The 53,824-nt window shown below is 62.3% G+C and carries 54 protein-coding genes, 8 tRNA genes and 1 riboswitch (2 of these 63 only partly in view); of the genes, 39 read left to right on the top strand and 23 right to left on the bottom strand.

Features of this window, described 5'->3' with window-relative positions; genetic code table 11:
- A protein-coding gene (locus JW897_RS09125; protein WP_048413509.1) for a DUF167 domain-containing protein crosses the window boundary here: on the top strand, nt 1–296 show its 3' portion. Its footprint begins 1 nt before the window's first position; only the last 296 of its 297 coding nucleotides appear in the window; its start codon straddles the left edge of the window (only 2 of its three bases are visible, at nt 1–2); its stop codon occupies nt 294–296.
- On the opposite strand, the gene JW897_RS09120 is transcribed toward JW897_RS09125, so the two are convergent.
- Nucleotides 290–727 carry an FxsA family protein gene (locus tag JW897_RS09120; protein WP_205465867.1) on the bottom strand — a complete coding sequence of 146 codons (438 nt, stop codon included), beginning with the start codon at nt 725–727 and terminating at the stop codon, nt 290–292. The two genes, JW897_RS09125 and JW897_RS09120, sit on opposite strands and share 7 nt — an antisense overlap.
- A gap of 257 nt (nt 728–984) precedes the next feature.
- On the opposite strand from JW897_RS09120, the gene JW897_RS09115 reads away from it, so the two are divergent.
- From JW897_RS09115 to JW897_RS09090, 6 genes are all read left to right on the top strand, one after another.
- Nucleotides 985–1,060 (top strand) — tRNA-Lys (locus tag JW897_RS09115).
- A gap of 37 nt (nt 1,061–1,097) precedes the next feature.
- Nucleotides 1,098–1,173, top strand: a tRNA-Lys gene (locus JW897_RS09110).
- Between the two features lie 25 nt (nt 1,174–1,198).
- Nucleotides 1,199–1,274: transfer RNA gene (locus JW897_RS09105), tRNA-Lys, on the top strand.
- 235 nt (nt 1,275–1,509) lie between these two features.
- Nucleotides 1,510–2,091: a biliverdin-producing heme oxygenase gene (locus tag JW897_RS09100; protein WP_048413507.1), complete on the top strand. Its 582-nt coding sequence runs from the start codon at nt 1,510–1,512 to the stop codon at nt 2,089–2,091.
- Complete coding sequence (locus tag JW897_RS09095) at nt 2,088–2,534, top strand: YbaN family protein (RefSeq protein WP_197082998.1); 447 nt, start codon at nt 2,088–2,090, stop codon at nt 2,532–2,534. Before JW897_RS09100 ends, JW897_RS09095 begins: the two co-directional genes overlap by 4 nt.
- 35 nt (nt 2,535–2,569) lie before the next feature.
- Nucleotides 2,570–2,899 (top strand): hypothetical protein, encoded by a 330-nt coding sequence (locus JW897_RS09090; protein WP_048413674.1) that lies wholly within the window; start codon nt 2,570–2,572, stop codon nt 2,897–2,899.
- 15 nt (nt 2,900–2,914) lie between these two features.
- Here JW897_RS09090 and JW897_RS09085 read toward each other — a convergent pair whose 3' ends face one another.
- Nucleotides 2,915–3,505 carry a DUF4124 domain-containing protein gene (locus tag JW897_RS09085; RefSeq protein ID WP_205465866.1) on the bottom strand — a complete coding sequence of 197 codons (591 nt, stop codon included), beginning with the start codon at nt 3,503–3,505 and terminating at the stop codon, nt 2,915–2,917.
- Nucleotides 3,505–4,149 (bottom strand): orotate phosphoribosyltransferase, encoded by a 645-nt coding sequence (gene pyrE / locus JW897_RS09080; protein ID WP_048413506.1) that lies wholly within the window; start codon nt 4,147–4,149, stop codon nt 3,505–3,507. Before pyrE ends, JW897_RS09085 begins: the two co-directional genes overlap by 1 nt.
- Nucleotides 4,150–4,223: 74 nt before the next feature.
- On the opposite strand from pyrE, the gene JW897_RS09075 reads away from it, so the two are divergent.
- Both JW897_RS09075 and JW897_RS09070 read left to right on the top strand, forming a co-directional pair.
- A complete protein-coding gene (locus JW897_RS09075; RefSeq protein WP_205465865.1) occupies nt 4,224–5,000 on the top strand; it encodes an exodeoxyribonuclease III in 777 nt (258 codons plus the stop codon).
- Entirely contained in the window at nt 5,000–5,593 is a 594-nt protein-coding gene (locus JW897_RS09070) for an RBBP9/YdeN family alpha/beta hydrolase (RefSeq protein ID WP_205465864.1), read from the top strand. The genes JW897_RS09075 and JW897_RS09070 overlap by 1 nt, the downstream gene beginning before the upstream one ends.
- Nucleotides 5,594–5,740: 147 nt before the next feature.
- Here the strand turns inward: JW897_RS09070 and JW897_RS09065 are convergent, their stop codons facing one another.
- Complete coding sequence (locus tag JW897_RS09065) at nt 5,741–6,589, bottom strand: sulfurtransferase (RefSeq protein ID WP_205465863.1); 849 nt, start codon at nt 6,587–6,589, stop codon at nt 5,741–5,743.
- A 109-nt stretch (nt 6,590–6,698) separates the two neighbouring features.
- The gene (locus JW897_RS24605) at nt 6,699–7,364 is read right to left on the bottom strand and encodes an HIT domain-containing protein (RefSeq protein WP_205465862.1); all 666 of its coding nucleotides are present in this window, start codon (nt 7,362–7,364) and stop codon (nt 6,699–6,701) included.
- A 179-nt stretch (nt 7,365–7,543) separates the two neighbouring features.
- Between JW897_RS24605 and paeA the strand changes: the two genes are divergently transcribed.
- The 3 genes from paeA to JW897_RS09045 all read left to right on the top strand — a co-directional run bounded on the left by paeA (nt 7,544) and on the right by JW897_RS09045 (nt 11,507).
- Nucleotides 7,544–8,842 carry a polyamine export protein PaeA gene (paeA, locus tag JW897_RS09055; RefSeq protein WP_205465861.1) on the top strand — a complete coding sequence of 433 codons (1,299 nt, stop codon included), beginning with the start codon at nt 7,544–7,546 and terminating at the stop codon, nt 8,840–8,842.
- 194 nt (nt 8,843–9,036) lie between these two features.
- On the top strand, nt 9,037–9,369 hold the full coding sequence (locus JW897_RS09050) for a hypothetical protein (RefSeq protein ID WP_205465860.1): 333 nt from the start codon (nt 9,037–9,039) through the stop codon (nt 9,367–9,369).
- Between the two features lie 527 nt (nt 9,370–9,896).
- Nucleotides 9,897–11,507, top strand: a complete 1,611-nt coding sequence (locus tag JW897_RS09045) for a glycosyl hydrolase family 18 protein (protein WP_048413500.1) — start codon at nt 9,897–9,899, stop codon at nt 11,505–11,507.
- 48 nt (nt 11,508–11,555) lie between these two features.
- Here the strand turns inward: JW897_RS09045 and JW897_RS09040 are convergent, their stop codons facing one another.
- Together JW897_RS09040 and JW897_RS09035 are read right to left on the bottom strand one after the other, a co-directional pair.
- Complete coding sequence (locus JW897_RS09040; RefSeq protein ID WP_205465859.1) at nt 11,556–12,104, bottom strand: cysteine hydrolase family protein; 549 nt, start codon at nt 12,102–12,104, stop codon at nt 11,556–11,558.
- 18 nt (nt 12,105–12,122) lie between these two features.
- Entirely contained in the window at nt 12,123–15,974 is a 3,852-nt protein-coding gene (locus tag JW897_RS09035; RefSeq protein WP_205465858.1) for a DUF3683 domain-containing protein, read from the bottom strand.
- Between the two features lie 317 nt (nt 15,975–16,291).
- Between JW897_RS09035 and JW897_RS09030 the strand changes: the two genes are divergently transcribed.
- Genes JW897_RS09030 through JW897_RS09020 form a run of 3 tightly spaced genes read left to right on the top strand, consistent with a single transcriptional unit; the run spans nt 16,292 to nt 18,229 of the window.
- Complete coding sequence (locus JW897_RS09030; protein ID WP_156187797.1) at nt 16,292–16,894, top strand: LemA family protein; 603 nt, start codon at nt 16,292–16,294, stop codon at nt 16,892–16,894.
- Nucleotides 16,895–16,916: 22 nt separating this feature from the next.
- Nucleotides 16,917–17,723, top strand: a complete 807-nt coding sequence (locus tag JW897_RS24510) for a TPM domain-containing protein (RefSeq protein ID WP_275899856.1) — start codon at nt 16,917–16,919, stop codon at nt 17,721–17,723.
- Nucleotides 17,723–18,229, top strand: coding sequence for a TPM domain-containing protein (locus JW897_RS09020; RefSeq protein ID WP_240352136.1), 507 nt, complete (start codon nt 17,723–17,725; stop codon nt 18,227–18,229). The genes JW897_RS24510 and JW897_RS09020 overlap by 1 nt, the downstream gene beginning before the upstream one ends.
- Nucleotide 18,230: 1 nt before the next feature.
- Here JW897_RS09020 and pdxA read toward each other — a convergent pair whose 3' ends face one another.
- From pdxA to JW897_RS09005, 3 genes are read right to left on the bottom strand one after another with little or no spacing between them, the layout of a single operon-like run.
- Entirely contained in the window at nt 18,231–19,211 is a 981-nt protein-coding gene (gene pdxA, locus JW897_RS09015; protein WP_205465856.1) for a 4-hydroxythreonine-4-phosphate dehydrogenase PdxA, read from the bottom strand.
- Between the two features lie 17 nt (nt 19,212–19,228).
- A complete protein-coding gene (locus JW897_RS09010) occupies nt 19,229–20,518 on the bottom strand; it encodes a peptidylprolyl isomerase (protein ID WP_205465855.1) in 1,290 nt (429 codons plus the stop codon).
- Nucleotides 20,519–20,527: 9 nt separating this feature from the next.
- Nucleotides 20,528–22,801: an LPS-assembly protein LptD gene (locus JW897_RS09005; RefSeq protein WP_048413671.1), complete on the bottom strand. Its 2,274-nt coding sequence runs from the start codon at nt 22,799–22,801 to the stop codon at nt 20,528–20,530.
- A 74-nt stretch (nt 22,802–22,875) separates the two neighbouring features.
- Here JW897_RS09005 and amgK point away from each other — a divergent pair, with 74 nt between their 5' ends.
- The 5 genes from amgK to JW897_RS08980 all read left to right on the top strand — a co-directional run bounded on the left by amgK (nt 22,876) and on the right by JW897_RS08980 (nt 26,863).
- The gene (amgK, locus tag JW897_RS09000) at nt 22,876–23,907 is read left to right on the top strand and encodes an N-acetylmuramate/N-acetylglucosamine kinase AmgK (RefSeq protein WP_205465854.1); all 1,032 of its coding nucleotides are present in this window, start codon (nt 22,876–22,878) and stop codon (nt 23,905–23,907) included.
- Nucleotides 23,908–23,909: 2 nt separating this feature from the next.
- On the top strand, nt 23,910–24,617 hold the full coding sequence (gene murU, locus JW897_RS08995; RefSeq protein WP_205465853.1) for an N-acetylmuramate alpha-1-phosphate uridylyltransferase MurU: 708 nt from the start codon (nt 23,910–23,912) through the stop codon (nt 24,615–24,617).
- Nucleotides 24,618–24,621: 4 nt separating this feature from the next.
- Nucleotides 24,622–25,173, top strand: coding sequence for a crossover junction endodeoxyribonuclease RuvC (ruvC, locus tag JW897_RS08990; RefSeq protein WP_205465852.1), 552 nt, complete (start codon nt 24,622–24,624; stop codon nt 25,171–25,173).
- A 39-nt stretch (nt 25,174–25,212) separates the two neighbouring features.
- On the top strand, nt 25,213–25,806 hold the full coding sequence (ruvA, locus tag JW897_RS08985; protein ID WP_048413490.1) for a Holliday junction branch migration protein RuvA: 594 nt from the start codon (nt 25,213–25,215) through the stop codon (nt 25,804–25,806).
- A gap of 247 nt (nt 25,807–26,053) precedes the next feature.
- A complete protein-coding gene (locus tag JW897_RS08980) occupies nt 26,054–26,863 on the top strand; it encodes a transporter substrate-binding domain-containing protein (RefSeq protein ID WP_205465851.1) in 810 nt (269 codons plus the stop codon).
- Nucleotides 26,864–27,021: 158 nt separating this feature from the next.
- Here the strand turns inward: JW897_RS08980 and JW897_RS08975 are convergent, their stop codons facing one another.
- The 5 genes from JW897_RS08975 to ribB all read right to left on the bottom strand — a co-directional run bounded on the left by JW897_RS08975 (nt 27,022) and on the right by ribB (nt 31,981).
- Nucleotides 27,022–27,708 carry a BON domain-containing protein gene (locus JW897_RS08975; protein ID WP_205465850.1) on the bottom strand — a complete coding sequence of 229 codons (687 nt, stop codon included), beginning with the start codon at nt 27,706–27,708 and terminating at the stop codon, nt 27,022–27,024.
- A 277-nt stretch (nt 27,709–27,985) separates the two neighbouring features.
- Entirely contained in the window at nt 27,986–29,335 is a 1,350-nt protein-coding gene (locus tag JW897_RS08970; protein ID WP_205465849.1) for a sigma 54-interacting transcriptional regulator, read from the bottom strand.
- Nucleotides 29,332–29,862 carry a hypothetical protein gene (locus JW897_RS08965; protein WP_205465848.1) on the bottom strand — a complete coding sequence of 177 codons (531 nt, stop codon included), beginning with the start codon at nt 29,860–29,862 and terminating at the stop codon, nt 29,332–29,334. The genes JW897_RS08970 and JW897_RS08965 overlap by 4 nt, the downstream gene beginning before the upstream one ends.
- Entirely contained in the window at nt 29,859–31,268 is a 1,410-nt protein-coding gene (locus JW897_RS08960; RefSeq protein ID WP_205465847.1) for an ATP-binding protein, read from the bottom strand. Before JW897_RS08960 ends, JW897_RS08965 begins: the two co-directional genes overlap by 4 nt.
- Nucleotides 31,269–31,321: 53 nt before the next feature.
- Complete coding sequence (gene ribB / locus JW897_RS08955; RefSeq protein WP_240352134.1) at nt 31,322–31,981, bottom strand: 3,4-dihydroxy-2-butanone-4-phosphate synthase; 660 nt, start codon at nt 31,979–31,981, stop codon at nt 31,322–31,324.
- A 124-nt stretch (nt 31,982–32,105) separates the two neighbouring features.
- A riboswitch (FMN riboswitch) is annotated at nt 32,106–32,252 on the bottom strand.
- Nucleotides 32,253–32,340: 88 nt separating this feature from the next.
- On the opposite strand from ribB, the gene ruvB reads away from it, so the two are divergent.
- Both ruvB and JW897_RS08945 read left to right on the top strand, forming a co-directional pair.
- The gene (gene ruvB / locus JW897_RS08950; RefSeq protein ID WP_205465846.1) at nt 32,341–33,375 is read left to right on the top strand and encodes a Holliday junction branch migration DNA helicase RuvB; all 1,035 of its coding nucleotides are present in this window, start codon (nt 32,341–32,343) and stop codon (nt 33,373–33,375) included.
- Between the two features lie 119 nt (nt 33,376–33,494).
- Nucleotides 33,495–33,902, top strand: coding sequence for a hypothetical protein (locus JW897_RS08945; protein ID WP_019100519.1), 408 nt, complete (start codon nt 33,495–33,497; stop codon nt 33,900–33,902).
- Between the two features lie 48 nt (nt 33,903–33,950).
- Here JW897_RS08945 and JW897_RS08940 read toward each other — a convergent pair whose 3' ends face one another.
- The 4 genes from JW897_RS08940 to JW897_RS08925 form a co-directional block, all read right to left on the bottom strand.
- On the bottom strand, nt 33,951–35,024 hold the full coding sequence (locus JW897_RS08940; RefSeq protein WP_048413484.1) for an ABC transporter substrate-binding protein: 1,074 nt from the start codon (nt 35,022–35,024) through the stop codon (nt 33,951–33,953).
- A gap of 73 nt (nt 35,025–35,097) precedes the next feature.
- Nucleotides 35,098–36,216: a glutamate 5-kinase gene (proB, locus tag JW897_RS08935; protein WP_205465845.1), complete on the bottom strand. Its 1,119-nt coding sequence runs from the start codon at nt 36,214–36,216 to the stop codon at nt 35,098–35,100.
- 200 nt (nt 36,217–36,416) lie between these two features.
- A complete protein-coding gene (locus tag JW897_RS08930; protein ID WP_205465844.1) occupies nt 36,417–37,919 on the bottom strand; it encodes a hypothetical protein in 1,503 nt (500 codons plus the stop codon).
- Between the two features lie 101 nt (nt 37,920–38,020).
- Complete coding sequence (locus JW897_RS08925) at nt 38,021–39,373, bottom strand: adenosylmethionine--8-amino-7-oxononanoate transaminase (protein WP_205465843.1); 1,353 nt, start codon at nt 39,371–39,373, stop codon at nt 38,021–38,023.
- Nucleotides 39,374–39,568: 195 nt separating this feature from the next.
- On the opposite strand from JW897_RS08925, the gene JW897_RS08920 reads away from it, so the two are divergent.
- From JW897_RS08920 to JW897_RS08905, 4 genes are all read left to right on the top strand, one after another.
- Complete coding sequence (locus tag JW897_RS08920; protein ID WP_082158821.1) at nt 39,569–39,988, top strand: pilin; 420 nt, start codon at nt 39,569–39,571, stop codon at nt 39,986–39,988.
- A gap of 12 nt (nt 39,989–40,000) precedes the next feature.
- On the top strand, nt 40,001–40,438 hold the full coding sequence (locus JW897_RS08915; RefSeq protein ID WP_082158819.1) for a pilin: 438 nt from the start codon (nt 40,001–40,003) through the stop codon (nt 40,436–40,438).
- 23 nt (nt 40,439–40,461) lie between these two features.
- On the top strand, nt 40,462–42,300 hold the full coding sequence (locus JW897_RS08910) for a Wzy polymerase domain-containing protein (protein ID WP_205465842.1): 1,839 nt from the start codon (nt 40,462–40,464) through the stop codon (nt 42,298–42,300).
- Nucleotides 42,301–42,375: 75 nt separating this feature from the next.
- Complete coding sequence (locus tag JW897_RS08905) at nt 42,376–44,160, top strand: PglL family O-oligosaccharyltransferase (protein ID WP_205465841.1); 1,785 nt, start codon at nt 42,376–42,378, stop codon at nt 44,158–44,160.
- A 78-nt stretch (nt 44,161–44,238) separates the two neighbouring features.
- On the opposite strand, the gene rpoH is transcribed toward JW897_RS08905, so the two are convergent.
- The 4 genes from rpoH to ftsY form a co-directional block, all read right to left on the bottom strand.
- Nucleotides 44,239–45,102: an RNA polymerase sigma factor RpoH gene (gene rpoH, locus JW897_RS08900; RefSeq protein ID WP_048413480.1), complete on the bottom strand. Its 864-nt coding sequence runs from the start codon at nt 45,100–45,102 to the stop codon at nt 44,239–44,241.
- A gap of 185 nt (nt 45,103–45,287) precedes the next feature.
- Nucleotides 45,288–46,196 (bottom strand): permease-like cell division protein FtsX, encoded by a 909-nt coding sequence (gene ftsX / locus JW897_RS08895; protein ID WP_205465840.1) that lies wholly within the window; start codon nt 46,194–46,196, stop codon nt 45,288–45,290.
- Complete coding sequence (ftsE, locus tag JW897_RS08890; protein WP_043592279.1) at nt 46,193–46,846, bottom strand: cell division ATP-binding protein FtsE; 654 nt, start codon at nt 46,844–46,846, stop codon at nt 46,193–46,195. The genes ftsX and ftsE overlap by 4 nt, the downstream gene beginning before the upstream one ends.
- A 60-nt stretch (nt 46,847–46,906) precedes the next feature.
- Nucleotides 46,907–48,046 (bottom strand): signal recognition particle-docking protein FtsY, encoded by a 1,140-nt coding sequence (ftsY, locus tag JW897_RS08885; RefSeq protein ID WP_205465839.1) that lies wholly within the window; start codon nt 48,044–48,046, stop codon nt 46,907–46,909.
- 236 nt (nt 48,047–48,282) lie between these two features.
- Between ftsY and rsmD the strand changes: the two genes are divergently transcribed.
- From rsmD to rplJ, 13 genes are all read left to right on the top strand, one after another.
- The gene (gene rsmD, locus JW897_RS08880; protein WP_205465838.1) at nt 48,283–48,840 is read left to right on the top strand and encodes a 16S rRNA (guanine(966)-N(2))-methyltransferase RsmD; all 558 of its coding nucleotides are present in this window, start codon (nt 48,283–48,285) and stop codon (nt 48,838–48,840) included.
- A gap of 104 nt (nt 48,841–48,944) precedes the next feature.
- A complete protein-coding gene (locus tag JW897_RS08875; RefSeq protein WP_019100314.1) occupies nt 48,945–49,196 on the top strand; it encodes a YfhL family 4Fe-4S dicluster ferredoxin in 252 nt (83 codons plus the stop codon).
- A 138-nt stretch (nt 49,197–49,334) separates the two neighbouring features.
- Nucleotides 49,335–49,419: transfer RNA gene (locus JW897_RS08870), tRNA-Tyr, on the top strand.
- Between the two features lie 53 nt (nt 49,420–49,472).
- Nucleotides 49,473–49,546, top strand: a tRNA-Gly gene (locus JW897_RS08865).
- 22 nt (nt 49,547–49,568) lie between these two features.
- A tRNA-Thr gene (locus JW897_RS08860) sits at nt 49,569–49,643 on the top strand.
- Between the two features lie 40 nt (nt 49,644–49,683).
- Nucleotides 49,684–50,874, top strand: coding sequence for an elongation factor Tu (tuf, locus tag JW897_RS08855; RefSeq protein ID WP_205465837.1), 1,191 nt, complete (start codon nt 49,684–49,686; stop codon nt 50,872–50,874).
- A gap of 10 nt (nt 50,875–50,884) precedes the next feature.
- Nucleotides 50,885–50,960 (top strand) — tRNA-Trp (locus tag JW897_RS08850).
- Nucleotides 50,961–51,028: 68 nt separating this feature from the next.
- On the top strand, nt 51,029–51,385 hold the full coding sequence (secE, locus tag JW897_RS08845; protein ID WP_205465836.1) for a preprotein translocase subunit SecE: 357 nt from the start codon (nt 51,029–51,031) through the stop codon (nt 51,383–51,385).
- Complete coding sequence (nusG, locus tag JW897_RS08840; RefSeq protein WP_048411720.1) at nt 51,385–51,918, top strand: transcription termination/antitermination protein NusG; 534 nt, start codon at nt 51,385–51,387, stop codon at nt 51,916–51,918. Before secE ends, nusG begins: the two co-directional genes overlap by 1 nt.
- Nucleotides 51,919–52,017: 99 nt before the next feature.
- The gene (rplK, locus tag JW897_RS08835) at nt 52,018–52,449 is read left to right on the top strand and encodes a 50S ribosomal protein L11 (RefSeq protein WP_048416070.1); all 432 of its coding nucleotides are present in this window, start codon (nt 52,018–52,020) and stop codon (nt 52,447–52,449) included.
- Nucleotides 52,450–53,145, top strand: coding sequence for a 50S ribosomal protein L1 (gene rplA, locus JW897_RS08830; RefSeq protein WP_048416069.1), 696 nt, complete (start codon nt 52,450–52,452; stop codon nt 53,143–53,145).
- 179 nt (nt 53,146–53,324) lie between these two features.
- Nucleotides 53,325–53,399, top strand: a tRNA-Thr gene (locus JW897_RS08825).
- An 86-nt stretch (nt 53,400–53,485) separates the two neighbouring features.
- Nucleotides 53,486–53,824, top strand: partial view of a 50S ribosomal protein L10 gene (gene rplJ / locus JW897_RS08820; protein ID WP_048416068.1) — the 5' portion only. Its footprint extends 159 nt past the window's final position; only the first 339 of its 498 coding nucleotides appear in the window; its start codon is at nt 53,486–53,488; its stop codon lies off the right edge, out of view.

Below are 53,824 nucleotides of genomic sequence, written 5' to 3'. Positions count from 1 at the left end.
TGAAACCTTGGCTGGACTGCCGCAACGGCACTGTCCGTCTCACTCTGCACGTGCAGCCCGGCGCCAAGAAAACCGAGGCGGCGGGCGAACATGGCGACTGCCTGAAAGTGCGCTTGGCGGCGCCGCCGGTGGACGGCAAGGCCAATGCGGCCTTGCTGGCCTGGCTGGCGCAGCGTTTCGCCGTGGCCAAGCGCGACGTCCAACTGCTGTCCGGCGACAAGAGCCGGCACAAGGTGGTCTTGTTGCAATGCGAGATCACCGAGGAGGACGCGCTGCGGCGGCTGGACTTTCAGTGAAGGCGCCGGTCGGGCGGGGTGGTCTTGTCCACCCGGGTGTATTCTCCATCGATGGCGTCGGGATCGGCAGCGGGTCCGGGTCCGGTCGCCGCGCGAGCGTTGACGGCAATGCTGGGGCCTTTGAAAGGCAGCAGCAATAGTACGGCGGCCAGGTCGCTGATGACGCCTGGTATCAGGAACAACACGCCGGCCAGCAAATAGCGCAGCGGCCAGAGCAGGGAATACAGCGATACGCGGTCGCCCTGGCGCATCACGCTGCCCAGGGTGAACAAGGCGCCGATCTGCTGATTGCGCAGCATCCATAAGCCCAGCAGGGAAGACAGCACGACGAACAGGAAGACGGCCAGGCCGCCGAAGCGATCCGCCAAAGCCACCAGCGCGGCGATTTCAGCGAAGGGGTACAGCAACAGCAGGATGAGGAAGGTGCGCATGGGCAACTGAATCCGATAAGTGGGTTTCGCAATCAGGCGGCGGACGCGTAAACCTGATCCCTTATTCTACACATGGGTATGGCTTGTCGGCTTTCAAGGCCGGCTTGGAATTATCGTTCGGGCTTAGATGATCTCGCGGGGCTTCGGTTCCCGTTTGCATCCGGCTTTTCCAGTCGTGACGCTGTCATTCTCATGAAAAAAAATGCAAAAACCCGTTGACGACCCTGAACTGTTTCATTATAGTTGCGCTCTCTCTTGGGTCGTTAGCTCAGCTGGTAGAGCAGCGGACTTTTAATCCGTTGGTCGCAGGTTCGAATCCCGCACGACCCACCAGTTTCCGATGCCGGAAATTGCCAAGAGTTTTGTTAGAGGGTCGTTAGCTCAGCTGGTAGAGCAGCGGACTTTTAATCCGTTGGTCGCAGGTTCGAATCCCGCACGACCCACCACTACAAACTCTTAGCGCCCTGGATCGGGTCGTTAGCTCAGCTGGTAGAGCAGCGGACTTTTAATCCGTTGGTCGCAGGTTCGAATCCCGCACGACCCACCAAATTTATAGCAATCAGGCCAGTTCGCGAGAACTGGCCTTTTTGTTTTTCTCCCGTGTTCCCTGCTCCCTCTCTTCTTGTTTGCCGGCTGTCTCGGCAGTCATGTCGTCGCCATGGTAAATTTGATAATGATTGTAAGAATCATTCGCATTATAATGGCGAGTTAACCGCATCTTGCCGCCGTCCGCGCCGCCGCGCGCGGGCTGTCGGTTTCGCATCAAACAGGAAACACAGAGCATGACGACCGTTGCCGAGAAAACCCGCACCCAGGACCTGAAAGCCCGCACCCACGAAACGCACGACGCGCTGGACCAGCGCATCATGGCGAATCAGCCGTTCGCCACTCGAGAAAACTACGCGCGCTTCCTGCTGGCGCAGTACCGCTTCCTGCGCGACGCCGACGCGCTTTACGACAATCCCGAGCTGGCGCGCCTGTTCCCGGACCTGGCCGAGCGCCGCCGCTACGACAGCATCGCCGCCGATTTGCGCGATCTGGACCGGCCGTTGCCGGAATTGCGCGAGGCGCCGATCAGCAGCACGCTGGACGTGGCCAGCGCGATGGGTTGGCTCTACGTGGTGGAAGGCTCCAAGCTGGGCGCGGCGATCTTGTACAAGCTGGCCGGCAAGCTGGGGCTGGATGAAAACTGCGGCGCCCGCCACCTGGCCGGCCATCCGGACGGCCGCGCCCGCCACTGGCGCGCGTTCACCGCCGCGCTGGACGGCCTGCAGCTGGACGAGGCGGCCGAGCAGCGCGTCACCGCCGGCGCGGTGGCGGCTTTCGCCTGCATGAACAGCCATCTGGACCAGGTGTACGCTTGAGTCAGCGCGCGCGGCACCCCGCGGTGCGCTGGTTGTATCTGTGCGCCGGCGCCTTGATGCTGGCGCTGGGCATCATAGGCGCGCTGCTGCCGGTGATGCCCACCACCATCTTCCTGATTTTGGCGCTGGCTTGCTTCAGCAAGTCCTCTCCGCGGCTGGAGCAGCGGCTGCTGGCGCATCCGCGCTACGGGCCCGGCCTGCGCCGCTGGCGCGAGCAGCGGGTGGTGCCGGTCAAGGCCAAGTGCTTCGCCGCCTTGGGCATGGGCGCGGGCTTCGTCGCCTTGCTGCTGGCGCGGCCGCCGCACTGGGTGCCGTGGCTGGTCGGGGCGATAGAATTGAGCGTCTTGCTGTATCTGTTGTCGCGGCCGTCGCAGGCGGTCGACCTGGCGGGGGCGGCCCCCGCGGCGCAGCCGGATTTAGCCAAAACCCCGCCGCCGCGTTAAGCTTGCGCATCGACACCGAAAACGGGAGCTGTGTGATGAAGGTAAACGGAATCGTCGCGGCCTTGGCCGCGCTGGCCTTGCCGGCCTTGGCATTGGCGCAGACGGCGGACGAACAGTTGCTGGCGGCGCAGATGTACTACCAGCAGGTGCGCGGCGCGCAGCAAAAGGCGGACGCGCGCTTGGCGCAGGCCGAGTCCGACAAGCTCAAGGCGGAGCAGCGCCTGACGGAGGCTCAGGCGGGCTTGGGCGGCGCCAACGCGGAACTGGAAGCGGCCAAGTCGGCCCAGGCCGCCGCGGCGCAGACCAGCGAGGCGGCCACCAAGGCCTTGAACGAGGCTTGGCAACGCAAGGACGGCGGGCAGTAAGGCCGCGCCGGCGGGTTAGCCGCCGCGCAATTGCCGGTAACGGTTGAGGTCGCTCTGGGTTTTTTGGCGGAAAGCCGCCAATTCCTGTTGCTTGACGACTATTTGCTTGGCCAGGTCGCGTTGTTCCGCCTGCAGCACGTTCAGATTGCGCTGGCTGTTTTGCGGAGGCGGCTGCTTGTTGCGTTGGCTCTGCGCGATGTCTTGCTGAATGCCTTGAATTTGCAGCGCCAGGCCGCGGCCGCGTTGCTGCAGCGCGTCCAGCGCGCTTTGCAGCACCGCCTGCTGTTTGGCGCGTTCGGCCTGCAGTTGCTGCAGATTGGCGTAGCTTTCCACCAGCGCGTTGTCGCGGCGGGTGTTTTCCAATTGCTGGGCGTCGCGCTGTTTTTGCGCGGCTTCGGCGGCTTCGCGCGCCTGGCGCGCGGCCGGGCTTTCCGCCGGCTTGGTGACGGCGCCCTGCTTGGACAGCTCGGCGACGCCCTGCTGCTGGCTCTGCAGCGGCGGGGAGTCGCTGTAGTGCACCTTGCCGGACTCGTCCACCCACTTGTAGAGGCCGCCGGCGCAGGCGGCGGTTCCCAATATCAGCAGCGCGAGTCCGGCAGGTTTCATCAGTCGTTGACTCCGTATTGCGCCCGGTAGGCGCGCACCGCGTCCAGGTGCGCCGCCAGTTCCGGGCTGTGTTCCAGGAAGCCGAGCAGGTCTTTCAACGTGGCGATGGCGATCACCGGCAGGCCGTGTTGCTGGGCAACTTCTTGTACCGCGGACAATTCGCCGCTGCCGCGCTCCATGCGGTCCAGCGCGATGGCCACCCCGGCCGGTTCTGCGCCGGCGGCGCGGATCAGCTGCACCGATTCGCGCACCGAAGTGCCGGCCGAGATCACGTCGTCGATGATCAGCACTTTGCCTTGCAGCGGAGCGCCCACCAGGGTGCCGCCTTCGCCGTGATCCTTGGCTTCCTTGCGGTTGTAGGCGAAGGGCGTATTGCGGCCCTGTTCCGCCATGGCCATGCACGCGCCGGCGGCCAGGATGATGCCTTTATAGGCCGGACCGAACAGCATGTCGAATTGCACGCCGCTTTCCAGTATCGACTTGGCGTAGAAGCGGGACAAGTGCAAAGTGGACAGGCCGTCGTTGAACAGGCCGGCGTTGAAGAAGTAGGGTGACTTGCGGCCGGCCTTGGTGATGAACTCGCCAAACTTCAAAACCTGCTTGTCGAGCGCAAAACGAATAAAATCCTGACGGAAATCGCTCATCGTTACTCCTTATTAACTGTTAACTGTTTGAACGGCTGAAAAAATTGCCGGCAAGCATATCACGGGAGAGTCTCTTGCTTCGAATCGTTTCCGCCAATCTGAACGGCATCCGCTCCGCCGATAAAAAAGGTTTCTTCGACTGGCTGGCCGGCATCAACGCCGATTTTGTTTGCGTACAGGAACTGAAGGCCCAGGCCGGCGATCTGTCCGAGCGCATGCGTCAGCCGGATGGAATGACCGGTTATTTCCACTACGCGGAAAAGAAAGGCTATAGCGGCGTCGGCCTGTACACCCGCCACCGGCCGGACGCGGTGGTGGAGGGGCTGGGCGTCGACTGGATAGACGCCGAAGGCCGCTTCCTGCAACTGGATTTCGGCAATCTCAGCGTGATTTCGCTGTATCTGCCGTCCGGCTCCAGCAGCGACGAGCGCCAGCAGGTGAAGTTCGATTTCCTCGACGTGTTCATGCCGCATCTGGAAACGCTGCGCGCGGCCGGCCGCGACATCGTGATCTGCGGCGACTGGAACATCGCCCACAATGAGATCGATCTGAAAAACTGGAAGGGCAATCTGAAGAATTCCGGCTTCCTGCCGGAAGAGCGCGCCTGGATGACGGACTTGTTGGACCGGGTGGGCTGGCGCGATGTGTGGCGCAGCCTGTATCCGGACACGCCGGGCTACACCTGGTGGAGCAACCGCGGCCAGGCTTACGCCAAGGACGTGGGCTGGCGCATCGACTACCACATCGTGACGCCGTCGCTGATGGAGCTGGCGCGCAGCGCCTCGGTGTACAAGGACGAGAAGTTTTCCGACCATGCGCCGCTGATCGTCGATTACGAGCGGAGCTTGTGATGTTGGACGAGGACGACGTCACCTTGATCACGGTGCCCGGCTGGGGCAACTCCGGCGCCGAACACTGGCAGACCAGCTGGGAACGCTGTTATCCGCTGGCGCGCCGGGTGGAGCAGGACGATTGGCTGTACCCGGAATGCGAGGCCTGGGTGGGCGGCATCCGGCGCACGCTGGAGCAGGTGCCGGGCCGCTGGCTGCTGGCGGCGCACAGCCTGGGCTGCCATGCGGCTGCGGCCTGGCTGCGGACCTTGTCCTTGCGCGAACAGAAGCGGCTGCAAGGGCTGTTGCTGGTGGCGCCGCCCGCCTTGCCCATCAGCGAGGCGCGGGCGCGCGCCAGCGGCGAACTGCCGGAGGACGCGCCCTTGCCCGCGTTCGCCGGCTTCAGCGCGCCGACGCTGCGCTTGCCCGCGCCGGCGATGCTGGTGGCCAGCCGCGACGATTTGTTCTGCGAGATGGCCGAGGCGGAGGCGATGGCGCGGGCCTGGGGCTGTCCCTTGGTCGACGCCGGCGCGAACGGACATTTGGGCAGCGCCGCGCGCCTTGGGCCTTGGCGTTTCGGTCAGGAGCTGCTGCAGGAGTTGATGCTGGCCTGAGCCTCGGAACCTGTTCAATGCCTGCTGCGCTTGGAGAAGCCTTGCATGGCGAGCTCCTGCGCAAAATGCTGGTGTATCACGTGTACATTCCGCTTTTCGCCAGTTTTCGCCTTGCCTCGCCCTTGCTCGCGAGACTTTGAACAGGCGCTAACGCGCCACCGGCCGCGCCGGGTCGCTGCACCACTCGCTCCAGGAGCCGGGGTAGAGCCGGGCGCCTTCGAAACCGGCGTGGCGCATCGCCAGCAGGTTGTGGCAGGCGGTGACGCCGGAGCCGCATTGATGAACGACGTCCGCCGCATCGACGCCGTCAAGCGCCGCCAGCCATTCGGCGCGCAGTTGCTCAGCCGGCTTGAAGCGGTTGTCGGCGTCGACGTTGTGCATGAAGAAGCGGTTGGCCGCGCCGGGGATATGGCCGCCCACTGGGTCCAGCGTCTCGCCTTCGCCGCGGAAGCGCTCGGCGGAGCGGGCGTCCACCACGGTGAAGGCAGGATGCTCGAGATTGGCCAGCACGGCGGCGGCGTCGACTGTGTCTTCCAGCGCCGGTTTGATCGAGAAACGGCAGGGACGGCGTTCCGCCGCCTGATTGTCGAGGGCGTAGCCGGCCCGGGTCCAGGCTGGGACGCCGCCGTCCAGCACCGCGACCGCGGAGTGGCCCAGCCAGCGCAGCAGCCACCAGGCGCGGGCCGCGTATTGTCCGGCGGCGTCGTCGTAGGCCACCACCTGGGTGTCCGGCGTGATGCCGATCGCGCCGAAGTCCACCGCCAAGCGGCTGCCGTCGGGCAGCGGATGGCGGCCGTTGCCGCCGGTCTTGCTGCCGGACAGATGGTAATCCAGGTTCAGGTAATGCGCGTTCGGCAGGTGGCCGGCTTCATAGACGGTCAAGCCATAGTCAGCTTGGTCCAGCCGGAAGCGGCAATCCAGAATCACGAGGCGTTCCGTCGGCAGCGCCGCCAGCTGTTCCGCCAGCTGTTCCGCGGAGATCAAGGTTTGGTGCATGGCATTCCTCTTTCAGATTGGGGAGGTGGGGCGCCGGACCGGCTTTGGCCGGATCCGCGACGCCAGGTCGACGCCGGACAGTTTCACTGCCGGCGGACGGCATCGGGTCTCAGCGCAGGAATTCGGCCTGGTATGGACGCGGGCAGGGCAGCAGCCGGTAGCTGCCGGACTCCAGGCGCAGGGTGTCCACTTGCTCGGAACCGTCCCGGCCGCAACGGCGCAGCGCCAGCCAGTGGCGACCGTCGGCGTCCACGCCGTCCACCGGCCAGCTTAGGCCTGATTCCACGAAGAAGCGGTAGCAGGCCAAATCGGCGCCTTCCAGCCCGTCCGGCACCTGGTCGACCTGGATCTGATAGTCCAGCCAGCAATGGGTTTGGGCGGAGGCGAGCTGCCGGCGCAATTGCTCCGCCAGCTGCGGCCAGGCGCGCGGAGCGCCTTGGCGGCGGGCGGCGGCCCAGATCGGAGCGGGGAAGTGGGCGTCGTCGGCGAAGCGGGGGATTACGTGCCAATGCAGGTGCGGCACCATATTGCCGAGGCTGGCCAGGTTGATCTTGGCCGCTTGCGTGCAGCGCAGCAGCGCGGTTTCGACATGATGGACCCAGTCCATCAGGTGCAGCCGGTCGAGGACGGACAGGTCGGTCATTTCCTTGACGTGGGCCTTCCAGATCACCCGGCAGAATCCGGGATAGCCTTCCTCGTCCACCAGCAGGACCTTGAGGCGGTCGTCTTCGTGCAATACTTGCCCGGACGGGCCCCGGCACAATTCACAATCCATGATGGCGGCCTTTTGAAATGCGGAAGCCTTATTGTAACGGTTGCCGCGGGCTTCGGCTAAACCTCGGTTCGCTGCTATCATTACAGAAATTATGATTTGAACTATTTATCATGCCTTCTGCCTTATGCCGTCGCCTGTGCGGTGTTCAGGCGCTGCGGCGGGCAAAAACGGAGAGCTTGATGACGGATATGATGATTATTCTGGCGCTGATCCTGGCCAGCGCCTTTTTCTCGGTATCGGAGATTTCGCTGGCGGCCTCGCGCAAGATCCGTTTGCGCCAGATGCTGGACGAGGGCAACGCCAACGCCGGGAAGGTGTTGGCCTTGCAGGAGCATCCGGGCCATTTCTTCACCGTGGTGCAGATCGGCGTCAATGCGGTGGCCATCCTCGGCGGCATTGTCGGCGAGGCGGCGTTCACGCCCTTCTTCGCCCGGGTGCTGGGTTTTTTCCTGTCTCCGGAGCTGGCGCAGAGCCTGGGCTTCCTGGCCTCCTTCCTGTTGGTGACCAGCTTGTTCATCCTGTTCGCCGACTTGACCCCCAAGCGTCTGGGCATGGTGGCGGCGGAGTCGGTGGCGGTGCGCATCGTGCGTCCCATGCTGTTCATGGTCTTGCTGTTCAAGCCGCTGGTGTGGCTGTTCAACGAACTGTCCGGTCTGCTGTTGCGGCTGGTGGGCATGCCGACCAGCCCGCGCGACGAGATCACCAGCGACGACATCTCGGCGATGATGGACGCCGGCGCCGAAGCCGGCGTGCTGCATCGGCAGGAACACCAGGTGATCGAGAACGTGTTCGAGCTGGAAAGCCGGCTGGTGCCGTCGTCGATGACGCCGCGGGAGAGCATCATCTATTTCACGCTGGACGAGGCGGAGGACAGCATCAAGTCCAAAGTGGCGGAGCAGCCGCACTCCAAGTTCCTGGTCTGCGACAACGGCATCGACAATGTGGTCGGCTACGTCGATTCCAAGGACTTGTTGCGTCGGGTGCTGGCCGGTCGGGCGATCTCCTTGAAAGAGCCGGGCTTGTTGAAAACGGTGCTGATGATTCCGGATTCGCTGACCTTGTCGGAGTCCCTGGACCAGTTCAAGGGCACGCGCGAGGACTTCGCCGTCATCCTGAACGAATATGGTTTTGTGGTGGGCCTGATCACCCTCAACGACGTGATGTCCACGGTGATGGGCGATCTGGTCGGACAAGGGCAGGAGGAGCAGATCGTCAAGCGCGACGAGAATTCCTGGCTGGTGGACGGCATCACGCCGGTGGAGGATGTGTTGCGGGTGCTGGAGATCGACGAGTTGCCGGACGACCAGAACTACGAGACGGTGGCGGGTTTCATGATGTATATGCTGCGCAAGATTCCGCGCCGCACCGATTGCGTGCAGTACGCCGGCTACAAGTTCGAGGTGGTGGACATCGATAACCACAAGATCGACCAGATCCTGGTGACGCGGGTGACGGCCAAGGAGCCTGCGCAGGCCTGAGAACCTGTTTACGATCTGCTGCGCTTCGTGAAGCGTTGAACGGTGAGCACAAGCTCAAAATGTTCATATGCCATTCGGGCATTCCGCTGTTTCGCTAGTTTTCGCCTCGTCTCGCTCTTGCTCGCGGACTCTGACGGCTTTGTACGATCGGTTACACGATTTAACACAGGCCTCACAGACTGAGGCGAATCGGCTTGCATATGATGAATTCAAGGACGCACCAGGACGGTGCCCTGACAACCGATAAGTCGCAGACTTGGAGAAACATCATGCAAAAGATCGCCGCACTGATCCTGGCTTCCGTACTTGGCCTGACTTCCGCCGCCGGCTTCGCCGCCGACGCCTCCGGCCCGGCCGCCAAGGCCGCCGCTCCGGCGCACGCCAAGAAGCACCACGCCAAGAAACACCATCACAAGAAGCACGCCAAGAAAGCGGCTTCCGCTCCGGCCGCCCAAAAAGCGCAAGCCGCCAAAAAACACGCGAAGAAGCACCACCACAAAAAAGCGCATGTGAAAAAAGCGGCTTGATTCTGCGGCTACAGGCAGGGTATCGGAAGGAGGCTACGGCCTCCTTTTCGCGTTTTGGGCCGGGCGCGGCTTGTGTTTGAGCGGTGATTGAAAACGCAATGGTTTTGTAGTGGCATGGTTTTGTGAAGCCCATGCTTTTGTTGTGAAGCATTGTCTCCAATTGCCAACAGGCATTGCTACAGCATTTGGCTGCTTGTCTCCCTCAGGAAACCGCCAGCGCCAAATGCGCTGTTTACGTCGTTTTCTCCGCTTTTCTTGCGATAAATTCCGCCAAATCCATGCATATCTGATTTTTTCAGCACTTTTGAGCATTCGTCGCGTCGATGTCGACGTAAGGCAATCCTTTTGACCTGTTTTAACTGTTATTAAGGACAGGTTGGTGAAATTTGGGTTGGCAGCGATGGAGTGATTGCTCGAATCTGATACCACTGTAATACCACATGTCCGAACTAAAACGCCGGCTTGCGGTGCTGCAGCGGGGACAGCATGACGCTGCCGTGATCACTGACAGAATTGAGGAGGTCCGAATGTCGAAACTTTCGTTGACGTTGTCGGCGCTGTTTGGGGGGGCTGGCTTGTTGTTGAGCAGCGCGGCGGCGTTTGCCGCGCCGGCCTGCAACGCGTGGAGCAACGCGCAGACCTATAACGGCGGCGACTACGCTTTGTACGCCAACAAGACCTGGCGCGCGAAGTGGTGGACGCAGAACAATCAGCCGGGCGCGGATCAATGGGGGCCGTGGGAAGAGCGGCCGGCCAGCGAATGCACGCCGGGCGGCGGCGATCCGGGCCCAGGCCCGGGCACCGGCGTGCCGCCGGAACCGACGCCGACCGTGGGCCGCCATGTCGGCTCCTATTTCGCGCAATGGAGCATTTACGGCCGCAATTACAAGCTGCGCAATCTGGTGGACGCCGGCGGCGACAAGAAGCTGACCTTCCTGAATTACGCCTTCGGCAACGTCTACGCCGACGGCAAATGCGGCATGGTGACCCGCGCCGAGAACGGCAACGGCGACGGCGGCGACGCCTGGGCCGATTACCAGAAATCCTTCGGCGCCAATGAGTCGGTGGACGGCAAGGCCGACAGCTGGAGCGACCCGCTGCGCGGCAACTTCAATCAGCTGCGCAAGCTGAAGCTGGCCAATCCCTCGCTGAAAGTGCTGATTTCGCTGGGCGGCTGGACCTGGTCGAAGAATTTCGGCAAGTTCGCCGCTACCGACGCCGGCCGCAAGACCATGGTGGCGTCCTGCATCGATCTGTATCTGAAAGGCAATCTGCCGGTGGGCGAGAACGCCGGCGGCGCCGGCGCGGCCAAGGGAGTGTTCGACGGCATCGACATCGACTGGGAATACCCGGGCGGCGGCGGCCTGCCGAGCAATAGCGTGGATCCCAACGACAAGCAGAACTTCACCTTGCTGATGGCGGAGTTCCGCAGCCAGCTGGACGCGCTGACCGCGCAGAACAAGCGCCGCTACTACCTGACCGCGGCGATTGGCTCCGGCGTCGACAAGATCCGCCAGACCGAGCCGGCCAAGTACGCGGCCTATATGGACTGGATCAATGTGATGACTTACGACTTCAACGGCGGTTGGGACGCCAAGGGGCCGACCAACTTCCAGTCCAATCTGTTCCGCGACCCGGCCGCGCCGGTGACGGGCGATCGCGTCTACTACAACGTCAATGACTCGATCCAGACCCTGGTCACCGCCGGCGTGCCCAAGGCCAAGCTGAACGTGGGCATTCCGTTCTATGGCCGCGGCTGGACCGGCGTGGCCGCCGGGCCCAAGGCCGACGGCTTGTACCAGGTGGCCACCGGCGCGGGCAAGGGCACTTACGAGGCAGGCATCGAGGACTACAAGGTGCTGAAGACCCGTTCCGCCAAGCAGTTCGTGCATCCGGTCAGCAAACAGCTGTGGACCTACGACGGCAACGAGTTCTGGAGCTACGACGACCCGGCCACCATCCGCACCAAGTTGGATTACGTGCGCCAGCAGCAGCTGGGCGGGGTGTTCAGCTGGTCTCTGGACGGCGACGATGCCCAGGGCACCTTGTTGAAGACCACCAGCGAAGTGCGTCAGGACGCCGCCGCGGCCAAGAAGAAGGCGGCGGCCAAGGCCTCGGTGGCTTCGCCGCTGAAGTAAGACGGAAGCAGGCAAGAGAAACCGCCGGGCATGCCCGGCGGTTTTTGTTTAAGCCGCGCCGTTTTCCAGTTCGGCGATGCCGCGCACCCGCAAGGGCTTGGGCGTCTCGTCCAGATTGGACCAGACCCAGTTGAAGTGATCGATCACCTGTTCCGCGCTCAGCCGCGGCCGCGGCTTGCAGTTATGGGCGTCGGCGATCAGGGTGACGGCGTATTCCTGCGACATCGCTGAGCGCAGCGTGCTGTCCACGCAGAACTCGGTGGCGGAGCCGGCCAGCCACAGTTCCTCAATCTCGCCGTCTCGCAACAAGGCGCTCAAGGTGGTGTGCTGGAAGCTGTCGCTGAAGCGCTTGTGCACCACGACGTCGCCATCCTCGCGCGCCAGCGCCGGATGCAGCCGCCAGTCGTCGCAGTCGCGCGCCAGATCGCTGCCGGGGCCGCTGTCGTGCTGGATGAAGATCACCGGCATGTCTTGGCGGCGCGCCAGCGCGATGGCGCGGTTGAGGTTGGCCAGCACGGCGTCGGCGCGGCCGGCGCGCGGCTGGCCTTCGATCAGGCCGTATTGAACGTCGATGATGATCAGCGCTTTGTTGCCCATGGATTGTCCTTCTTCAACTTACAGCAGCACGCGCTCAATGCCGCCGTCGCGCGCCTGGTCCACGTACTGCTTCAACCAGTTGGGACCCAGCACGTGCTTGGCGATTTCCACCACGATGTAGTCCGCCTCGGTGCCGGTGTCCGGACTGTAGCGCGACAGGCCTTGCAGGCAGGACGGGCAGGAGGTCAGGATCTTCACCGGCTGGGCCGGTTTGGCGCCGCCGGTCAGGGCCTGCAGGTTCTTGTTGATTTCCTCTTCCTTGCGCGAGCGCACCTGGGTGGCGATGTCCGGCCGGCTGGCGGCGAAGGTGCCGGATTCGCCGCAGCAGCGGTCCGACAGCGCCACGCCGCCGCCCAAGAGCTCGTTGACCACCTTCATCGGCTGGTAGGCCTTCATCGGCGTATGGCAGGGGTCGTGATACAGGTATTGCTGGCCGCCGACGCCTTCCAGCTTGACGCCTTTTTCCATCAGGTATTCGTGGATGTCGATGATGCGGCAGCCGGGGAAAATGTCCTCGAAGCGGTATTGCGACAATTGGTCGTAGCAGGTGCCGCAGCTGACCACCACGGTCTTGATGTCCAGGTAGTTGAGCGTGGTGGCCACGCGGTGGAACAGCACCCGGTTCTCGGTGGTGATGGCGTCGCCCTTGTCCTGATAGCCGGCGCTGGTCTGCGGATAGCCGCAGCACAGATAGCCGGGCGGCAGCACCGTCTGCGCGCCGACATGCCACAGCATGGCCTGGGTGGCGAGGCCGACCTGGCTGAACAGGCGTTCCGAGCCGCAGCCGGGGAAGTAGAACACCGCTTCCGCGTCTTCCGACAGCTTGGGATTGCGGATGATGGGCACGATGCTGGCGTCTTCCACGTCCAGCAGCGCGCGCGCGGTTTTCTTGGGCAGGCCGCCGGGCATGGGCTTGTTGATGAAGTGGATCACCTGCTCCTTGACTGGAGCCTTGCCGACGGTGGCCGGCGGCTGCCGGGTCTGGGAGCCGATCAGGCCCAGCCGTTTGCCCACCGCGTTGCCCAGCCGCTGCGCCTTGTAGGCGACGCCGACCAGGCCGGTGCGCAAGGCCTTGATGGTGGCCGGGTCCTTGGCGGTGAGGAAGGCCATGCCGACGGCGGTGCCGGGGTTGAAGCTTTTATTGCCGGTCTTGCGCAGGAAGTTGCGCATCGCCACCGAGACGTCGCCGAAGTCGATCTTGACCGGGCAGGGCTTGACGCAGCGGTGGCAGACCGTGCAGTGGTCGGCGACGTCGGACAATTCCTCGAAGTGCTTGAGGCTGACGCCGCGGCGGGTCTGTTCTTCGTAGAGGAAGGCCTCGGTCAGCAGGCCGACGCCGAGAATCTTATTGCGCGGCGAGTACAGCAGATTGGCGCGCGGCACGTGGGTGGAACACACCGGCTTGCATTTGCCGCAGCGCAGGCAGTCCTTGATCGAGTCGCTGATGGCGCCGATGTCGGACTGCTCCAGAATCAGCGATTCCGCACCCAGCAGCGAGAAGGACGGGGTGTAGGCCATGGCCAGGTCGGCGCCGGGCAGCAGCTTGCCGCGGTTGAAGTGGCCGTTGGGGTCCACTTGTTGCTTGTAGGCGCGGAACGGGGCGATTTCTTCCTCGCTGAGGAATTCCAGCTTGGTGATGCCGATGCCGTGCTCGCCGGAAATCACGCCGCCCAGCGCGCGCGCCAGCGCCATGATGCGCTCCACCGCCTTGTGAGCGCTCTGCAGCATCTCGTAGTCGTCGGAGTTGACCGGCAGGTTGGTGTGGACGTTGCCGTCGCCGGCGTGCATGTGCAGCGCGACGAACACGCGGCTGCGCAGCACTTTCTGCTGGATGGCGCGGATGGCGGCCAGGATGGGGCCGTCGGTGTTGCCGGAGAACAGTTGTTCCAGCTCGGCCTGCATTTCGCGCTTCCAGCTGACGCGCACGACCAGGTCGCGCAGCGCGTGGAACACGCTGTCCGGCGCGGCGGCGGCGTCTTCCAGCGGCGCGTTCGGCCAACGCTCGCGGTATTCGTGGAAGGGTCGGTCAAGGTGTTCCAACAGCCATTGCCAGCGGTCGCGGGTGATGGCGAGCTGGGACAGCGCCGAGGCGCGGCGGTCGCCGATCAGTTCTTCCGACGGCAGATTGGTGTCCAGCTTGTCCACCGGCAGCCGGCCGTGGAAATACTCGGTCAGGGTGTCGAGCAGGCGCAGCTTGTTCTGGATCGACAGTTCGATATTGATGCGCTCGATGCCGTCGCTGTAGTCGCCCAGCCGCGGCAGCGGGATCACCACGTCTTCGTTGATCTTGAAGGCGTTGGTGTGCTTGGCGATGGCGGCGGTGCGGCTGCGGTCCAGCCAGAAGCGCTTGCGCGTTTCCGGGGTGATGGCGATGAAGCCCTCGCCGTGGCGCGCGTTGGCCAGCCTCACCACCTGGCTGGCGGCTTCCGCCGCCGCGTCCTCGTGATCGGACACCAGATCGGCGATCAGCACCATCTTGGGTCGGCCCTTGCTCTTGGCCTTGGTCACATAGGACACCGCGCGCACATAGCGCCAGTCCAGGTGCTCGAGACCGGCCAGCTGCACGCCGGCGGCGAGCGCGGCGCCGCCGGGTTTGAACAGATCGGTGATTTCGACGATGGCCGGCGTGGCTTCTGCCACGGTGCCGAAGAACTCCAGACAGACGGTGCGGATGTGCTTGGGCATGCGGTGCAGCACGAAGCGGGCGCTGGTGATGATGCCGTCGCAGCCTTCCTTCTGCACGCCGGGCAAGCCGGCCAGGAATTTGTCGGTGACGTCCTTGCCCAGGCCCACTTTGCGGAAGGCGCTGCCGGGGATGTCCAGCTGACGGCTGGAGACGACGGTCTGGCCGTCGTCCTTGAGCTGGCTGACGCGGAAGCGGGCGACGTCGACATCGTGGATCTTGCCGTAGTTGTGGCCCAGGCGTTCGATGAACTGCCATTGGCCGTTGGCGTCCACCATTTTCCAGCTGGCGAGGTTGTCCAGCGTGGTGCCCCACAGCACGGCTTTCTTGCCGCCGGCGTTCATCGCGATATTGCCGCCGATACAGGAGGCCTCCGCCGAGGTGGGGTCCACCGCGAACACCAGGCCGGAGGCGGCCGCGGCTTCGGCGACGCGGGCGGTGACCACGCCGGCGCCGCATTGTATGGTGGCGCGAGGGCCGTCCAGACCAGGCAGTTCGACCTGTTCGACGCCGAGGTGGCGGTCCAGCTTCTCAGTGTTGATGACCGCGCTCATGCGGTCCAGCGGCACCGCGCCGCCGGTGTAGCCGGTGCCGCCGCCGCGCGGGATGATGGTCAGGCCCAGCTCGATACAGGCGCGCACCAGGGGCGCGATTTCGGCCTCGCCGTCCGGGCTCAGCACCACGAACGGATATTCGACGCGCCAGTCGGTGGCGTCGGTGACGTGGGCGACGCGGGACAGGCCGTCGAACTGGATATTGTCGCGGCGGGTCAGCCGCGACAGTTTTTTCAGGATCTTGGCGCGCAGCTCGCGAGTGTCTTCGAATTGCTCGGCGAAGCGTTCGACCGCGGCGCGCGCCGCGGTCAGCATCTTGCCCACCTTGTCGTTGCCTTCGCGGCGTTTCTCCACTTCGGCCAGCCGGTGGCGCATCGCGTCCACCAAGGCCGCCAGCCGCTTGGGATTGTCCAGCAGGTCGTCGACCAGATAGGGGTTGCGGTCCACCACCCAGATATCGCCCAGCACTTCGAACAGCATGCGGGCGGAGCGGCCGGTCTTGCGTTCGGCGCGCAGCTCCTCCAGCAGTTTCCACATCGGCGCGCCCAGCAGGCGGATGAAGATCTCGCGATCGGAATACGAGGTGTAGTTGTACGGGATCTCCCGCACACGGGCTTGGGTGGTGGTGGTCATTGTCCGTGCAGCTGTCATTATTGGAAAAACGTCCACCAGTGTAGCCCAATTGTTGCGTTGCGAAAAACCCGCATTCACTAGGGATTTCCCTCTTTACTTCAAGATATTGGCGCGGATTGTATATTGTTGGGCAGGGATGGCGGGGGGCGGGGCGCGCCGTTTTCCGCGGTCTGGCTGCGCGGGAGAAGGAATGCTGTGCGCTATTCCGTTTACGGGGCGAAAGCTGCTGATTTTATGCGTTTTATGGGTAAACTGAGGCTTGGGTGCGCTGCGCCCGTTTGGATGGCGCGGGCAGGACGGGAATGGAGAACAGGATGATGTGGAAGAAGTGGGCGATGGCTTTGTTGTTGGCGGCGTCGCTGAGCGGCTGCGGTTACAACGCGATGCAGACCCAGGACGAGGCGGCCAACGCGGCCTGGTCCGAGGTGATCAACCAATACCAGCGGCGCGCGGATCTGATCCCCAATCTGGTCAAGACGGTGCAGGGCTACGCCAAGCATGAAAAAGAAGTGCTGACTCAAGTGACCGCCGCGCGAGCGCGGGTGGGCAGCATCCAGATGGATCCGGCGACGGCGACCGACGAGAAAAAGCTCAATGACTTCGCCGCGGCGCAGAATCAGCTGGGTTCGGCGCTGTCCCGCCTGCTGGTGGTGTCGGAGAACTATCCGCAGCTGAAGGCGGATCAATCCTTCCGCGACCTGCAGGCGCAGTTGGAGGGCACCGAGAACCGCATCGCGCTGGCGCGCAAGCGTTATATCGATTCGGTGCAGGCTTACAACAGCACGGTGCGCACCTTTCCCAACAATCTGACCGCGATGATGTTCAGCCTGAAGACCCGGCCGAATTTCACGGTGGAGAACGAGAAGGCCATCTCCGCCGCGCCGCAGGTCAGCTTCGGCGAGCCGGAGGCGAGCAAATAAGATGACGGCGCTATGGCGTTGCTTGGGTATTGCACTGCTGCTGTGCGCACAATTGGCGCGGGCGGAGCTGGCGGTGCCGCCGGCCAGTTCGCCGGTGGTGGACCTGGCCGGCTTTTTATCGACGGACGAGCGCGGGCAATTGGAACGGCAATTATTGGCGTTTCATCAGCACAAGGGCAGCCAGCTGGCGGTGCTGATCGTGCCTTCGGTCGAGCCGGAGACGCCGTTTGATTACGGCACCCGGGTGATGGACGCCTGGAAGCTGGGCCGCAAGGGGGTGGACGACGGCGTGCTGCTATTGATTGTGGCGGACCAGCGCAAGAGCCAGCTGCTGGTGGGGCGCGGCCTGGAGGGCGCGATTCCCGATATCTACGCCAAGCGCATCCTGCAGGACACGCTGCGGCCGCTGTTCAAGCAGGGCTTGCGCTTCCAGGGCATCCAGGCGGCGCTTGAACAGCTGGAGGGCCTGATCGACGGCGAGAAACTGCCGCCGCCGGCGCAGACTCAGCAGCAGGGCTGGGAAGACAGCTGGCCGGCGCTGGCGTTCGCGGTCTTGTTCGGCGCCGGCGTGGTCAGCCGTCTGTTCGGGCGGCTGATCGGCAGCTTCATCATGGGCTGCCTGGGCGTCGTCGCGGCCTTGTTGCTGGGCGCAGGCGTCGTGTTCGCCTTGCTGGCCGGGGCGGTGGCGGCGCTGCTTTGCCTGGTGATCGGTTCCCACGGGGTGTCGTTCGGCGGCGGAGGCGGCGGCTGGGGCGGTAGCCGCGGAGGCGGCGGCTGGTCCGGCGGCGGAGGCGGTTTTGGCGGCGGCGGCGCTTCGGGAGATTGGTGATGTTGAAATCATGGCATAGAGCGTTGCGTCACCTGGCCAGCACCGGCTGGTTGGCGCGGCGGCAATTTCCCGCCGCGGAACTGGCGCGCTTGCAGCAAGGCATCGCGGCTTCGGAACGCGAGCATGCCGGCCAGCTGCGTTTCGTGGTGGAGTCGGCGCTGGACTGGCGCGACGCCTGGCGCGGCATGAGCGCTCGCGAACGGGCGCTGGAGTGGTTCGGCCTGCTACGGGTATGGGACACCGAGGACAACACCGGGGTGCTGGTGTACGTGTTGCTGGCGGAGCGCCGCATCGAAATCGTAGCCGATCGCGGCATCGATAGACGGGTGCCGCCGCGGGCCTGGGAGGAGATTTGCGCCGAAGTCGGAAGCGCGATGGCTGAGCGCCGGCGGGTGGCGGGCCTGGAAACCGGTTTGCGGCGCATACACGCGCTATTGGTTGAGCATGCGCCGCGTCGGGACGGTCCCGGCATCAACGAATTGCCGGACGAGGTGATCGTCCGCTGAGTCAGGCCGCAACGGAGGCGGCGAGTTGCGCCGCCAGTTGCACCGCCTCGAACAGGCTGCCGGGGTGGGCGCTGCCGCTGCCGGCCAGGTCCAGCGCGGTGCCGTGGTCGACCGAGGTGCGGACGATGGGCAGCCCCAGCGTGATATTGACGCCGGCGCCGAAGCTGGCGTGTTTGAGCACCGGCAAGCCCTGGTCGTGATACATCGCCAGCACCGCGTCGCAATGCCGCAGCTTGTCGGGATTGAACAGAGTGTCGGCGGGCAAGGGCCCGACCAGATCCATGCCCTCGCCGCGCAGCCGCTCCAGCAGAGGTTCGATGACTTCGATTTCCTCGCGGCCCAGGTGGCCGCCTTCGCCCGCATGCGGGTTCAGGCCAGCGACCAGCACTCGCGGCGCGGCAATGCCGAACTTGGCGCGCAGGTCCGCGTGCAGGATGCGGACGACTTGTTCCAGGCTGTCCGTGGTGATGGCGTCGGCGACCTCGCGCAGCGGCAGGTGGGTGGTGGCCAGCGCCACGCGCATGCCGCCGCCGGCCAGCATCATCACCACCTTGGGCGTGCGCGTGCGTTCGGCCAGGTATTCGGTGTGGCCGGAGAAGGCGACGCCGCCGTCGTTGATTGCCCCCTTGTGCACCGGCGCGGTCACCATGGCGGCGAACTCGCCGGCCAGACAGCCGTCGATGGCGCGGTCCAGCGTCGCCAGTACATAGCCGGCGTTGGCCGGGTCCAGCCGTCCGGGGACGGCGGGGGCCGCCAGCGGCACATGGCAAACTTCCAGTCCTTCCGCCGGAGCCGGGGCGCCAGGCGCGTAGTCGTGCAGCGAGAGCGCAAGGCCCAGCTGGCGCGCGCGCGCGGCCAACAGGGTCTTGTCGCCGATCAGCACGCAACGGGCGTCGACCCCGGCTTCCGTTAGCCGCAGCGCCAGGTCCGGGCCGACGCCGGCCGGTTCGCCGGTGGTGATGGCCAGCACGGGGGCGCTCATGCTCGCTTCATGCATGTTTACTTCTCGTCCAGCCGTTCTTCGACGAAGGCGGAGTCGCGCAACTGGCGCACCCAGTCGGCGTACGCCTGCTCTATCTTGCGGGAACGGATCTGCTGTTTGATCGCCAGCCGCTCGCGGTCGCCGGACACGTCCTGATTGCGCTTGCCTTCCACCAGGATCAAATGCCAGCCGAAGGGCGTGCGCACCGGCTGCGACAGCTGCCCGATAGGCAGCTGCGTCATTGCGCTTTCAAAATCCGGCACCAGATCGCCCAGGTTGACCCAGCCCAGATCGCCGCCCTTGGCGTTGCTGCCGTCTTCGGAGTAGAGCTTGGCCATGTCGGCGAACTTGGCGCCGCGCTGGATGCGGTCGCGCACCTGCTCGATGCGGGTCTTGGCGTCGTTGGCCGACACCGCCTCGTTGGTGCGGATCAGGATGTGGCGCACATTGTATTGCTCCACCATCATCGGCGCGCCGCTGTCGCGCTTGTTCTGCAATTGGAAGATGAAGAAGCCTTGCTGGGTGCGGATCACATTGGTGTGCTGGCCGGTCTTCAGCTGTTCCAGCATCTGCACGAACTCAACCGGCAGCGATACCGCGCTGCGCCAGCCCATGTCGCCGCCTTTCAGCGCGTTGGGGGCGTCGGAGTAGCTGGCCGACACCTTGGCGAAGGGTTGGCCCGCGTCCAGCTCAGCCAAGGCTTTTTCCGCTTTCTTCGACAGGGCGTCGATCTGCTTGGCGTCGGCGCGTTCGGGGACGTTGATCAGGACGCTGGCCAGGTGGTATTCGGCGCGGTTGCCGCTCTGCGCGCTTTTCAGCACCTGGTCGACTTCGGTCTCGTTGACGTTGACCTTGGCGGCGACTTCGCTGTCGCGCAGGCGCGCGATGGTCAGTTCCTTGCGCACTTCGGCGCGCAGCTTGTCGAAAGCGAGGCCCTCCTTGGCCAGTTGGGCTTTCAGGCCGGCCACGTCCATCTTGTTCTGCTTGGCCAGGTTCGCCACCGCCTGATCCACCGCGGCGTCGTCGATGCGCAGGCCGCCGCTGGCGGCGTACTGCAGCTGAACCTCCTCGGTGATCATCTGTTCCAGCATCTGTTTTTCCAACACGGCGCGTGCCGGCGGCGTCACGTTCTGAGCCTGCAATTGCTTGATCGCCTCGTCGACGCGGGCTTGCAGGTCCAGCCAGGTGATCACGTTCTTGTTGACCACCGCGACGATGCGGTCCACTTCTTTGACCGGGGCGGCGGGAGCGGCGACGGCGCCTTGCAGGGCGCCGGCCAGCAGCAGGGCGAGCAGAGTCTGTTTCATGATCATCGCTTATAAATCGTTAGTCTTGCTATAGCCGGGAATCGCCAGCTTCAGCGTGTTGAGCGGATTGTTGCCGAAGCCGCCAAGGCCCTTGAATTCCAGCTGGAAATAAATGGCGTTCTTGGTGGTGGTCAGATCGCTGACATAGCGTTGGCCGACCAGCCGCGCCGACCAGCAACCGTCGTTGTACTCGAATCCGGCCAGTTGTTCCAGCGGCTTGCGGTCGGCCAGCGAGTAGTTGTAGCGGCCCAAGGCATACCATTTCTTGGCGATCGGCCATTGAGCGCCGATGTCGATCTGGCGCAGCGGACCGTAGAGCGAAGTGTTGTCTTGTTGCTCGTAACGGCCGTAGCGGTAGCGCGCGCTGAGCACCTTGCCGGGCGCCGGGTTGTAGCGCAGCTGGGCATTGTAGCGCTCGGTGGTTTTCAGCGCCTCATTCCATTCGTAGGAGCTGTCCAGTCGCCAGCCCTGGGCCAGATCGCCGCCGGCGCCCAGCAACAGATTGGAGCCGCTGACGGTGCGCTGTTGTGGAATACCAGCCAGAGTGATGTCGTCTTGGTTGAAGTAGTAGCGCTTGCCCACCGTCAGCCGGATTCGTTCCATGCCGTTTTCCTGACTGATCAAGCGACTGGTCAGCGCTGTGGTTAACTGATTGGCGCCGTTGATGCGGTCGGAGCCGGAAAAGCGGTTTTCAGTAAACAGCTGCGCGAAATTGAAATCGTTTTCCGAAGTGTCGAAATTGGGCAGATTGTTTTGGCTGCGGGTCGGAATATTGACGTAGAACAAGCGTGGCTCCAGCGTCAACAGGTGGTCCTGACCCAGGAACTCGGTGTCGCGGTCGAAGTAGAGGCCGGCGTCGGTGCTGAAGATGGGCAGGCTGCGCGACACCGAACGACTCTGCTGGCCGGGCAAGGCGTCCAGATTATATTCGGTCAGATGGAGGCCGATCTTAGGCCGCAGAAAGCCCCAGCTCTTGTCCAGGCTCCAGGTCAGGCTGGGATAGGCGACCAGGCGGTCGCCGGTCTGCAGCGTCGGATGCGAGAAGCGAGTCAACTCGCTTTGCAAATTGGCGCTAAAGCCTTGTGGCAGTTGCTGGTTGGCGGTGAAAGTCAGCTGCGGCAACCGCGCGTAGGGAATGTCGCCTGGCGCGGGGTTTTCCAGCAGGGTCTGATAGCGTTGTGCGCGCAAGGTGGCGTTGGCCGAGCCGCCCTGCCAGCCGAAGCCGTAGCTGAGCCAGGCTTCGCGTACCAGGTTGACGTTGGTGGCGATGCTGAGGCGGTCGCCGAAATCCTTGAAGTAGTTGGGGTCGGAGACGTAGTTGGCGTTGTAGCCGAAGGTCAGGCCCGGCGCCAATGTCTGGCCATGTGTCGCGTACCAAGCGTAGCGGTTCTTGTCGGTGACCTTGTCCTTGGGCAGTTGCTCTGTGTAAACCGAGCCGGAGTAGTTGGGCTGCAGATAGCGGAACTCCGCGCCCAGCATGGGGCCGTGCTTGTCGTTGAAGTGCGGAGTGATGGTCGCGTCGTAGTTGGGCGCGATATTCCAGTAATAGGGTAGCGCGACCTCGGTGCCGTTGCTGCCGGTCTTGAAAGTGGGCGGCAGGAAGCCGCTCTTGCGGTTGCCGTTGAGCGGGAAATCCATCCACGGCGTGTACAGAATGGGCACGCCGTAGAAGTTCAGCCTGGCGTTGCGGGCGGTGCCGACGCCGTTGACGTAGTCGAGGTCCAGCAGCGAGGAATTCAGATACCAAGAGTCGTCGCCGGGCTCGCAGCTGTTGATGCGGCTGTTGTAGACCCGATACTGGTTTTGGCCGCGGAAGTCCACCTGCTGGCCGTCGCCGCGCATCGGCACCGTGCTCATCGGGCGGGCGCTTGCCGGCGCGCCCTTGGCGGCCGGCGCCGGTTTGCCCATCGCGAACACCGGGTCCATGCCGGTGCCGCTGTAGTTGGCGACGTTGTAATCCAGCGTGGTGCCGGTGACCACGTCGACGCCGCGCGTCATCTTGAAACGGTCGCCGGCCTTGATCCTGTCCTTGTTCTGGTAATAGTCCAGCCAGTCGGACTCCAGCTTCTGGTCGTCGCGGGTGACCACCACGTTGCCGCGGGCTTTAAGCTCCACGTTCATCTCGCCGTCCATATCGTCGGCGGTGACGTGGGTCTGGCCTTCGGCCTTGGGCGGGGTGGGCAGGGCGATCGGGGCGTCTTCATCGGCCAGCGCCAACGCCGGCTGCAAGGAAAACGCGGCCGCCAGCGCCAGGGCCAGCGGATTGGGTTTGATTCTGGGCATGCACAAAGCCATATCTAAGGGGCGGCGGGGCAGTATAAAATCAGCCAATTCTATCAGCACCAAGACGAAGCGACATGCATAGACAGGAACTCATTAAAAAATGGCTGGCGGATTTGTACCCGGGACAGGACATCGGGCTCGAATTCGCGGCCGCGGATGCCGACTTCCGGCGCTACTTCCGTGCGACCTGGCCGGACGGCGCGAGTTGCATCGTGATGGACGCGCCGCCGGAAAAAATGAGCACCGACGCCTATGTGCAAGTGCGCGACGTTTTCGCCATGGTCAATGTTCCCAAGCTGCTGGCGCGCGATCGCGAGCAGGGCTTGCTGTTGTTGGAGGACCTGGGCCGGGTGACCTATCTGGCAGCCTTGGAGCACGATGCGCGCGAACCGGTGCAGCGTCATTTGCTGCTGGAGGCGCTGGACACCCTGGTGGAGATCCAGTCCGCCAGCCGGCCGGGAGTGTTGCCGGAATACGACGAAGCGCTGCTGACGCGCGAGCTTGCGCTGTTTCCTGAATGGTTCTGCGCCAAGGAGCTGGGGCAGACGCTGACTTTCGCCCAGCGCCAGCTGTGGGACGCCGGGGTCAAGGCCTTGTTGCCGGTGTTGCAGGCCCAGTCCAAGGTGTTCGTGCACAGGGACTTCATCGTGCGCAACCTGATGCTGACGCCGGGCAAGCCCGGGGTGCTGGATTTCCAGGACGCGGTGTACGGCCCGATCAGCTACGACATCGTCAGCCTGCTGCGCGACGCCTTCATCGAGTGGGACGAGCCCTTCGTGCTCGACATCGCGATCCGCTATTGGGAAAAGGCGCGCGCCGCCGGCCTGCCGGTGCCGGCCGAGTTCGACGTCTTCTATCGCGACTTCGAATGGATGGGGGTGCAGCGTCACCTGAAAGTGGCCGGCATCTTCGCGCGCCTGTTCCACCGCGACGGCAAGGACAAATACCGCGCCGAAATACCGCGTTTCATCAAATACCTGAAACGGACCACCCGCCGTTACCAGGAGCTGGCGCCGTTCTATCAACTGCTGTTGCAGCTGGTGGGCAAGGATCAGACCGACGAAGAACTGCAGTCGACCTATCCGTTATTGAGCTACAAGGGGTGAGCATGCCGATAGCCATGATTCTGGCGGCCGGCCGCGGCGAGCGGATGCGGCCGCTGACCGACCATGCGCCCAAGCCTCTGCTGACGGTGGGCGGCAAGCCCTTGATCGTCTGGCAGATCGAGCGCCTGGTGGCGGCCGGCTTCGCCGACATCGTGATCAACCACGCCTGGCTCGGCGCGCAGATCGAACAGACGCTGGGCGACGGCGGCCGCTTCGGCGCGCGCATCGCTTACTCCGCCGAGGGCGAAGCCTTGGAAACCGCCGGCGGCATCGCCAAGGCCTTGCCCATGTTGCGAGCGGGGAGAGAGCGCGCCTTTCTGTGCGTGGCGGCGGACATTTACACCGATTACGACTACGCAGGTCTGCTGCCGCGTTTGGACGCGCTGGAGCGCAGCGAGGAGCCGGCCATGCACTTGGTGATGACGGACAACCCGGCCTTCCATGCCGGCGGCGATTTCGCGCTGGAGCCGGACGGCTGTCTGCGCGCGGACGGCGCGCGCATGCTGACCTTCTCCAGCATCGGTCTCTACGATACCCGGATGTTCGCCGGTCTCTCCGCTGGCCGTTTCGCGCCGATGCGTCCGTTCTACGATGCGGCGATCGCGGCGGAGCGAGCCAGCGGCGAGTACTTCAGCGGCGTCTGGCACAATGTGGGCACGCCGCAGCAATTGCAGCAGTTGGACGCGCAGCTGCGCGCCGGCCTGGTCTGAGGCGATGTCGGCTCCGTCTCTTCCGGGCGCGCGTCGGATTCTCGGCATCGATCCCGGCAGCCGCATCACCGGCTTCGGGGTGATAGACCTATTGGGCCAGCAGCGCCATTACGTGGCCTCCGGCTGCATCCGCACGCCTCCGGGCGCGCCTTTGAGCGAGCGCATACGCGTGATCGTCGACGGCCTGTTCGGCGTGATCGATACCTACCGGCCGCAGGCGGCGGCGATCGAGCAGGTGTTCGTCAACGTCAATCCGGCGGCCACGCTGATGTTGGGCCAGGCGCGCGGCGCCTGCATTTCCGCGCTGGTGTTGCGGGATCTGCCGGTGGCGGAATACACCGCGCTGCAGGTCAAGCAGTCCGTCGCCGGTCACGGCAAGGCCGCCAAGGAGCAGGTGCAGCACATGGTGGTGCGGATGCTGAACCTGTCCGGCACGCCGCAGGCCGATGCCGCCGACGCGCTGGCGGTGGCCCTGGCGCACGCCAATCTCAGCGCCGGCGCTCTGGGCCAGTTGGCGCAAAGCGGCCTGAAAATCCGCGGCGGCCGGCTGGTGTAGCCGGCGCGCCTGTTATCGCTTTATAGAAAGAACCTGAACATGATCGGACGCCTGAGCGGCAATCTTCTGGAAAAGCTGCCGCCGCAAGTGGTGCTGGACGTCAACGGCGTCGGCTATGAACTCGATGTGCCGATGACCACGTTTTACCAACTGCCGGCGCTGGGCCAGAAAGTCACTTTGTTTACCCAGCTGGTGGTGCGGGAGGACGCTCATCTGCTGTTCGGCTTCGCCTCCAAGGAGGACCGCCAGACCTTCCGGCAATTGGTCAAGGTGACCGGCATCGGCGCCAAGATCGCCCTGGCCATTCTTTCCGGCATGACCACCGACGATCTGGCGGTGGCGGTGGCCAGCGAGGACATCAAGCGCTTGTCCGCGGTGCCGGGCATAGGCAAGAAGACCGCCGAGCGGCTGGTGCTGGAATTGCGCGGCAAACTGGCCACCGGCAGCAATCTGACCGCGCCGGGAGGCCTGGCCTTCGCCGCCACGCCGGATGAGAAGGGCGACATCGTCAACGCCTTGCTGGCCTTGGGTTACAACGAGAAGGAGGCCGCGGCCGCCACCAAGGGGCTGCCGGCCGACGTGACGGTGAGCGAGGGCGTGCGTCTCGCCTTGAAGAGCTTGATGAAGTTCTGAAAACGCTAGCTGGCTCTTAGAACGTGTTTACGATCTCGCGAGCAAGAGCGAGACAAGGCGAAAATGGCTGAGAAAGCGGAATGTACAAATGGTACATGAGCATTTTGAAGACGGTTTCAACGCCGTATCGCCGATGCGTAGCAGATCGTAAACAGGTTCTTAAAGCCGGCGGCGCTTTGCCTATAGTGGGGAGTGCCGTGCGCTGGGCATGGCGATGAATCCGGCATGGCCGGGAGGCGTACCCACCGTGAAAACAGGACTGGCGCGAGCATGTCTGTTGCTGGCGGCCTGCTGGGCCGGCGGCGTCCACAGCGGCGTGTCGTGTCCGCCGCGGCCTATCCGTTTCGCTTTTTACGAAATCGGCCAGTTCTACAGCGCCGGCCGCGGACTGGATCGGGACGTGGCGGAGGAGTTGCGCCGGCGCAGCGGCTGCGAGTTCGAGTTCGTGGTGATGCCGCGGGCCCGCATCTGGCAGGAGCTGGAGGCCGGCTCGCTGGATATGACCGGCTCCGCGATCGAGACCCCGGAACGCAGCAAAATCTATTGGTTTCTCAACTACATCCAATTGCGCCAGTACGCGGTTTTGTCTATCGATGTGCCCGACTCCATCCGCTCGATGGAGGCTTTCATCCGGGACGCGCCGTCCAGCCGCTGGGCGATTGTGCGCAGCTATAGCACCAGCCGTTATTTCGATCCTCTGGTGGTGCAATTGGGCGTGCAGCGTCGTTTGGTGGAAGTGGCGGAGGAGGACGTCCTGTTCCGCATGCTGGATCAGCGCCGCGTCGCGGGCATTTTCTCCACGCCCATGGTGTATCGGCAGAAAATCAGACAGCATGGTTTGGACGACAAGGTGAGAGTGGCCGACTGGGAGAAGGACGACGCGCCCAGTCCGCGCAGCCTGGTGCTGACCAAGCGGACATTCCCGGAAGCCGAAGCCAGGGCATGGCGCCTGTTGGTGGACGGCATGAACCGCGACGGCACCATGTTGCGTCTGATCAACCGCTATATGAGCAGGGAAGAGGCCGCCGCCGCGGTGTGGGCCGGCGGGAAACGCTAGTCGGGCCGCGGATAAAAAAAGCCGCCCATCAGGGCGGCGAATGGAGGCGGGCACACTTCCGTGTGTTCCTTGGGACGACTCCGGGTAAAGCGTGGGTCGGCGCGGCGGTTCAGGGCAAGCGAGCCAGGCGGACTGCGCGCCGACGAATCAAAGCGGTATTAGCCGGCGGCCTTGAGGCTGACGTTGGTGCGCACCGAGGTCACGCCCGGCACGCGGGAGGCTTCTTCGGCTACGCGGCGCAGCGCTTCTTCGCTGGGCGCAGTGCCGCTCAGGGTGACTTCGCCGGCCTTCACGCTGGTCTGGATATTGGCGCCAACCTGGGCTGCGGCTTTGGTCACGGCTTCCTGCACGGCCTGGTTCAGACCGGCGGCGGCGCTCGGCGCGGCTTCGGCGATCAGGGCTTCAGCGGCGCTGGCGTCGCCTTTGGCGGCGGTGGCGCGTTGAGCCTGTTCGGCCGGAGCGCTGGCGTCGCCTTTGGCGGCGGTGGCGCGTTGAGCCTGTTCGGCCGGAGCGCTGGCGTCGCCCTTGGCGGCGGTGGCGCGTTGAGCCTGTTCGGCCGGAGCGCTGGCGTCGCCTTTGGCGGCGGTGGCGCGTTGAGCCTGTTCGGCCGGTGCACTGGCGTCAGCCTTGGCGGCGGTGGCGCGTTGAGCTTGTTCGGCCGGAGCGCTGGCGTCGCCTTTGGCGGCGGTGGCGCGTTGAGCTTGTTCGGCCGGTGCGCTGGCGTCAGCCTTGGCGGAGGTGGCGCGTTGAGCTTCGCCGGCCGGAGCGCTGGCGTCTTGGGCGGCCCAGCTGGCGCTGGTCAGCAGGGAAGTCATCAGAGCAATGGCAAGAGTGGATTTCTTCATGGGGTTAGCCTTTTCGAGAGAGTGAGTCACATCGCTTGCGCTTGAATCTGTTGCGCTTCGATCATTTGCGCTTACCCTATGGCAAAAGGCGTGCCAGCTTTGTTTTGTTTTTATTTTTCAATGGCTTGTGTTTTTTAAGACTGAAATGGCCGGTCGGGGCGAGGGGGTTTTGTCGCCGCTGGGCGACAGTCTGGCGGGAGAGATGGGCAGGGCTTTGATTTTTTAGGGTTTTCGCCTGTCGCCGATCGGCGACAGGCTATGGGGCACGCGGCGGCGCTCATTCCAGTTTGAAGGCGGCCGGCGTCAACTCGTGTTTTTGCAGCAGGCGGTAAAATTCGGTGCGGTTGCGGTCCGCCAGCCGCGCGGCATCGCTGACATTGCCGCCGGTCAAGCGCAGCAAGCGTTCCAGGTAATCGCGTTCGAATTGCCGCTTGGCCTCCGCCAACGTCGGAATCGCGCTTTCCTCGCTGGCGACGGCTTTCTGTATCTGCGCCAAGGTCACCAGCGAGCCGGTGCTCAGCACGCAACATTGTTCCACCACATTGGCCAATTGCCGGATATTGCCCGGCCAGGGTGCCGCGCTCAGGTATTCCAGCGCGTCGGCGGCGAAACCGCTGACGGCTTTCTGGTAGCGGGTGGCGATTTTGTCCAGGAAGTGAGCGGCCAGCAGCGGGATGTCTTCGCGGCGCTCGGCCAGCGGCGGCAGGCGCAACGACACCACGTTCAGGCGGTAGAACAAGTCTTCGCGGAAGCTGCCTTCCTGGATCAAGGTCTCCAGTTCGCGGTGGGTGGCGGAAATCAGGCGGATGTCCACCGGGTTGGCGCGCGTCGCGCCGACCGGACGCACTTCGCGCTCTTGCAGCACGCGCAGCAGTTTGACCTGCAGCGGCGGCGGCATGTCGCCGATCTCGTCCAGAAACAGGGTGCCGCCGTCAGCCTGTTGAATCAGACCGGTCTGGCGCGCGTTGGCGCCGGTGAACGAGCCCTTTTCATGACCGAACAGCTCGCTTTCCAGCAGATTGTCCGGAATCGCCCCGCAGTTGACCGCGATGAAGGGTTGGCCCGCGCGCGGGCTGGCCAGGTGGATGGCTTTGGCCAGCACCTCCTTGCCGGTTCCGCTTTCGCCGCGCAGCAGCACGCTGGCGCCGGTGGCGGCGACCATGCGGGCCTCGGCCAGCAACTCCTCCATCGCCGGGCTGCGGCTGACCAGGCCGGAGCGCCAGCCAGTGGCGGCCTGGTCGGCCGGCCGGCCCGGCCCCGCCAGCGACAAGCCCTGGGCGACCTTGTCCAAGAGGGCCTTGCCGTCGAAAGGCTTGACCAGATAGCCGAACACGCCGCGGCTGACCGCTTCCACGGCATCCGGCACGGTGCCGTGGGCGGTCAGCAGAATCACCGGCATCGCGGGATAGCGCTGGCGGACTTGTTCAAACAGCTCCAAACCGTCCATGCCCGGCAGGCGCCAGTCCGTCAGCAACAAGTCGGCGCGGCGCGCCGCCAAGGCGTTCAGCGCCGCTTCGGCGCTGTCCAGCGCTTCGACCTCGTAGCCGGCGGCGCCGAGGCGAAGGCCGAGCAAGCGCAGCAGGTCGGGATCGTCGTCCACCAGTACGATGCGGGCGATGGCGCTCATGGTTGGCTCCCCTTGGTTTTGCTGGGCTTCAGCTGGAGTTCGCGTTCGACTTCGCGCAAGGCGTTGAGCTTGCCGCTCAGGTCATCGTAGCGTTTTTGCAGATCTCGGTTTTGCGCCTGTTGCCGCTCCAGCGCTTCCGCCAGCTTGCGTCGCTCCTGCAGCTGTTGAAGCTGCAGCCGCGCCAGGCCTTGGCTGGCCGGATCCAGAGCGTCGGTCTTGGCGAGCAGGCTTTCCAGTTGTGCCTGTAGTTTTTGCGCATCGGCGCGGCTCTCCGCAGCCTGAGTCTGCTGGAGCAGGGCCAGCAAGCGGCTGCCGCCGCAGCTTTCCCGGCCGGCCAGGGCCAGCGTTTGGAGCTCTCGCGTCTGGTTCAGCAACAGCAGGATCTGGTTGGCGTCCGGGCAGAGGATGATGGGCGCGGCCGGCGCGGCGACGGGTGGACGCTGATGGGCGCAAGCGCTTAAGGCCAGCAGACCGCAAATCCAGAGCAGCCGCCGCGCGTTGTGAATAAAAAGGCGAGGTGTCTTCATGTCTTGTTCTCCGGTTCCGGCCATTGCAGGCGGAAGCAGGTGCCGGTCTGAGGCTGGGGCTCCAGCGTCAGCTCGCCGCGCATCAATTGGGCGAAGCCGCGCGCCATCGCCAGCCCCAGGCCGGTGCCGGGCAGTTCGCCCGGCGGCGGCGAGCCGCTCCAGAACGGTTCGAAAATCTTTTCCCGACAGGCTTCCGGCACGCCGGGGCCTTGGTCGCTGATTTCCAGCCAGACGCCGCCGGCGTCGCGGCCATGGCGGATGCTCAAGGCGCTGCCGGCGGGGCTGTGGCGGATGGCGTTGATCAACAGGTTGTCCAGTATGGTTTCCACTTTGGAGCGGTCGCCGCTGACTCGTTCCGCGTCGCCCTGGACTTCGGCGGTCAGGCGCTTGGCCTGCAACAGCGGGCGGCTGGTCTGCAGCCGATCCGCAATCAGCGCTGGAAGATCGAAGGTTTCCACGGTCAGGGTTTCGGACAGCCATTGGCCGGCATCATAGCGCAATAAGGCTTCCACGCGCTGGCGCAGGGTCTGCGCGTTGTTTTGCAGGATGGCGACGATTTCCTGCTGCTGGGCGGACAGCTGTCCTATCACCTCTTCGCGCAGCAGCGCGGCGGCTTCGTGGATGGCGGCCAGCGGGGTTTTCAGCTCATGGGAGGCCTGGCGGAAGAAGCGGCCCTTCTGTTCTTCCAGCGCCGCCAGCCGGCGGTCCAGCTGGGCCAGTTCGCGCGCCAGGCGTTGAAGGTCGGCGGGGCCTGACTGGCGCCAGTCCTGCAAGCGCGCGCCGTCGCTCATCCGCGCGATCTTGGCTTGCAGCTTGCGCAGCGGCCAGCTGATCAACAAGGTCATCGCCAGCGCCAGCGCCAGCGCGGAAGCCAGCGACAGCCAGGCCAACCTGTCGGCGGTGCGGCGCATTTCGGTGATGGAGTCCTGCCATTGGCGCTGGCTTTGTTCCAGTTGGCGGTTGATCAACTGGCCTTGCGCCGTCAGGTGCAGGTCCAGTTGGCGGAACAAGCGGTCGCGTTGCGCGCCGGAGCGCGCCGGCAAGGCCTGAAGCTGCGGCTGGATCGCCAGGATGGCCCGGGCGCTGAGCGCCAGCTCGTCGCCGTCGCCTCGCTGCAGCTTGCGTTGCGCCAGTTCGATTTCCTGCCAGGCGCCGGCGGCGGTGTTGGCCAGCGCGCGGTCTTTCAGGATTTGGGCCTGGCGGGTGGCGCGTTCGAACTGAATGGATTGTTCGCGCGACACGCGGTTGGCGTCCAGCCATTCCTTGGCTTGTTCCTGATGCGAGCGCAGCGTGGAGGCGGCGTGTCCCAACTCGTTGCGCAGCTGGATCAGCACGGCGGAGGGCACGACGGCGACGATCAGAAAGCTGGCCAGCAACAGGCTGCGGAAAGAAACGAAACGAAGCATGATGGGGTCGGCGTCGACGCCGCGGGCGCATGCCCGCGGCTTAAGGGCAAAGATCAAGCAGACAGCGGAGCGGCGGCTAAGTTCTGGCGGGAAATCCATTCAGCCAGCTCGGCCACGCTCAGAACGGGCAGCGCGTGCGTTTGAGCGTAGTCCGCGATTTGCGCGCCGCGCATCATGCTGCCGTCCGGGTTCATCAGCTCGCAGAGCACGCCGGCGGGCTGGAAGCCGGCCAAGCGCGCCAGTTCCACCGCGGCCTCGGTATGGCCTCGGCGGCTGAGCACGCCGCCTGCGGCGGCCACCAGCGGGAAGACATGGCCGGGGCTGACCACGTCGTCGGCCCGGGCCTGCGGATGGACGGCGGCCTGGATGGTGCGCACCCGGTCGGCGGCGGACACGCCGGTGGATACGCCCTGCGCGGCTTCGATGCTGACGGTGAAGGCGGTGCCGTAGCGGCTGCCGTTGCGTTGCGTCATCGGCGGCAATTGCAGCCGGGCGGCGTGCTCGGCGGTCAGGCACAGGCAGACGATGCCGCTGCAATCGCGGATCAGGCGCGCCATTTCGGCTTTGTTCAGCGCGTCGGCGGCCAGGATCAGGTCGGCTTCGTTCTCGCGGTCGTGATCGTCGGGAACGATGACCGGCAGGCCGCGGCGCAAGGCGTTCAGCGCCGCTTCGACGCGTTGGGACAGGGTGTCGGGGGGTGTGGCGATACTCATGGAAACGGTCCTCGGATAGTTTGAGAAACAGGTTCCAGGGCGTGAAAAGGGCAGGCGCGAACCCACCCGCGCGCCAAGCGCGCAGCGAACACGCCGCGACCGCGCGTAGCGCGGCGGACGGCGATGTCGTCTTCTCTCATCCGGACTATTACCGTCGGCTCTGGCCTGTCACCAGATCTGCTGACCTTCCGCCGAGAGGCGAAAGCGCTCGCGGGCTCGGCCCAAGGGCCATACCGCCGGTGGGGAATTGCACCCCGCCCTGAAGACGTTGCGTTGGCCCGCGATGATGGCCGGACCAGCGGCGATTATAGCGCGGTGGTAAGATTGGGCATTCGTTTTTTTGGCCGGCGGCTGACACCATGATTGAAACCGACAACCTGTACGGCGGGGCGGCCGAGCCGCGCATCGTCACCCAGCAAAGCCTGTCCAGCCAGGAAGAGGCGCTGGAGCGCGCCTTGCGGCCCAAGCAGCTGGACGAGTACGTCGGCCAGAAGAAGGCGCGCGAACAGCTGGAAATCTTCATCGAGGCGGCCAAGCGGCGCAGCGAAGCGCTGGACCATGTGCTGCTGTTCGGCCCGCCCGGCCTGGGCAAGACCACCTTGGCGCATATCGTCGCCCGTGAAATGGGCGTCAATTTGCGGCAAACCTCGGGACCGGTGCTGGAACGCGCCGGGGACCTGGCCGCGCTGCTGACCAATCTGGAGCCGCACGATGTGTTGTTCATCGACGAGATCCATCGGCTGAGTCCGGTAGTGGAGGAGATCCTCTATCCGGCGCTGGAGGATTACCAGATCGACATCATGATAGGCGAGGGGCCGGCGGCGCGTTCGGTCAAGATCGATCTGCCGCCGTTCACCCTGGTGGGCGCGACCACCCGCGCCGGCATGCTGACCAATCCGCTGCGCGACCGCTTCGGCATCGTCGCGCGGCTGGAGTTCTACAACACGGAAGAGCTGACCCGCATCGTCAGCCGTTCCGCCGGTTTGTTGAACGTCAAGCTGGCCGACGACGGCGCGTTCGAAGTGGCGCGCCGCAGCCGCGGCACGCCGCGCATCGCCAACCGGCTGCTGCGGCGGGTGCGGGATTACGCCGAAGTCCGGGCCGACGGCGTGGTCAGCGCACAGGTGGCGGACGCCGCGCTGGCGATGCTGGACGTGGACCCGGCCGGTCTGGACGTGATGGACCGCAAGCTGCTGCAGGCGATTCTGGAGAAGTTTTCCGGCGGGCCGGTGGGGCTGGACAATGTCGCGGCCGCCATCGGCGAATCCACCGACACCATAGAGGACGTGATCGAGCCCTTTCTGATCCAGCAGGGCTATCTGCAGCGCACCCCGCGCGGCCGGATGGCGACGGCGCTGGCCTATCAGCATTTCGGGCTGCCGTTGAAAGATTGACGCGGCTTCGCCGGCGCTGTCGCTTGCGCGCAGCAGCATGGCCATCCGCTGATCGCCTGCGCCGGCGCGCAGGCGTACAATTCCTGCTTTCACGCATTCCGCTGCGGCGGGGGATGATTATGTTTTACGCTTTGTTCGGCCTGACTCTGGCGGTGGCGATCGCCACCTCGATATTCACCGCGCGCTTTTTCGATCCGGCGGTCAACAAGATTCTGGCGCGGGTTCTGGGGCGGGATTTGACCGACGCCTGGCGCAAGTACATTTTCTTCGCCATCGTGGTCACCGGCGTTTCCGGCGGGGTGCGGCAGTGGTCGCTGGAGAAATACCTGCCGCCGGCCGCGGGCAAGGGCAGCACCATGATGGAGCTGACCGGCGAGCGCTGGCTGCTGGAGTTGTTCAACACCTTCATCGACACGCTGCGTTCCATCGCCTGGGTGATGTTGCTGTTCTTCCTGTGCGCGATGCTGGCCTATGTGATCATCAAGGCGATTGAGATGCGCAAGGGCGAGCAGCCGCCCGAAGAATGAAAAAAATCCCGGGCCTTGACCGGGATTTTTCGTTGAAACAGGGGCGGCTCAGCGGCCGATCTTGATCTGCGACCACAAACGGTTCAAATCGCGGCGGGACTTCACGTCCAGATCTTTCAGCGCCACGTATTTGCCCTTGGCCGGCTCCAGCATGATCACCGGGTTGGCCTTGATTTGCGGCTTGAAGAAGGCTTCTGCCGCTTTGACCGGGTTGGTGGCGCCGATCTGGTTGGATATCTCGGCGGCGTTCTTGCCGTCCAGCATGAAATTGATGAAGCGGTGCGCCAGGTCCGGCCGCGGCGCGTCCTTCAAGATCACCATATTGTCCACCGCCAGGATATTGCCTTCCTTCTGCGGCTGGTAGGCCAGCTTGAACGGGCGCTTGGCGTGTTGCGCGTCCTGCTGCGCCTGGAACAGGTCGTTGGAGTAGCCGTGGGCCACCCAGATATTGCCTACGGTCAGTTCCTTGATATAGCTCTGGTTGTTGAAGGCGGCCCAGTAGGGCTTGGCCTTGCGGATCACCTCGGCCGCGGCTTTCCAGTCCGCGGGGTTGGTGGAGTTGGCGTCCTTGCCCAGGTAGAGCAGGGCGGCGGACATCAGTTCGCGTTGCGAATCCAGCACGGTGACCCGGCCCTTGATCTTGGCCAGCACCGCCGGATCGAAGATCAAGCCCCAGCTGTTGGCCTGCGGCAGCACGCCGGCTTTCCGCAACTGGGTCTCGTTGTAGCCGAGCAAGGTCAGCGACACCACGGTGGGTGCGGCCACCTTGTTGCCGGCGTCGAACGGCGCGTTCAGGCTCAGGTATCCGGTGTTGAGGTTTTTCCAGTTGGGCAGCAAGGCCTTGTCCAGCGGCTGGGTCTTGCCCTGCTTGATCAGCGTGCTGACGGCGAAGGCGGTGGGAAACACCATGTCGTAGCCTTTGGCGCCGGCGGCCAGCTTGGCCAGCATCTCCTCGTTGTCCCCGTAATAGTCCTGCACCAGCCTGCATTTGCACGATTGCTCGAAACGCTTGGCGGTGTCTGCGGACAAGGCGTTGTTCCAGTTGTAGATATGGAGTACGTCCTCGGCCATTGCCGAGCCCCAAGTCAGAGCCAGAAGCGCCGAAAGGGCCAGCTTTTTCATACGCGTGAATCCTTCAGTTCAAAGAATGGGATGGGAATAGCGGAGCGCAAGCGCCGCGGCGCCTGCGCCGCTGTCACAGCGCGACCATATTGTCGCGATGGATCAGTTCCGGTTCGATCATATAGCCGAGCGCGGCCTCGATCTCCCGGGTGGGTTTTTGCATGATGGTGCGCGCCTCGCTGGAGCTGTAGTTGACCAGGCCGCGCGCCACTTCCTTGCCTTCCTGATCGACGCAGGCCACCGCCTCGCCGCGCAGAAAATCGCCTTCCACCGCGCAAACGCCGATAGGCAGCAAGCTGGTGCCGCGTTCCCGCACCGCCAGCGCGGCGCCGGCGTCCAGCACCAGGCGGCCGGACAGTTTCAGATGGTCCGCCAGCCATTGCTTGCGCGCCGCCATGCGGCTGGTGGGCGGCAGCAACTGGGTGCCTATGCCCTCGCCGTCCGCCAAGCGCGACAGCACCTGATGCTCGCGGCCGCAGGCGATCACGGTGGCCGCGCCGCTGCGCGCCGCGCGCTTGGCGGCCAGGATCTTGGTGATCATGCCGCCGGTGCCGACGCTGGAGCCGGCGCCGCCGGCCATCTCTTCCAGCCGGGGCTCGCCGGCGACGGCTTCGTGAATGAAGTCCGCGTCCGGGTGTTTGCGCGGGTCCGCGCTGTACAGGCCTTGTTGGTCGGTGAGAATGATCAGCGCGTCGGCTTCGATCAGATTGGTCACCAGCGCGCCCAGGGTGTCGTTGTCGCCGAAGCGGATTTCGTCGGTGACCACAGTGTCGTTCTCGTTGATGATGGGCACCGCGTTCAGGTTCAATAGACTGGTCAGCGTGGAGCGGGCGTTCAGGTAGCGGGTGCGGTCGGCCAGGTCTTCATGCGTCAGCAGGATTTGCGCGGTCTGCAGGCCAAAGCCGCGGAAGGCGGTTTCATACGCTTGACACAGGCCCATCTGGCCAACCGCGGCGGCGGCCTGCAACTCGTGCACGCCCTTGGGGCGCACGGTCCAGCCTAGTCGTTGGCAGCCTTCGGCGATCGCGCCGCTGGAAACCAGCACCACCTGCTTGCCGCGCCGCTTCAATTCGGCGATCTCCGCGGCCCAGCGATTGAGCGCCGCAATGTCCAGGCCCTTGCCGTCATTGGTGACGAGACTGGAGCCGACCTTGACCACAATCCGGTCGGCGGCGTGAATAACCGAGCGCATCCAAAACTCCATGAGTCAAAAACGATAGATGCGGGGGAGTTTACCCGAAAAAGCGGGGGCCGGACCGTCTCCAGCGGGGTGGATATTCGCGGACCGCAGCAGGAAGCGGCCGCCGCGTCGGTAGTCTGTTGATTACACGGGCTTTGACGCGGCGCGCGGCGTTTGGCCGGCCGCGCGGCCAGATAAAATATTGATCTGGATCAGAAATGCTCGCTGTCGCGATATTCCATGATCTGGAACAGCGGAGTCTGCGAATGCAAGCGCGATACCCGGATCAGGCTTTCCCCTTCGCCGTCGTGCAGGCGGAATTCGCGCAGCTGGCTGTACGGACGTCCCGTCATCAACAGCAGTCTGGGCATTCCCGCTGGGGTGGCCAGCAGCAAGGCGAACTGAAAGCTGTCGCCGGGGTGGGTGATGCTGGGCATGATCAGCGCGGGCCTAGGCGGCCCGCCGATAAACTCCACGCCGCATTCGATTTCCCGACCGTCCGCGCGCAGCGCGACCCAGCGGGCGATGCCCAGCTTGGCATTTTCCGGTTGGCTTGGCGGAGTGATCAGCAACAACTCTCCGGCGCGCAGCGACTGATCGCGCGGCTGGCCGTGCAGCAGCAAGCCGTTGTCGCTCTGATTGGAAATGGCCAGCAGGCAGGGCGGAGGCGGCGGCCGGTGGCGAGGCGCGTCCTCTTCGGTGGCGATGCCCGGCAGTCGCCAGTTCAAATCGTTGCGATGGAACCAGATGCCCGGCAGCGCCGCGACGATTTCGATGATAGTTTGAGTCTTGAGCCGAGGATGGCGGCGGCGTTTGGGCTGATGCCACTCCTCCACCAGCAAGGACAGCAGCTGCAATTCGTCGATCATCAGGCCTTGTTGGCGGTTGTTCTGCGCTTTTTGCAGCGCCTCGTGGCTTTTCTCCAGAATATCGCGCAGCGGTTCCAGATCCAGCAGAAAGCAGCCGGGTCCCAATTTGCTTGCGGAAATCGGCAGAAAGCGGGGCGGGGAGTCTATTTGCTGGTCAACCAGATACCCATGCACCGGCTGAGTCAAGGCCTCTACCGGAATCAGCCGGGCCTTGGCGGCCAGATCGAAGATCAACTGCCGCGACAAGGCTTGCTCGGTGGGCGCAAGACGGTTGCTGGGCGTCAGCCCCATCAGCAGGATTTGCAGATAGATGGTCTGGATGGAGTCGTCGTTGGCCAGCCCTTTGTCCTGCCAGCCGCGGCTGCTGGCGAAGACATGCAGCTGATGGCAGTCGTACCAGAAATCCGGCGTGATCGGGCTATAGCATTGCTGGCTGATGCTCAGCAACTGGCGCGCCGCCATCATGGTGTAGGCCATCAGCTCGATCTTCGGGTGTTCGCGATCCAGCAGGCTGCGCTTGGCCAGACGGTCGTGCAAGGTTTGCTTGAAGGTGATGAAAATCAGCGCAAACAATTCGACGCTCAGCAAGGCTAGTTGGCGCACCTTTGGCGTGCCTAGGCTGTCGTGCTGGCGAATCTCGTTTTCCAGCAGCGGATAATAGCGATCCACCGCCTTTAGATACAGCTTCAGCAGCTTATGGCGCAAATGGCTGTCCAGCGGAACCCGGGACAGGTTTTGCAGGGACTGGCTCAATAAGCGCCCGCATTCGGGCAGGTCGGTGAAGGGCAGCCGCTCCAGCCAGGCCGCCACGCTATCCGGTTGAGTATCTATCAGCAGAGGATCCATAGTTTGTTCTGGCAGGATGAGCAGCGGCATGCAAGGCGATTCACAATGTAAATCTTGCCATTTCCATGCTATGAGCACTCGCCCCGCCATGGCAAGGCGGATTACGGCAAAGCGATGCTTTGCCCGTCGGCAGTGTTGGGCGCGCGCGCCAGTTCTTCCAGCGTGGCTTCCGCGGCGGCGATCAGAAAGGCCATTTCCTCGTCGGTGATCGTGTAGGGCGGCATGAAATACACCGTGTTGCCGATCGGGCGCAGCAGGCAACCGCGGCGCAGCATCGCGGCGAAGCAGGCCTGGGCGAAGTCGGCTCGGGTGGTGTCGACCTCGAAGGCCCAGATCATGCCGCGGTGACGGAAGTCCCTGATGTCCGGGCGCGCTTGCAGGCCGGCCATCATCGCGTTGAAGCGCTGCGCCTTGGCGGCGTTGACGGCAAGGACGTCCTCCTCCTCGAAGATGTCCAATACCGCCAGCGCCGCGGCGCATGCCAGCGCATTGCCGGTATAGCTGTGCGAATGCAAGAAGCCCCGGGTGACGTCGTCGTGGTAGAAAGCCTGGTAAATCGGGTTGCTGGTCAACACGCAGGAGAGCGGCAGGAAACCGCCGGTAATGCCTTTGGACAGGCAGAGGAAGTCCGGCGTGATGCCGGCCTGCTGGTAGGCGAACAGGCTGCCGGTCCGGCCAAAGCCGACGGCGATTTCATCGGCGATCAAGTGCACCTGATGGTGGTCGCACAGCCGGCGCAACTCGCTCAGATAGAGCGTATCGTACATCGCCATCCCAGCCGCGCCTTGAACCAAAGGCTCCACAATGACGGCGGCCACTTCTCCCGCGTGTTTGGCCAGCAGGTTTTCCAGCGCCTGGATCGCTTTGCGCGCGGCATCGGCCGCGCTTTCACCGGGCAGCGCGCGGCGGGCGTCCGGAGACGGCGCGCGCAGGCCCGGCTTCAGCAAGCCGGCGTAGGTGTTGGAGAACAAGGGAACGTCGGTGACGGCCAAGGCGCCCACGGTTTCGCCGTGATAACTATTTTCCAGGCTGATGAAACGCGTCTTGTCCGCTAGCCCCTGATTGCGCCAGTAGTGAAAGCTCATCTTGAGCGCAATTTCTGTGGCGCTGGCGCCGTCGGACCCATAAAACACGTGGGCCAGGCCGCTGAGCTTGCATAGGCGTTCGGATAGCTCCACCACCGGCTGGTGCGTAAAGCCCGCCAACATCACGTGTTCCAGTTGGTCCAGCTGATTCTTGATCGCCTGCTTGATGCGAGGGTGGCCATGGCCAAACAGATTGACCCACCAGGAGCTGACCCCATCCAGATAACGCTTGCCGTCGAAGTCGCTGAGCCAGACGCCGTCTGCGCTGGCAATGGGTACGATGGGCAAAGCCTCATGACGTTTCATCTGGGTGCAGGGGTGCCAGACGGTATTGAAGCTGCGCTGCAGCCAGTCTTGGTTATCACTCATATCTGTTCTATGTATTCAGACTAAGAGTTCGATGCTATCACAGGGAGAGCGAGGCAGCGGACTGACCAAAAACGTCACATTTCTACCCGTTGCGCTGTTTATGACTTGAGGATTGGCAGGAATGGGTGTGAAGAAGGGGGTGGCATACTTTCTGCATAAGTTGCTCTCTATAAAACTAAGCTCTGGAGCCGAGAGATGAGGAAGGCGGCTGGTTTTACCTTGATTGAACTAATGATTGTTGTCGCCATTATCGGAATTTTGGCGGCGATTGCGATTCCTGCTTATCAGAACTATGTGGTTCGCGCCAAGGTGGCGGAAGGTCTGACCTATGCGGATCAGGCCAAAACCTCGGTGTCAGAATACTATCTGGCTGGCAATACTTGGCCAAGCACTAATGCTAGTGCAGGTTTGCCTGATACTTTGGCAGGAAACTATGTCAGTAATGTACAGGTTGGAGTTAGTAGTGGAGTCAGTACTGTGACCGTATTGTTTAATAGCAGTGTGGTTTCTGGTTTGACTGTGGTCTTTACCCCTGTAGCTAGTGGTGGTACTGTTGCGTGGTCGTGCTCTACCGATGCGGCTTATGCTCAATATGTGCCTTCGTCTTGCCATTAAATGGAGCTTGCAATGCAAAAATCTCAACAAGGTTTTACTCTTATCGAACTGATGATAGTGGTGGCTATTATTGGTATTCTCGCCGCGATTGCTATTCCCGCTTATCAGGACTATACCAAACGTGCTAGAGTGTCAGAGGGGCTAAGCTTGGCTTCGGCAGCCAAAACTGCAGTGGCAGAGTACTATGCTTCAAATGGCTCATTTCCAACAAGCAATGCTTCTGCCGGACTGCAAACCAGTATTTCTGGTAACTCGGTGACAGATCTTTCTGTTGGCACGAGTGGGGTTCTCACCGTAACTTACAGTACTACGCTTGTGGACTCTACCAATAACAAATTGACTTTGACGCCATCGGCGTCTGGTGGTGCCATCATTTGGATTTGCGCTGCAGCATCTTCAAATGGCGTTAAATCTCAATGGTTGCCTGCAAACTGCCGTTCGGGCAACTGATGTTTAATTTAAATTGAAATGGGGTGCCGAAAGGCACCCTTTTTATTATGAGTCAAAATATAAAAATATTCGTCTATTTTTTGATTTCTTTGTCAGTTTCAGCTCCATTTTTAAGTTGGCTTCGTTATGCGCCACTTCCAGATTGGTTTTCAGATGCTTCTGCACTCGCACTTCTTGGTGCTGCTATGTGTGGTTTGTGTTTATTGAGTATTGATAAGGTATCTGTGTCATGGCTTGAGCTAGTTTTGCTCGTTCTTGCTTTTTCTGCTTTGCACTCTAGTTTCTATGGTTACCTAGCGCTACTATTTATTGGGTTGGCTCTGTTTTCTATTTTGCTTAGAAATTGCCTTGACTCATCTGATATCGATGATTTGGTATTCGTTTTTGCATGTGTGGTTACTGTTTTTTCGTTGTTGCAATCTTTGATGGGGCTGTTGCAGGCATTTAAATTGGCTTACCTTTTTCACGGATTTATTGTATATGATCCAAATTCCAATGTGGTGGTAGGGAATGTGGCTCAGCGCAATCAGTATGCTAATTTTCTATTTTGGGGCGTGCTTTCGATTTGTTATTTGTATGCGGTTGAAAAGCTTAGGGTAGGGTTTGCTTTGCTGTGTTTGCTTCCGATTTTGCTTGCGCAGTCTTGGTCTGGAGCTCGTTTGCCTTTAGTCTATGCATTATTGACTGTTGTGTTAGTTTGGTATTGGTTTAGGAAAGGAGGAAGAGAGAAAGAGCTGGGCCGGTTAGCGGTAGCTGTATCGGTTTCAGTGTTGTTGATTGCGGTATTTCAATTTTGGAGTCGTGATATTGTTGTTTTTTTAAATTATCTTGGATTGCCGATTGATGTGGTGAGCGGGGCGGAACGCATATCAGATGGAGGTCTTGCTGTCAAAAGACGTATTGAATGGACCAAGGCATGGTTAATTTTTTCTCAGTACCCTTGGTTTGGGCTTGGTTGGGGTGGATTTGCCGCGGAGGCCACAAAGATGGAACTGACTGCGGGCTTGCCAAAATTTTCAGAAAGCTGGTTATTTACTCATAGTCATAATTTATTTTTTCAAATTTTGGCAGAATCTGGACTGGTTGGTGCATTACCTGTTGCACTCGGTATTGTTTTTTGCATTGCATTATTTTTGTGGCGCGCGAAAAGGAAGGCGGAATATTTTTGGTTGTTCGGTGTATTTATGGTGTTGTTGACTCATAGTATGTTTGAGTATCCATTGTGGTATATGCCATTTTTGATTATGTTTGTATCAATCTGTGCGCTAATAGACAATGGTGGAGGGAGGGTGTTTTTGTTTCGGCCTGTGTTCCTTAAGGTATTCTCTTGTGTTTTTGGACTTGGATTTATTTTGTATTTTGTTGTTGGTTTGTTTTCATTTTTTGTGATTGTTAGGAATAATTTTCCAGTTATAGATGTAAAAGAAAATGTATCACGCTTGCAACAATTGTCTTCGGCAGGCAAAAATCCTTTTTTCGCAAGAGAGGTTGATCTCGTAATTGGCAATTATATGTTGCCGAGTCGTGAACAACTGGACTTGAAGTTGGCTCATTTTAATTCGCTGGCCAGCTATCGTCCCTACCCTAATGTATTGATAAAACTAAGTGTTTTTCAATCACTCAGCGGACGGGAAAGTGAAGGCTTACAGTCGCTCAAGATTGCGATTGCCAGTTATCCTGATCATGTCAAAGAGTTTTCTGAAATGCTGGCAAGAGTTCCTGAACCTCATGTTGCCCCTTTGAGGGAGGTTGCCCTGACTGCGGCCCAAGCCTATGCCAAGTACCCTGCGTATAGCCAAGCGGCGCAACAGGCCGCAGTGATGACCGTGGCCGCGCCTGTGACGCGAAAAACACTGTTTTGACCGCCAGAGTGCGGTTTGTTTGAGCGCGCGCTTGCGGTATCCTGCGTCCTCTATCTAGCAAACGACAGCCGTAATATGAGCGCTCAAAGATTTTCCACATTCCTGGCGATGCTGGCCCTGTGCCTCATCGCCATCCTGCCTTTCGCCTCTCGCATCCACTATGTGCCGCTGCCGCAGTGGTTTGGCGAAATCAATGTGGTCTGGCTGCTGCTGGCGGCGGCTGTCTTCTTGTTGCCGAGCGGATCATTGTTCCGCTGCATGCCGCGCAGCGCCTGGTGGTGTCTGGGCATGGGCCTGCTTTGGGCTGGGCAGCCGTTCTGGGTGGACGCGCTGTTCCCCGGGATGAATTACGCCACAGCCTTGGCCTGGTTGGCCGCGGCCTTGCTCGCGGCGGTTGCCGTGTCTTTGCGCGAGGAGATGGGGGAGCGGCCGTTTGCGGTTTGGCTGGCCTGGGGTTTGATAGTTGGAGGTTTGGTGCAGGCGGCGATAGGCGTGGCTCAGTTGACCGGTTACGCCGCGGAGCTGGGCTTGTTTTACGATGGCTCTCACCCCACCAGCAATATCTTTGGTCATATCGGCCAACGCAATCAATACGCGCATTATTTGATGTGGTCGGTGGTGGCCGGGGTGTATTTGTATGCTGCCGGCCGGCTGCCGCGCTGGGGCCTGGCCATTCTCGTGCTCGGCCTGGCTTTGATGCTGGGGTGGGCGGGCTCGCGCACCATTCTGTTGTATCTGGTGGCCTTGTCCGGGCTGGCGGCGCTCTGGCATTGGCGCATTGGCAGCGCGGAGTCGCGTCGGATGTTGTGGGCGATGTGGCTGTCCTGCCTGGTGGTGTTGGCGATGCAGTTCGCCCTGCCTTGGTTCAATCAGCTGATTTCCCTGCTGACGCACGAAAACCTGCAAAACAGTTCCGGCCTGGCCCGCTTGGCGGCCAATGGCGACGATATGGGGTCGCGGCGTTTCGCCGAAATGCACAAGGCTTGGCTGAGTTTCCTGTCGCATCCGTTGACGGGGGTGGGCTGGTCGCAGTTCGCCGCGGAGAGCGTGCGTTTGCAGCCGCTGCCGCAGTTCGCCGCATCCGGTTTCAACAGCGGTTTGTTCACCAACTCCCATAATCTGATCCTGCAATTGCTGGCCGAGATGGGGGGCGTGGTCACTTTGCTGATCGTCGGCGGTTTTGCCTGGGTGCTGTGGCCGTTCTTCGGCCGCCGCGCCACGCTGGAAGGGGTGTTGGCCCTGGGCTGCCTGGCGGTGACGCTGACGCACAGCATGCTGGAGTATCCGCTGTGGTATTACTACTTCCTGGCGATGCTGGTGATCTTCGCCGCGATGGCGCCGCGCGGCGATCGGCAGTTGGCTTGGCCGCTGCGTCTGCCGCTGTTCGCGGCGCTGGTTTGGGTGGGCTGGCTGTCGATCAGCAGCCTGTCGATGTTCTGGGAACTGGTGGGCCTGTACACGCCGACCAACGACGCCAAACGCGATGAGGTTAGGATGGAGCGTCTGATCGAGATCGCCGACGCCAAGCCGCTGTTCGCCTACCATGCGCTTTACACTGTGGACGATTACTTGAAAGTGGGGCCGGAGCAACTGGAGCGCAAGTTGGCGCTGGAGAACCGCTTGACCGCGTTCCGCCCTTATCCGGAAGTGATGTTGAAGCGAGCGCAGCTGGAGGTGCTGGCCGGCAAGCAGGTTCAGGCGGAGCGGACGCTGCGGACGACGCTGGCCTCTTTCCCGACTTACGCCGGCGTGTTCTTGGGCACCTTGGACGACGATAGGGCGGAATGGGAGCCTTTGCGCGCGGTGGCTAGAGACGCTTACGCCAAGTTGCCGGCAAAGTACCAGACCATGGGCGAGTAGACTATCCTCTTCGGATTTTCCGGGTATAAAAAAACCACAGGCGGCCAGCCTGTGGTTTTTTATTGAGCGGGGAGTGGTTTAGCCTTCGATCACCACGCCCTGGCTCAGCGCTGCCTTCATCTTGCCCAGGGCCTTGGCCTCGATCTGGCGGATGCGTTCGGCGGAGACGCCGAATTCGGCGGCCAGCTCATGCAGGGTGGAGCCGCTGTCGTCGGCCAGCCAGCGCGCTTCAACGATGCGGCGGCTGCGCGGGTCCAGCGCGGCCAATGCATGTTGCAGGCCTTCGGTCTGCAGGTGGTCGAAGGCGCGACGTTCCAGCTCGCGGGTCGGCTCATTGTGATGGTCGGCCAGCCAGTCGATCGGCGCGTAGCCGTCGTCGTCGTTGTCGTCCGCCAGCAAGGCGACGTCCTGGCCGCTCATCCTGGTTTCCATCTCGCGGACTTCTTCCGGCTTGACGCCCAGATCGGCCGCGATCTGGCGAGCTTCGTTTTCCGACAGCGCGGAGAAGCTGCTCTTCATGCTGCGCAGATTGAAGAACAGTTTGCGCTGAGGCTTGGTGGTGGCGATGCGCACCAAGCGCCAGTTGCGCAGGATGAATTCGTGAATCTCCGCCTTGATCCAGTGCACGGCAAAGGAGAACAGTCGCACGCCGCGATCGGGCTCGAAGCGTTTGACGGCCTTCATCAGACCGATATTGCCTTCTTGGATCAAGTCGGCTTGCGGCAAACCGTAACCGGAGTAGCCGCGGGAAATCGACACCACCACGCGCAGGTGCGAGAGCACCAGCTGGCGCGCGGCTTCCAGGTCGTTTTGCTCCTGAAAGCGCGTTGCAAGCTCGTTTTCCTGCTCAGGCGTCAGCATGGGCACGCTGTTAACAGCTTGGATGTATTGCTCCAGGCTGCCGCTGGTGGACGGGACGGGCAAGGCAAATGTTGTGGTCATCTGTATAACTACCTCCTTGGGTAGTGATATGTTAGCACTCGTATATGGAGAGTGCTAGCAATGAAAGGTTCCAGCGTCAATGATTTTTTCTATCGTCTCGATAGTAGCGCAGCCGGTGCGCCGACGCCGTTCGCTCTGATTAACAGTTGTTGCGCCGCTTACATGGATAGGGAAGCGGCCGCGATTCATTTGGGTTCTATCTTGCGCAGATGATGGTCCGAGGCGAGGCGGGCGCCCAGCATCGCCAGCAGGGCGGAGACGGCGACGGCGACGGCCAGCTCGATCGGGCTCAAATTGCGCAGTTCCACCCGCTCGCCGTACAACTGGGCGAATTCGCGGATCGCGGGGTTGGCGACCGAGGTCAGCCAACCGGTCAGCGCCCAGGCGGCCAGGCCGGCCAAGATGCCCTGCCACATCGCGTGGTACATGAAGGGGCGGCGGATGAAGCTGTCCGGCGCGCCTATCAGTTTGGACACTTCGATTTCGTCCTGCCGCGCCAGGATCTGCATGCGGATCGCGTTATTGGTCACCAGCACCAGCGCCAGGCCCAGGGCGATGGCCAAGAACCAGGTCAGGTGCTTGCCCATTTCCACCATGCCGTACAGGCGTTTGGCCCAGTCCGCGTCGAATTGCGCTTGTTCCACCATGGGCAGGCCGGAGAGTTCTTTTTGCAGCATCTCCAGTTCGCGCGGCTCCAGCGCCTTCGGCGTGACGACGAAGGCGTCCGGCAGCGGGTTGCTGTCCAGGCCATCGGTCAGGCCGGGCAGGCCGTTGCGCTTCTCCATGTCGGCCAGCGCCTTGCTCTTGCTGACGAAGCTGTAGCTCTTGACCTTGGGGTGGCGGGTCAGCGTGGAGGTGACCGCGGCCAGGTCCGCTTCTTCCGACGACTGTTCCATGAACAGGGTGACCTGCGGCGTGGCGCTCAGCCGGCCCACCCAGTCCTGCACGCTGCTGACGGCTAGATAAAGCGAGAGCGGCAAGGCCAGCGCCAGCGACAGCATCAGCAAGGTCAGCAAGCTGCCGAATGGCTGACGCAGGATTTTGATCAGCGCCAGTTTGGCGCTTTGCCAGTTCAGATAGAGATAATGTTTCATGCGGCAAATTGTCCTTCCCGCAGGCGAATGATTCGGCGGCCGTAGTCTTCCATCAGGGTTTCATCGTGAGCGGAGATCAGCACGGTGACGCCTACCTGGTGGAAGGATTTGAACAATTCCATGATGTCCAGCGCGTAGGCGCGGTCCAGGTTGGCCGAGGGTTCGTCCGCAAGCAGGATGCTGGGGCGGTGCACCACGGCTCGGGCGATGCACAAGCGCTGCTGTTCGCCGCCGGACAGGCGGATCGGCATGCTCTTTTCCTTGCCGAGCAGGCCCACCTTGTCCAGCGCGGCGCGCACGCGTTTGGCGGCGTCGCGGCGATCGAAGCCTATGATGTCCAGCGGCAGCATCACATTGTCGAACACGCTGCGGTCGAACAGGATCTTGTGGTCCTGGAACACCAGGCCGATGTGCTGACGCACATAGGGAATCTGGCTGGAGCGCAGCTTGGACAGATTCTGGCCGTTGACCACGACGCCGCCGGCGGTGGCGCGCTCAATGCCGGCGATCAGCTTGAGCAAGGTGGACTTGCCGGCGCCGGAATGGCCGGCGAGAAAGACCATTTCGCCGGTGTCGATGTTGAAAGACAGGTTTTTCAGGGCTTCATTGCCACCTGGGTAGCGCTTGGTGACCTGGTCGAACTGGATCATTATTCTGTTCCCGCGTTAGCTGGTGACGGCAAGAGTGAGAGCTTGCAATGGCTGCTGCGTTCAGTCGAACAGCGCGTCGATGTAGTCCTTGGCCTGGAACGGCCGCAGGTCGTCTATGCTTTCGCCCACGCCGACAAAGCGCAGCGGAACGGGGCGTTGCTTGGCGATGGCGGCGATCACTCCGCCCTTGGCCGTGCCGTCCAGCTTGCTCAGAATCAGCCCGGTCAGGCCGAGGGCGTCGTCAAAGGTCTTGACCTGGTTGATGGCGTTCTGGCCGATGTTGGCGTCCAGAACCAGGATGATTTCATGCGGCGCGTCCGGCAAGGCCTTCTGAATGACCCGCTTTACCTTCTTGATTTCTTCCATCAGGTGCAGCTGAGTGGGCAGGCGGCCGGCGGTGTCGGCCAGCACGATGTCGATGCCGCGGGCGACCGCGGCCTGGATCGCGTCGTAGCAGACGGCGGCAGAGTCGCCGCCTTGTTGCGCGATCACGGTGACGTTGTTGCGCTCGCCCCAGGCCATCAGCTGTTCGCGCGCGGCGGCGCGGAAGGTGTCGCCGGCGGCCAGCAGCACGCTCTTGCCCTGGCTCTGGTAGTACTTGGCCAGCTTGCCAATCGAGGTGGTCTTGCCGGCGCCGTTGACGCCGGCCATCATGATGACGAAAGGCTTCTTGCCGCTGACGTCCAGCGGTTTCTCCAGCGGCGAGATCAGGTCGCTGAGCGATTCTTTCAGCGCGTCTTTCAGCTCCGAGGCGTCCTTCAGACCTTTCAGAGAAACGCGCTCGCGCACGTCGCCAAGCAAGTGCAGCGTGGCGTCCACCCCCATGTCGGCGGTGAGCAGCACGGTTTCCAGCTCCTCGTACAAGTCTTCGTCGATCTTGCCGCCGCCGAACAGCCCCGCCAGCGATTTGCCCAGCTTGTCGCGGGTTTTGGACAAGCCGGCCTTCAGGCGTTCGGCCCAGCTCATTTTCTTCAGCGAAGCGGGGGCGGGGTCAAGCGGCGCGACGGCTGACGGCGCCGTAACGGCAGGCGTCGGTTCCGGGGCGGCTTGCTGCGGCGCGGACGCCGGCGTCTCAGGCTGGGCGGCGAGGGGGGCGGTTGCGGGCAGCGTGGCGGGTTGGGCGTCGGCCGCGGGTTCCGTCTGGACGGTTGCCGGCGGCGTGGGCTCGGATTGGGTTTTTCTTTTGAAGAAGCTAAACATGCGTTAAGGCCGGCGGAATTCGATAAATGGCTAAATTGTATCCTCAAATGGCGATGCTTACCCAATTGTTGCTGCGTAGCGGGGCAGACGCCGCGGCATCGCCGAAATCTATATATAAGGAATAGACGGCTGCTTGTGGCGTGAGGAGCGACAGATGGCGGCCGGTTTGCGCGACAATGAGGCGCGACGGCCCGTATCGGGTTACACTCAGCCCCTTGTTTTTTGAGCTTGGAATTATGAGTCAGTCGCGTAACACGGTCAGAATCATCGGTGGCGAGTATCGACGCCGGCTTTTGCCGTTTCCCGACGCTCAGGGTTTGCGGCCAACGCCGGACCGTGTGCGGGAAACCTTGTTCAACTGGTTGGGCCAGCAACTGTACGGCAAGTCCTGCCTGGACCTGTTTGCCGGCAGCGGGGCTTTGGGCTTCGAAGCGGCTTCGCGCGAAGCGCGGCGCGTGGTGATGGTGGAGAAGTCCCGCGCGGCGGCCGAGTCCTTGAAGGCCAACCGGCAATTGTTGTCCGCCGCGGCCATCGATGTGGCGCAGTTCGAGGCCCTGGCCTATCTGAAGGCCTGCCGCGAGCGTTTCGACGTCGTCTTCGTCGACCCGCCGTTTGACTCCGATCTGCTGGCTCAGGTATTGCCCTTGCTGGCTCCGGTGATGAGCGAAGACGGCCTGGCGTATATCGAGAGCCGCCGTTGGCCCGAGGAGCTGCCGGGTTGGGAGGTGCTGAAGCGCGCCAAGGCCGGCCAAGTGCACTACGGTCTGCTGCGCCGGGCGGCGGAGCCGGCCTGAGCGGTTTGCCTGCAGGCAGTCTCATAAATATATAACGGGGCGAACTTGCGAGCCCGACTGTCGGGTGACAAAATTCATGTTGTGGAATACTTGAGGAATTTACTATGTCTTTGATGATTACCGACGAATGCATCAACTGCGACGTCTGTGAGCCGGAGTGCCCCAATAACGCGATTTCCCAAGGCGAGGAAATCTACCAAATCGATCCCAATCTGTGCACGCAGTGCGTCGGCCACTACGATGAGCCGCAATGCCAGCAGGTCTGTCCGGTCGATTGCATCCCTCTGGATCCGTCTCACGAGGAGACTCAAGAGGCCTTGCATCAGAAGTATTTGCGAATCTCCGGCCAGGCGTGACGCGCTAAGCTTTTGAATTTATTGGAAGCGCCCCGGGCTTGCCGGGGCGCTTTGCTTTGGTAGGCAAAATAATTAGAAAAAAATGCAAAAACCGGTTGACGGCCATCGGGGCTATCTATAATATTCGGGTCTCTTTCAGGAGGGATTCCCGAGCGGTCAAAGGGATCAGACTGTAAATCTGACGGCTCTGCCTTCGAAGGTTCGAATCCTTCTCCCTCCACCAGAATTTAGCGTCTTGGCGTGTGCGATGAAAGTCGCTCGAGGTTGTTGTTGCAGGCGGGTGTAGCTCAATGGTAGAGCAGAAGCCTTCCAAGCTTACGACGAGGGTTCGATTCCCTTCACCCGCTCCAAGCGTGTAGCCTGTTTTGAAGGGCCCATGTAGCTCAGGGGTAGAGCACTCCCTTGGTAAGGGAGAGGTCGGCAGTTCAATTCTGCCCATGGGCACCACCATTTACTTTGTGTTGTTTCGTATCCAGGAAATTTTGCCATGGCTAAGGAAAAGTTCGAGCGGACTAAACCGCACGTAAACGTCGGCACCATCGGTCACGTGGACCATGGTAAAACCACTCTGACCGCTGCTATCACCACTATTCTGTCGAAGAAGTTCGGTGGCGAAGCCAAAGACTACTCCCAGATCGACAGCGCGCCGGAAGAAAAGGCTCGCGGTATTACCATTAATACCGCTCACGTAGAATACGAAACCGAGTCCCGTCACTACGCTCACGTAGACTGCCCGGGTCACGCCGACTACGTTAAGAACATGATTACCGGTGCTGCCCAGATGGACGGCGCTATCCTGGTGTGCTCGGCCGCTGACGGTCCGATGCCGCAAACTCGCGAACACATCCTGCTGTCCCGTCAGGTTGGCGTTCCGTACATCATCGTGTTCCTGAACAAGGCCGACCTGGTGGACGACGCTGAACTGCTGGAACTGGTTGAAATGGAAGTTCGCGATCTGCTGTCTTCCTACGACTTCCCGGGCGACGACACCCCGGTGGTGATCGGCTCTGCTCGTCTGGCGCTGGAAGGCGACCAGTCCGAATACGGCGAACCGGCCATCTTCAAGCTGGCTGCCGCTCTGGATTCCTACATCCCGACTCCGGAACGCGCCATCGACAAGCCGTTCCTGCTGCCGATCGAAGACGTGTTCTCGATCTCCGGCCGCGGCACCGTGGTAACCGGTCGCGTAGAGCGCGGCATTGTTAAAGTCGGCGAAGAACTGGAAATCGTGGGCCTGAAGGCTACCGCGAAGACCACTTGCACCGGCGTGGAAATGTTCCGCAAGCTGCTGGACCAAGGTCAAGCGGGCGACAACGTGGGCGTGCTGCTGCGCGGCACCAAGCGTGAAGACGTTGAGCGTGGCCAGGTTCTGGCCAAGCCGGGTTCCATCACCCCGCACACCAAGTTCCAGGCTTCGGTGTACGTACTGAGCAAAGACGAAGGTGGCCGTCACACCCCGTTCTTCGCTAACTACCGTCCGCAGTTCTACTTCCGTACCACCGACGTAACGGGTGCCGTTACTCTGGCGGAAGGCGTGGAAATGGTAATGCCGGGCGACAACGTGGAGATCACTGTTGAGCTGATCGCTCCGATCGCCATGGAAGATGGTCTGCGTTTCGCCATCCGCGAAGGCGGTCGTACCGTCGGCGCCGGTGTGGTAGCTAAGATCATCGCTTAATCAGGTTTAAAGGCCAGTAGCTCAATTGGTAGAGTATCGGTCTCCAAAACCGAGGGTTGGGGGTTCGAGACCCTCCTGGCCTGCCAATTAAGACCAGCCGGCGCTTGTGCGCCGGTTGGTCTTTTGTCGCATACGCGCAAGAGAAGATATCGACATGGAAATGCAAGATAAAATCAAACTGGCGCTGGCCGGTTTGCTGGTGGCGGCCGGTATCGTCGGCTTTTACATGATTCCGGCGGACCAGGGTATTTTGCGCGCGCTTTCGTTTGCGGCCGGCGTGATTCTGGCGGCTGGGGCGGTTTGGTTGTCGCAGCCGGGCAAGAGTTTCGTCACTTACGCCAACGAGTCTCTGGTCGAGGCGCGCAAGGTGGTGTGGCCGACTCGCAAAGAGGCGATGCAGATGACCGGCATGGTGTTTGTTTTCGTGCTGGTGCTGGCCTTGTTCATGTGGTTGGTGGACTCCAGTCTGTCCTGGCTGTTTTATGATGTGATTCTCGGTCGAGGTAAATAATGGCAATGCGCTGGTATGTGGTTCACGCTTATTCCGGTTTTGAAAAAAGCGTGCAAAAGGCGTTGCGCGAGCGCATCGAGCGTTCTCATGTCGCCGATCAGTTTGGTCAAATCCTGGTGCCGGTAGAAGAGGTGGTCGACGTCAAGAATGGCCGTCGCTCCATTACCGAGCGCAAGTTTTTCCCGGGCTATGTGTTGGTCGAGATGGAAATGACCGACGACACCTGGCACCTGGTCAAGAGCACGCCGAAAGTGACCGGCTTCGTTGGCGGCACCGCCAACCGCCCGGCGCCGATTTCCAAGAAGGAAGTCGAGGCCATCATGCAGCAGATGCAAGAGGGCGTGGAAAAGCCGAAGCCGAAGGTTCTGTTCGAAGTGGGTGAGAAGGTGCGCGTCATCGACGGCCCGTTCAACGATTTCAATGGTTCCGTCGACGAAGTGAACTACGAGCGCAACAAGCTGCGCGTGTCGGTGCAGATTTTCGGTCGCGACACCCCGGTTGAGCTCGAATTCAGTCAGGTTGAGAAGTTGTAAGTCTGCCTCTTGGCAAGCTTTTTTTAAGCGTGTATACTGTTGCGCTTTCGTCGGGAAGCGAGTTGACGCTCGCGCTATACCCAAACTAGGAGTTTAATCGTGGCAAAGAAAATTGTCGGCTATATCAAGCTGCAAGTGCCCGCTGGCAAAGCCAACCCGTCGCCGCCGATCGGTCCGGCCCTGGGTCAGCGTGGTTTGAACATCATGGAATTCTGCAAGGCGTTCAACGCCGCGACCCAAGGCGTTGAGCCGGGTCTGCCGATTCCCGTAGTGATTACCGCCTTCGCGGACAAGTCCTTCACCTTCGTGATGAAGACCCCCCCGGCCACCATCCTTCTGAAGAAGGCTGCTGGCATCAAGTCCGGTTCGGCTAAAGCCAATACCGACAAGGTGGGTAAAGTGACTCGCGCTCAGCTGGAAGAAATCGCCAAGACCAAGCAGCCGGACCTGACCGCTGCCGATCTGGACGCCGCTGTTCGCACCATCGCCGGCTCCGCCCGTTCGATGGGTCTGGAAGTGGAGGGCGTGTAAATGGCTAAGGTTTCCAAGCGCTTGCAAGCTCTGAAGGCTGGCGTTGATCGCAACAAGCTGTACGCCATCGACGAAGCTATTTCCCTGGTGAAAGCCGCCGCCACCGCCAAATTCGATGAGTCCATCGACGTGGCCGTGAATCTGGGCGTGGATCCGCGCAAATCCGACCAAGTGGTCCGTGGTTCCGTGGTTCTGCCGCGCGGTACCGGCAAGTCCGTACGCGTTGCCGTGTTCGCTCAAGGCGCGAACGCTGAAGCCGCTAAAGCCGCTGGCGCCGAAGTCGTTGGTTTCGACGACCTGGCCGAGCAGGTTAAGGCCGGCAACCTGGACTTCGACATCGTGATCGCCTCCCCGGACGCGATGCGCGTTGTGGGTCAGCTGGGTCAGATCCTGGGTCCGCGTGGCCTGATGCCGAACCCGAAGGTGGGTACCGTGACCCCGAACGTAGCCGAGGCCGTGAAAAACGCCAAGGCCGGTCAGGTTCAGTACCGTACCGACAAGGCCGGTATCGTTCACGCCACCATCGGCCGCGCTTCTTTCGAAGCCGAAGCCCTGCGTGAAAACTTCTCCGCTCTGGTTGATGCCCTGGTGAAAGCCAAGCCGGCAGCTTCCAAGGGCGTGTATCTGAAAAAGATCGCCGTATCCAGCACCATGGGTGTCGGCGCTCGTGTAGATACCAACTCGATCAGCGCTTAATCGCTGTTTGAGTTTGGCGGGGCGGTTCGCCGCCTCGCCAAGGCTTTGGGCTGGCAAGTTCGCTTGCCAGGTTGTCAAAGACCGTAGGCGCCGCAAGGCTTAATCGCAGATTTGCCGGTAAGGAAGTCCGCACCCTACGCAGATGGTGTACCCGAAACAGGCTTCTGAACAAAGTTCAAGCTCATGTAGCTCAGGGGTAGAGCACTCCCTTGGTAAGGGAGAGGTCGGCGGTTCAATTCCGCCCATGAGCACCAGTTCTTTATGATGTCTCCTGATGTAGGTCGCCGCTGCAAAGCGAAGCGAAAATCCTTTCGCTTCATTTCAGTCTAGGAGGTAGACCTTGAGTCTCAATATCGAAGATAAAAAGGCGGTCGTAGCTGAAGTATCTGCCACGCTGGCAGGCGCTCAGACCCTCGTTATCGCTGAATATCGGGGCATCGAGGTAAGCAGCATGACCAAACTCCGCGCTCAGGCGCGTGAGAATGGCGTATACCTGCGCGTTCTGAAGAACACGCTGGTTCGCCGTGCTGTGGAAGGCACTCCGTTTGCCGGTCTGGCTGACCAAATGGTCGGCCCGCTGGTTTACGCTGTTTCCACCGACCCGGTAGCTGCTGCCAAGGTGCTGCATCAATATGCCAAGGCTGACGACAAAATCATCGTCAAGGCAGGTTCCTACGAT

This window comes from Chromobacterium alkanivorans, assembly GCF_016937655.1.
Classification (GTDB): Bacteria; Pseudomonadota; Gammaproteobacteria; order Burkholderiales; family Chromobacteriaceae; genus Chromobacterium; species Chromobacterium alkanivorans.
Note: the sequence above shows the minus strand (reverse complement) of the source record. Positions and strands in the feature narration are given on the sequence as shown.

What these genes read in the sequence shown, in the direction of transcription:
- JW897_RS09120 (WP_205465867.1), bottom strand. Translation starts at nt 727, where the DNA reads ATGCGCACCTTCCTCATCCTGCTGTTGCTGTACCCCTTCGCTGAAATC.
- JW897_RS09100 (WP_048413507.1), top strand. Translation starts at nt 1,510, where the DNA reads ATGACGACCGTTGCCGAGAAAACCCGCACCCAGGACCTGAAAGCCCGC.
- JW897_RS09090 (WP_048413674.1), top strand. Translation starts at nt 2,570, where the DNA reads ATGAAGGTAAACGGAATCGTCGCGGCCTTGGCCGCGCTGGCCTTGCCG.
- JW897_RS09085 (WP_205465866.1), bottom strand. Translation starts at nt 3,505, where the DNA reads ATGAAACCTGCCGGACTCGCGCTGCTGATATTGGGAACCGCCGCCTGC.
- pyrE (WP_048413506.1), bottom strand. Translation starts at nt 4,149, where the DNA reads ATGAGCGATTTCCGTCAGGATTTTATTCGTTTTGCGCTCGACAAGCAG.
- JW897_RS09070 (WP_205465864.1), top strand. Translation starts at nt 5,000, where the DNA reads ATGTTGGACGAGGACGACGTCACCTTGATCACGGTGCCCGGCTGGGGC.
- JW897_RS09065 (WP_205465863.1), bottom strand. Translation starts at nt 6,589, where the DNA reads ATGCACCAAACCTTGATCTCCGCGGAACAGCTGGCGGAACAGCTGGCG.
- JW897_RS24605 (WP_205465862.1), bottom strand. Translation starts at nt 7,364, where the DNA reads ATGGATTGTGAATTGTGCCGGGGCCCGTCCGGGCAAGTATTGCACGAA.
- paeA (WP_205465861.1), top strand. Translation starts at nt 7,544, where the DNA reads ATGACGGATATGATGATTATTCTGGCGCTGATCCTGGCCAGCGCCTTT.
- JW897_RS09045 (WP_048413500.1), top strand. Translation starts at nt 9,897, where the DNA reads ATGTCGAAACTTTCGTTGACGTTGTCGGCGCTGTTTGGGGGGGCTGGC.
- JW897_RS09040 (WP_205465859.1), bottom strand. Translation starts at nt 12,104, where the DNA reads ATGGGCAACAAAGCGCTGATCATCATCGACGTTCAATACGGCCTGATC.
- JW897_RS09035 (WP_205465858.1), bottom strand. Translation starts at nt 15,974, where the DNA reads ATGACCACCACCACCCAAGCCCGTGTGCGGGAGATCCCGTACAACTAC.
- JW897_RS09030 (WP_156187797.1), top strand. Translation starts at nt 16,292, where the DNA reads ATGTGGAAGAAGTGGGCGATGGCTTTGTTGTTGGCGGCGTCGCTGAGC.
- JW897_RS09020 (WP_240352136.1), top strand. Translation starts at nt 17,723, where the DNA reads ATGTTGAAATCATGGCATAGAGCGTTGCGTCACCTGGCCAGCACCGGC.
- pdxA (WP_205465856.1), bottom strand. Translation starts at nt 19,211, where the DNA reads ATGAGCGCCCCCGTGCTGGCCATCACCACCGGCGAACCGGCCGGCGTC.
- JW897_RS09010 (WP_205465855.1), bottom strand. Translation starts at nt 20,518, where the DNA reads ATGAAACAGACTCTGCTCGCCCTGCTGCTGGCCGGCGCCCTGCAAGGC.
- JW897_RS09005 (WP_048413671.1), bottom strand. Translation starts at nt 22,801, where the DNA reads ATGCCCAGAATCAAACCCAATCCGCTGGCCCTGGCGCTGGCGGCCGCG.
- amgK (WP_205465854.1), top strand. Translation starts at nt 22,876, where the DNA reads ATGCATAGACAGGAACTCATTAAAAAATGGCTGGCGGATTTGTACCCG.
- murU (WP_205465853.1), top strand. Translation starts at nt 23,910, where the DNA reads ATGCCGATAGCCATGATTCTGGCGGCCGGCCGCGGCGAGCGGATGCGG.
- ruvC (WP_205465852.1), top strand. Translation starts at nt 24,622, where the DNA reads ATGTCGGCTCCGTCTCTTCCGGGCGCGCGTCGGATTCTCGGCATCGAT.
- ruvA (WP_048413490.1), top strand. Translation starts at nt 25,213, where the DNA reads ATGATCGGACGCCTGAGCGGCAATCTTCTGGAAAAGCTGCCGCCGCAA.
- JW897_RS08975 (WP_205465850.1), bottom strand. Translation starts at nt 27,708, where the DNA reads ATGAAGAAATCCACTCTTGCCATTGCTCTGATGACTTCCCTGCTGACC.
- JW897_RS08970 (WP_205465849.1), bottom strand. Translation starts at nt 29,335, where the DNA reads ATGAGCGCCATCGCCCGCATCGTACTGGTGGACGACGATCCCGACCTG.
- JW897_RS08965 (WP_205465848.1), bottom strand. Translation starts at nt 29,862, where the DNA reads ATGAAGACACCTCGCCTTTTTATTCACAACGCGCGGCGGCTGCTCTGG.
- JW897_RS08960 (WP_205465847.1), bottom strand. Translation starts at nt 31,268, where the DNA reads ATGCTTCGTTTCGTTTCTTTCCGCAGCCTGTTGCTGGCCAGCTTTCTG.
- ribB (WP_240352134.1), bottom strand. Translation starts at nt 31,981, where the DNA reads ATGAGTATCGCCACACCCCCCGACACCCTGTCCCAACGCGTCGAAGCG.
- ruvB (WP_205465846.1), top strand. Translation starts at nt 32,341, where the DNA reads ATGATTGAAACCGACAACCTGTACGGCGGGGCGGCCGAGCCGCGCATC.
- JW897_RS08945 (WP_019100519.1), top strand. Translation starts at nt 33,495, where the DNA reads ATGTTTTACGCTTTGTTCGGCCTGACTCTGGCGGTGGCGATCGCCACC.
- JW897_RS08940 (WP_048413484.1), bottom strand. Translation starts at nt 35,024, where the DNA reads ATGAAAAAGCTGGCCCTTTCGGCGCTTCTGGCTCTGACTTGGGGCTCG.
- proB (WP_205465845.1), bottom strand. Translation starts at nt 36,216, where the DNA reads ATGCGCTCGGTTATTCACGCCGCCGACCGGATTGTGGTCAAGGTCGGC.
- JW897_RS08930 (WP_205465844.1), bottom strand. Translation starts at nt 37,919, where the DNA reads ATGGATCCTCTGCTGATAGATACTCAACCGGATAGCGTGGCGGCCTGG.
- JW897_RS08925 (WP_205465843.1), bottom strand. Translation starts at nt 39,373, where the DNA reads ATGAGTGATAACCAAGACTGGCTGCAGCGCAGCTTCAATACCGTCTGG.
- JW897_RS08920 (WP_082158821.1), top strand. Translation starts at nt 39,569, where the DNA reads ATGAGGAAGGCGGCTGGTTTTACCTTGATTGAACTAATGATTGTTGTC.
- JW897_RS08915 (WP_082158819.1), top strand. Translation starts at nt 40,001, where the DNA reads ATGCAAAAATCTCAACAAGGTTTTACTCTTATCGAACTGATGATAGTG.
- JW897_RS08905 (WP_205465841.1), top strand. Translation starts at nt 42,376, where the DNA reads ATGAGCGCTCAAAGATTTTCCACATTCCTGGCGATGCTGGCCCTGTGC.
- rpoH (WP_048413480.1), bottom strand. Translation starts at nt 45,102, where the DNA reads ATGACCACAACATTTGCCTTGCCCGTCCCGTCCACCAGCGGCAGCCTG.
- ftsX (WP_205465840.1), bottom strand. Translation starts at nt 46,196, where the DNA reads ATGAAACATTATCTCTATCTGAACTGGCAAAGCGCCAAACTGGCGCTG.
- ftsE (WP_043592279.1), bottom strand. Translation starts at nt 46,846, where the DNA reads ATGATCCAGTTCGACCAGGTCACCAAGCGCTACCCAGGTGGCAATGAA.
- ftsY (WP_205465839.1), bottom strand. Translation starts at nt 48,046, where the DNA reads ATGTTTAGCTTCTTCAAAAGAAAAACCCAATCCGAGCCCACGCCGCCG.
- rsmD (WP_205465838.1), top strand. Translation starts at nt 48,283, where the DNA reads ATGAGTCAGTCGCGTAACACGGTCAGAATCATCGGTGGCGAGTATCGA.
- JW897_RS08875 (WP_019100314.1), top strand. Translation starts at nt 48,945, where the DNA reads ATGTCTTTGATGATTACCGACGAATGCATCAACTGCGACGTCTGTGAG.
- tuf (WP_205465837.1), top strand. Translation starts at nt 49,684, where the DNA reads ATGGCTAAGGAAAAGTTCGAGCGGACTAAACCGCACGTAAACGTCGGC.
- secE (WP_205465836.1), top strand. Translation starts at nt 51,029, where the DNA reads ATGGAAATGCAAGATAAAATCAAACTGGCGCTGGCCGGTTTGCTGGTG.
- nusG (WP_048411720.1), top strand. Translation starts at nt 51,385, where the DNA reads ATGGCAATGCGCTGGTATGTGGTTCACGCTTATTCCGGTTTTGAAAAA.
- rplA (WP_048416069.1), top strand. Translation starts at nt 52,450, where the DNA reads ATGGCTAAGGTTTCCAAGCGCTTGCAAGCTCTGAAGGCTGGCGTTGAT.